The organism is Ruegeria sp. BC7, assembly GCF_056539165.1.
This window is the reverse complement of record NZ_JBQFUL010000008.1, coordinates 1-55,419: the sequence shown is the minus strand read 5'-3', so window position 1 is coordinate 55,419 and position 55,419 is coordinate 1. Positions and strand designations below refer to the sequence as shown.

Genomic DNA, 55,419 nt, shown 5'->3' with positions numbered 1-55,419 from the left:
GGCTGTTTCATGCGATTCGCAAGGCTGTTGGTCTCACCCATCGCGCGCAAGTCATGCATCAGGTGCGATAGGTCACGGTATTCTGCGGTTAAACGAGCCGTATCTGCCACGGGAAGGGCAAAGCCTGCGCGTTGCAGCAATCCGCCCAGATCGCGCAGTTCGGCCATTGGCGAGATGCGGGGGCTGAGGCCGCCGGTCACTTCAATCTCGGCCTGTCCCAGCGCCGCGCGCAACTCGTGCAGGGTTTCACCGCCCAGGCAAATGACCAGCAACAGCCCGTCGGGTTTCAGCGCGCGGCGGCATTGGATCAGTTGTCCAACCGGATCGTTTGCCCAATGCAGCGTCATTGCGTGCACAATCAGGTCATGCGCACCGGGTGTCAGCCGAAGAACATCGTCATCGGTAACAATATGCGCTTTGGGCAGCACACCCCTCCAAATATGCGCAAAGGGCGTCACGATCGCCGGGGCAGTAAAGCTTTTGTTAACCATGGTGAGCCGATCCTGCACTTCGTCCACAGCGGCGCGGTGCAGAAATAGCGCTTCGTCGCGTGCGCGGGCGCGATGCCTGGCAAGTGCAGGCTGGTCAAATAAAGAGGGTGCATTGGAGTCAGGCAGCTTCATAAGGCGCAATTATCGCATCTGGCCGCGGATTCAAACCGCCGTGCAGTTGATCTATCCGCCCCGCTGCATGGGGTGCGGAAACCTGACCGACTCGGACTTTGCCCTGTGCGGACGCTGCTGGAGCGACACGCCATTTGTCGGAGGTGTGGTCTGCGAAAGCTGTGGAGTTCCCCTGCCCGGAGAGGCAGATGGCCATCGAATCGAATGTGACGATTGCATGAGGACACCCCGACCGTGGCGCGATGGGCGCGCGGCGCTTTTATACGATGGTCGTGCGCGTTCCCTGATCCTGGGTCTGAAACATGGAGACCGGCCAGAGCTTGCGCGTCCTGCCGCGCGTTGGATGGCCAGGGCCGGGCGTGATCTGTTTCGTGAGGATATGCTGATTGCACCCGTGCCGTTGCATTGGTCGCGATTGCTAAAACGGCGATATAATCAATCCGCATTGTTGGCGCAGCATATCGGGCGGGAAACCGGGTTGGAAACTTGCCCTGACCTGCTGACCCGGCGGGTTCGCACGCCGGTCCTAGATGGGAAAACAGCGGAAGAACGCGCTCAGGTGTTGGAAAATGCGATCGCCGCGCATCCAAAACGGGCCCGCAGGATGCAAGGGCGCGATATTTTGTTGGTGGACGACGTGATGACCTCGGGCGCGACAATGGCGGCCTGTGCGCGTGTCTGCCTTGCATCCGGTGCAAATCATATTTTCGTGTTGACCCTAGCGCGCGTTGCCAAGGATGCCTAATTCGCCCAAGAATACGCGAAACCCCAAGGGACGAATTATGAAACCGGTAGAAATCTACACTTCGCCGCTATGCGGCTTTTGCCACGCGGCCAAACGTCTGCTGAAACAGAAAGGCGTCGAATTCAGTGAGGTCGACGTGCTGATGCATCCCAAGCGCAAACCCGAAATGATCGAGCGCGCTGGCGGCAAACGCACTGTACCGCAGATATTTATCGGATCGCAGCATGTAGGCGGCTGCGACGATCTTTATGAGCTGGAGCGTCAGGGCAAGCTGGACCGCCTGCTGGCAGCGTAATGAAGACTGCTCTGCTGCAGATCACCTCGTCGGACGATCCGGCCGCGAATCTGGAGATGGTGCGCGCCCTAATGACCGAGGCGGCGGAACGGGGCGCGCAGTTCATCCTCACCCCCGAGGTGACGAACTGCGTGTCAACCTCGACAACGCGGCAGCGCGAAGTTTTGCAGCATGAAGAAGATGACCTGACGCTGGCGGGGCTGCGCAATCACGCGAAGGCGTTGAATGTGTGGCTGTTGATCGGCTCGCTGGCGGTCAAAACCCACGACGCGGACGGACGTTTTGCCAATCGCTCGTTCATGATCGACCCGCAAGGACAGATCGTGGCGCAGTACGATAAGATTCATATGTTTGACGTGCAGGTCACGGAAGCCGAGTCCTTTCGGGAATCCAAGAATTACCGCCCCGGCGACCGGGCTGTGATTGCCGAGACAGAATTCGGCAAAGTTGGCCTGACCGTGTGTTACGATATCCGCTTTCCTCATCTCTATGCGGCGCTGGCTCAGGCCGGTGCGCGTATCCTGACGGTTCCGGCGGCGTTTTCCCCGGTTACCGGGGCTGCGCACTGGGAATCGCTGTTGCGTGCCCGGGCGATTGAGAACGGCGCTTGGGTGCTGGCTCCGGCGCAAACCGGAGAACACCCCAAAACCCGTGGCAGAACGCGGTACACCTACGGTCACAGTATGGTCGTGGCCCCGTGGGGAGAGGTCGTCATCGACGCAGGCACCGATCCGGGCATTCACATTTTCGATCTGGATGATAGTTCTGTGTCAGAGGCGCGCCGCCGCGTGCCCTCATTGACGCACCTGCGGGCTTTTGACGGCCCCTGATCCAGAGCCGGACCCAATGACGGACGACACCAATGCCCTTGCGGTCACGCTGTTCAGCGAGATCCTGACCGCCGACCAGCTATTGCGCAACCGGCTCAGCCGGGTGCTGCCCAAGGGCATGGAAATCTCACACTTCTCGGTTTTGAACCATCTGGTGTTCGTGGGGGATGAGCGCACGCCAGCGCAACTGGCCAGCACTTTTCATGTTACGCGGGGGGCGATGACCAACACTTTGGCCAAGCTGGAATGGGCCGGATACATCCACATCCGCCCCGACTGGGACGACGCCCGCCGCAAGATGGTCGCCATCAGCCCCGCCGGTCGCCGCGCCCGCGATCAGGCGATTTCATCGATTGCCCCGCTGATCAACCGCGTGGTCGGAGAGCTGGGTCTGGAGCGTGTCCGCAGCACGCTGCCCGTACTGCGGGATTTGCGGTTGCAGTTGGAGGGGGAGTAGCCTCACCCCGGCTTCACGCTCGCCGTCACGTAATTCACGCTCAGGTCCCGGTCTGAGATCGACCAGCTCCACAGCACCGGGTTGAACACAAACCCCTTGCGGTCCACGGGGTCCAACCCGGCCTGGCGCAGCAGGTCAAACAGCTCATCCGGCGTGATAAACTTGTTCCACTCATGCGTGCCGCGTGGCAGCCAGCGCATGACGACCTCGGCCCCGAAAATGGCCATCGCATAGGATTTCGGGTTGCGGTTGATGGTCGAGCAGATCAGCAACCCGCCCGGTTTCAGTAACTGCTGCGAGGCGGTCAGGAAACCCAACGGGTCGGCCACGTGTTCGACCACCTCCATGTTCAGCACCACGTCGAATTGTTCACCCGCGGCGACCATGTCCTCGGCGGTGGTGTGGCGATAGTCGATGTCCAGCCCCGATTGCTCGGCATGGATGCGGGCGACGGGCAGGTTGCCCTCGGCGGCGTCGGCCCCCACGACCGTTGCGCCCAAACGCGCCATGGGTTCGCTCAGCAGTCCGCCGCCGCAGCCGATATCCAGCAGGCGCAGGCCGTCGAACGGTTTTGCGGTCGTCAGATCACGGTCAAATTCGCCCGCGATCTGCTGTGTGATATAATCCAGACGACACGGATTCAGCATGTGCAGGGGTTTGAATTTCCCATGGGGATCCCACCATTCCGCAGCCATCGCCTCGAATTTTGCGATCTCTGACGGGTCCACCGTGTTCGGATGCGCTTGCATTCCTGTCTCCGTGTGCTCTTTTACGTTTAAAGACTATATAGGGCCCTAATGGATAAGTACCCGGACCAAAAGCGCGCAGTTCAATATCTGTACCCGCCGATTGACCCGTTCGATCAGCGCATGGTCGATGTGGGTGACGGGCACCGTATTTACATGGAACAATGCGGTAATCCCGACGGGTTGCCTGTTGTGGTTCTGCATGGCGGCCCGGGCGGAGGATGCAGCCCGGCCATGCGGCGTTATTTCGATCCGCGTGTATTCCGGGTGATTCTGTTTGATCAGCGCGGGTGTGGGCGGTCGCGGCCTCATGCCTCGGTGGTGGATAACACGACGTGGGATCTGGTGGACGACATCGAACGCCTGCGAACGCTGCTGGATATCGACGACTGGACGGTGTTTGGCGGTAGCTGGGGCGCGACCTTGGCGCTGGTCTATGCGCAGGCGCATCCCGATCGGGTGAACCGGCTGGTGCTGCGCGGCGTGTTTCTGGCGACGCAGGCCGAGCTGGACTGGTTCTATGGCGGCGGCGCGGGCAAGTTCTGGCCCGAGCAATGGGCAAAGTTTACGGCCCTGCTGGCTGAGGACGAGCTGTCGGACACGATCGGCGCCTATCACAAACGCCTTTTCTCGGGCGATCGGGCGACGGAAATCCTGTATGCCCGCGCTTGGTCCAGTTGGGAGAACGCTCTGGCGTCCATACACTCGCATGGATCAACGGGCGAAAGTCCCGGCGAATATGCACGAGCGTTTGCGCGGCTTGAGAATCACTATTTTTCCCACGGTGCGTTTCTTGAAAAGGACGGGCAGATTCTAGACCAGATGGAGCGGATCGCCCATATCCCCGGCCATATCGTGCAGGGGCGTTATGACATGATCTGCCCGCCACAGGCCGCGTGGTCTTTGGCCGAACGCTGGCCAAATGCCGAGTTGAAGATGGTCCGGCAGGCCGGGCACGCCTTGTCCGAGCCGGGCATAAGCGCTGAACTGGTCCGTATCATGGACCGCGTAGCGGAGGGTGTGGCATGACCCGGCTTGACCGTCGTGCTTTGTTCGCTTCGGGTGCCGCCGCCGCATTGCTGGCGGCCACGGGCGCATCATTGGCCAATACGCCAAAAACCGGTGGAACGCTGCGGTTGGCCGTGCCTCGGGACGAAAGCCTTGAACAGGTGGCGCGTGGTGCTGTGTTCGACACGCTGACCGAGATTGCGCCGGATGGCACGTTGCGCCCCGAGTTGGCGACAGGCTGGAAAACCGATGCGGACGCGCGGGTTTGGCATTTCGATCTGCGCCCCGGTGTTCTGTTCCATGATGAGGCTCCGTTGGACGTTACCGACGTTCTTGCCGTGTTGGAGCAGGTTGGGCGCGTTGAGGCCACCTCGTCCTCGTCCCTGCGGCTGGAGCTGGCGGACGCCAATCCGGGCCTGCCGTTTTTGCTGGCGGACAGTCGATTTGTCATTACGCGGAAAGGTCAGGACGTAACGCCATTGCACGCGGCCAACGGCACCGGATTTTATCGGGTCGAGCGCGCCGAAGATGGGCGTCATTTTTTGGGACGCAAAGTCGCGGGTCACTACAAAAGCGGTCAAGCGGGCTGGGTTGATGCGCTGGAGGTCATCGTGATCCCCGACGCGCGTGTCCGGGCTGAGGCTTTGCGAGACGGCTATGTGGACGTTGCCGCATTGCCCGCGCAAGACGATCTGAGGGGGCAACGCGGTCTGCGCTTTTTCCCGGGTGAGACGGATATGGCGCTGGCCGTGGCCGCTCGTGTCGGAATGCCGGGCCAGGTCGGACAGGCGCGAGCGCTGGACGATGGCCGCATCGCCGAACGGTGGTGGCTGGCTTAATTCCTGCTGGGGGTTGCAGACTCGGGAAACCCTGCGTATATGCATTTCCAACAGCGGCGCGTTGGACTTCTGGTTCAAAGCTCCACCGGAAAATTCGACGGGCCGCGCGCCCGTTTTTTTGTGCCCGGATGAAGGGTAGAGAACCTAAATGACAAACGACCTGATAGCCAAGGCAGCCATTGACCGGCGACTGGCCGAGATCATCACCCCCGTGATCGAGGATCTGGGGTATGAGTTGGTCCGCATTCGCCTGATGAGCGGCAAACAGACCACGCTGCAAATCATGGCAGACAAGCCCGATGGCGGTATCGAAGTGGATGACTGCGCCGAGATTTCCAACGCGGTCAGCGCAACGCTGGATGTCGAGGATCCGATCCTTGACGCCTATACGCTTGAGGTTTCCAGCCCCGGCATCGACCGCCCTCTGACCCGTCTCAAGGACTTTGAGACCTTTGAAGGGTATGAGGCCAAGATCGAGACCGCCGAACTGATCGACGGTCGCCGCCGCTTTAAGGGTGAGCTGGCGGGGATCGAAGGGGACGAGGTTCTGATCAACATCCCCGAAGGGTCCGAGACGATCACCATCGGTCTGCAATTCGATTGGCTGAGCGATGCCAAGCTGGTTCTGACCGACGACCTGATCAAGGAAATGCTGCGCCAGCGTAAAGACGCCGGTGCCCTGAACGAAAACGCTTTCGACGAGATTGAGACCGAAGGGTCCGAAGAGGAGACGAACTGATGGCAATCACCTCAGCCAACCAGCTGGAGCTGCTGCAGACCGCCGAGGCCGTGGCCCGCGAAAAGATGATCGACCCCGGTCTGGTTGTCGAAGCGATGGAAGAATCGCTCGCCCGTGCCGCCAAGAGCCGCTACGGGGCCGAGATGGACATTCGTGTCTCCATCGACCGCAAGACCGGCAAGGCGACCTTTACTCGCGTGCGCACCGTGGTCGAGGATGAGGAGCTTGAGAACTATCAGGCCGAGTTCACCGTCGAACAAGCCAAGCAGTATATGGAAAACCCCGAGGTCGGTGACGTCTTCGTTGAAGAAGTCCCGCCGGTTGAAATGGGTCGTATTGCTGCACAGTCGGCCAAGCAGGTGATCTTGCAGAAGGTCCGCGAGGCCGAGCGTGATCGTCAGTACGAAGAATTCAAGGATCGCGCTGGCACCATCATCAACGGTGCGGTCAAGCGCGAGGAATTCGGCAATGTCATCGTCGATCTGGGCGGTGCCGAGGCCGTTCTGCGCCGCAATGACAAGATCGGTCGCGAAAGCTATCGCCCGAATGACCGTGTGCGTGCGTACATCAAGGAAGTCCGCCGCGAAGTTCGTGGCCACCAGATTTTCCTGTCGCGCACCGCACCGGAATTCATGGCCGAACTGTTTAAGATGGAAGTGCCGGAAATCTATGACGGCATCATCGAGGTCAAGGCCGTGGCCCGCGACCCCGGTTCGCGCGCCAAGATCGCTGTGATCTCGTATGACGGCTCGATCGACCCGGTCGGTGCCTGTGTTGGTATGCGCGGTAGCCGCGTTCAGGCCGTTGTGAACGAGCTGCAGGGCGAGAAAATCGACATCATCCCGTGGAACGAAGATCAGCCGACCTTCCTGGTGAACGCGTTGCAACCTGCCGAGGTCTCCAAGGTGGTTCTGGACGAAGAAGCTGGCAAGATCGAAGTAGTTGTGCCCGAGGAGCAGTTGAGCCTCGCCATCGGTCGCCGCGGTCAGAACGTGCGTCTGGCCAGCCAGTTGACCGGTCTGGACATTGACATCATGACCGAAGCCGAAGAATCGGCGCGTCGTCAGAAAGAATTTGAAGCCCGCACCCAGCTGTTCATGGACAGCTTGGATCTGGACGAATTCTTTGCCCAGTTGCTGGTGTCCGAAGGTTTCACCAACCTCGAAGAAGTCGCCTATGTCGATATCGACGAGCTGCTGGTGATCGACGGTGTTGACGAAGGCACCGCGCAAGAGTTGCAAACCCGTGCGCGTGAATTCCTGGAAGCACAGGCCAAGGCTGCGCTGGATAGTGCCCGCGCCCTTGGTGCCGAGGACAGCCTTATTGAATTCGAGGGTTTGACACCCCAGATGGTAGAGGCGCTGGCCAAGGATGACGTGAAGACTCTGGAAGACTTCGCCACCTGCGCCGACTGGGAACTGGCCGGTGGCTGGACCACGGTCGACGGCGAGCGCATCAAGGATGACGGTGTGCTTGAGCCTTTCGGCGTGTCTCTGGAAGAGGCGCAGGATTTGGTCATGACCGCCCGCATCATGTTGGGCTGGGTTGATCCGGCAGAACTTGAGCAGGCCGAAGAAGAGATCGAAGGCGAAACTGATGAGGAGGCCGAGGCCTGATCTCAGGGCCTCGGGAGACTTGAATGGGTCGCGGTGGCGTCCATAAGGATCGGTCGGACGGACCCGAACGCAAGTGCATCGCCACGGGCGAGGTTCAGCCCAAATACGGGCTGATCCGCTTTGTGATGGGGCCGGACGGTCAGGTCTTTCCCGATGTCGCGGCGAAATTGCCGGGGCGCGGGGTCTATGTGGCGGCGGATCGGGCCGCGCTGGATAAGGCCGTTGGCAAAAAGCTGTTCTCGCGCGGGTTCAAGGCGCAGGTAACGGCGCAGGCGGACCTGGCCGATGAGGTCGAAAAGCAAGTCGCGCGGCGGGTGATCGAGCTGATCAGTCTGGCGCGCAAATCCGGCGACGCAGTCGCGGGATATGAAAAGGTCAAGACGTGGCTGGACCGGGAAGAGGCTCAGGTGCTGATTCAGGCCTCTGATGGATCGGGGCGCGGCAAGTCGAAACTCAGCACGCCGCACTTCGGAAAATACATCGGTTGGCTGACTGCAGATGAGTTGGGGGCGGCATTTGGGCGCCAAACCGTGATTCATGCGGCGCTGGCCTCTGGCGGACTCGCCAAACGTGTTGTAGAGGAAGCGCAGCGCCTGCGTGGCTTGCGCGAAACGGATGACGGCGGCAAGGGCCGCTCGGAAGGGTAAGAAGCTTTATGAGCGATAGTGACGGCAAAAAGACATTGGGTCTTCGTGGCGGGGCACGCCCCGGAAATGTGAAACAAAGTTTCAGCCACGGACGCACCAAGAATGTCGTGGTGGAAACCAAACGCAAACGCGTGGTGGTCCCCAAGCCGGGTGCCGGAAAGCCGGGTGGCGGTGCAACGCCTTCGGGTGATCCATCGCGTCGCCCTGCCGGGATTTCCGACGCGGAAATGGCACGCCGGATGAAGGCGCTGCAGGCAGCCAAGGCACGTGAGGCCGAAGAAGCCGCTGCCCGTGAAGCACAGGAAAAGGCGCGCGAAGAAGAACGCGCCCGCCGCCGTGCCGAGCAGGAAGCCAAAGAACGCGAACAGCGTGAGGCCGAAGAACGCGCCCGCGCCAAGGCCGAGGCCGAAGAACGCAAGCGCAAAGAGGCTGAAGAAGCTGCCAAACGCGCTGCTGCTGCCCCCGCGCCCGAAGAACCCAAAGCCGCGCGCAGCCCGGCCAGCAAGCCCGCGCCTGCTGCCGCTCCGCGCAAGCAGGACCGCGAACGCGAACAGCGTGGTCGCGGCAAGGGTCGTGACGACAACCGTCGCTCTGGCAAGCTGACACTGGGTCAGGCCACAGGCGGTGAAGGCAACCGTCAACGCTCGATGGCGTCGATGAAGCGCAAGCAGGAGCGGGCGCGCCAGAAAGCCATGGGTGCACCGGTCGAGCGGGAAAAGGTGATCCGCGACGTACAGTTGCCCGAGGCGATCATGGTCTCGGAACTGGCCAACCGTATGGCCGAGCGTGTGGCAGATGTTGTTAAATCGCTGATGCAGATGGGCATGATGGTCACGCAGAACCAGACCATCGACGCGGACACTGCCGAGCTGATCATCGAAGAATTTGGCCACAAGGTCACCCGTGTCTCTGATTCGGATGTTGAAGACGTCATCAAAGAGGTCGAAGACAGCGATGACGATCTGCAGCCGCGTCCGCCGGTCATCACCATCATGGGTCACGTTGACCACGGCAAAACCTCGCTGCTGGACGCGATTCGTGACGCACGTGTTGTCGCGGGTGAGGCCGGGGGCATCACGCAGCATATCGGTGCCTATCAGGTGAAAACCGATGGCGGCACCACGCTGACCTTCCTGGATACACCGGGCCACGCGGCCTTTACCTCGATGCGTTCGCGCGGGGCTCAGGTCACGGATATCGTGGTTCTAGTTGTGGCCGCTGACGACGCGGTGATGCCGCAGACGATCGAAGCCATCAACCACGCCAAGGCCGCCGAAGTGCCGATGATCGTGGCGATCAACAAGATCGACAAGCCCGAAGCCAACCCCGACAAGGTGCGCACCGACCTGCTGCAGCATGAAGTGATCGTCGAGAAGATGTCGGGTGAGGTTCAGGACGTTGAGGTCTCGGCCGTCACTGGTCAGGGTCTGGACGAACTGCTGGAAGCCATCGCGCTGCAGGCCGAGATTCTGGAACTGAAAGCTAACCCCGACCGCGCCGCCCAAGGTGCCGTGATCGAGGCGCAGCTGGACGTGGGCCGCGGTCCCGTGGCCACCGTTCTGGTTCAGAACGGCACGCTGCGCCAAGGTGATATCTTCGTTGTGGGTGAGCAATACGGTAAGGTCCGTGCGCTGATCAACGACAAGGGCGACCGCGTCAAAGAGGCTGGACCCTCGGTTCCGGTCGAGGTTCTTGGTCTAAATGGCACGCCCGAAGCGGGTGACGTTCTGAACGTGACCGAGACCGAAGCGCAAGCCCGTGAGATCGCCGCCTATCGTGAGCAAGCCGCCAAGGATAAACGCGCCGCCGCCGGTGCCGCAACCACCCTTGAGCAGTTGATGCAGAAGGCCAAGGAAGACGAGAACGTGGCCGAGCTGCCGATCCTCGTCAAAGCCGACGTGCAGGGATCTGCCGAAGCTATCGTTCAGGCGATGGAAAAGATTGGCAACGACGAAGTACGCGTGCGTGTTCTGCACTCGGGCGTGGGCGCGATCACCGAGACGGATATCGGCCTTGCCGAAGCCTCGGGCGCGCCGGTCATGGGCTTTAACGTCCGTGCCAACGCATCGGCGCGGAACACCGCGAACCAGAAGGGTGTCGAGATCCGCTATTACTCGGTGATCTATGACCTCGTGGATGACGTGAAAGCCGCCGCCTCCGGCCTGCTGAGCGCCGAGATCCGCGAGAAGTTCATCGGTTACGCCGAGATCCGCGAAGTCTTTAAGGTCACAGGCGTCGGCAAGGTTGCGGGCTGTCTGGTCACCGAAGGCGTGGCGCGTCGTTCCGCTGGCGTCCGCCTGCTGCGCGACAACGTGGTGATCCACGAAGGCACGCTGAAGACGCTGAAGCGCTTCAAAGACGAAGTGGCCGAGGTTCAGTCGGGTCAGGAATGCGGTATGGCGTTCGAGAACTACGACGATATCCGCGCGGGCGACGTGATCGAAATCTTCGAGCGCGAGGAAGTCACCCGCACGCTGGATTGATCCGGTATTGCATTGAATCAGAAAACGGCGGCCCTTTGGGTCGCCGTTTTTCATTGAGGGCTAGTGCCCGGCGGGTAAGAACGTACTGGGGTGCATGACGATGTCGAAGTGATGCACCCCCTTCTGCAGATCGAAACTGACGGAGTGTCCGCCCTTGCGCAACAACTCCGCGTAGTCCCGGCTCTGGCGGATGAACTCGGGCGTGTCGCGCTCACCCACGGTCACGCGATAGCGCGGGCCGGGCGCGGGCAGATGCAGGATCGGCGACAGGTCGTGCACTTCGACCGGGGTCAGTTGCAGCGGATCGTTCACAGGCGTCAGGCTGATCGGTTCCATATCAAATATCCCGCTGATCAGGATGACGTCTCGAACACGCAGCCCCGCTCGGGCCAACGCATCCGCCGAAGTCGCCATGACCATACTGGCCAGATGCCCCCCCGCGCTGTGCCCGGACAGCGTTATGCGCGACGGATCAAAACCAAGCTCGGACGCCTGAGACGCGAGCCAGAGCAAGGCGTTTCGGCACTCGGCGATCATGTCGCCAATCCGCGCGTCCGGCGCCAGCGTGTAGTTCAGGGTCGCGAAAGAGTGTTCGGCCTCGATCATCGCCGGGGCCATCATCGCAGATTCGCGCTGACTGATGGCCTGCCAATAACCGCCGTGAATGAACACATGCAGCGGTGCGCCAGCCCCTTTCGCCGGAAAGAAATCAAGAACCTGCGTCGGGCTGTCACCGTATGAGAGGTTCTCATGACATTCCATCCGCGCCCGGTTCTGTGCGCTGAGCGCGGCCCAGCTTTGGACATAAGGCGTAAGATCGCCGCCGATCATCGACCGGGGAGAGTATTCCTGATCCAGTTCTTCCTGAGTGAAACCTCGGTACAGCATTATCTACTCCTGCTCGGAATACATCAGTTCGGTTCGCAGATCGTAAAGATCATGAAAAAACCGTAAATCCAAGGCTTTGCGCAGGAACGACACGCCACTGGAGCCTCCGGTGCCGGGTTGGTCGCCGATCACCCGTTCCACCGCCGTGACGTGATCGAACCGCCAACGCTGGAACAGCGATTCCACGTCCATCAGCTTTTCCGCCAGTGCATAGAGATCCCAATACCTGTCTGTGTCGCGATAAACCTGCGCCCAGATTTTCACCACGCGCGCGTCGCCGGAATAGGGCTGCGCAAAGTTCCGCTCTAGCAGGTCCTGCGGTACGTCGAACCCCTGACGCGCCAGCATGAACAGCACCTCGTCATAGAGCGAAGGCTTTGTCAGCGCGGCGTTCAGCATCTCCATGACCTTTGGGTCATGTTCATGAACTTTCAGGGTCGAGGCATCCTTGTTGCCCAGAATGAATTCGACTTGGCGGTAGCCATAGCTTTGAAACCCCGACGAGCTGCCCAGAGCCTGCCGGAAGGTCATGTAGTCGGCGGGTGTCATGGTCAGCAATGTTTCCCACGCAGCTATCAGTTGCCGCTGGATCGCTTTCACCCGGTCGAGGTTCTTCATTGCCGGGCCGAAGTCGTCCTGTTGCAGAAACCGCCGCACCTCGACCAGTTGGTGGTGCATCAGCTTCAGCCACAACTCACTGACCTGATGGATGATAATGAACAACAACTCATCGGGTTGGGCGGGGTCCTGAAAGGTTTTCTGCAGGTTCAGAAGGGTATTGAGCTGTAGGAAATCGCCGTAGCTCTTGCGATGCGTTTCGGCAAAATCGGTAACCAGCGAATCTTCGATACCACGCTCTAGAAACCTGCCGTCCTTGTCACCCATTTGCCCCTCCAAACGCCTGAGTCTGCCCCTGTTTAGGGGCTAAACCCGCTCAGTTCCAGAGCGTTAGGTCCAATCCAGAACAACCTTTCCTGACAGGCCGGATTTCATCGCGGTAAATCCTTTGGCGAATTCGTCAACGCCAAACCGATGCGTAATGACCCTGGAAACATCCAACCCGTTTTGCAGCATTGCGATCATCTTGTACCACGTCTCGAACATTTCGCGGCCATAGACCCCCTTGATGGTGATGGCTTTGAACACGATGCGGGACCAGTCAACCGGAGATTTCCCCGGGGGAATTCCCAGCAAGGCAATCTTGCCACCCATTACCAGAGCTTCAACCATCTGGTCCAGCGCGGCCTGCGAGCCGGACATCTCCAACCCGACGTCGAACCCTTCTTTCATACCGAGTTCCGCTGTCACGTCCTGCAAGTCTTCCTTGCTGACATCGACAGGCCGTACCGTCGGCACGACATGTGCGGCCAGTTTCAGGCGGTCAGGGTTAATGTCGGTGACAACGACGTGTCGTGCCCCCGCATGGCGAGCGACCGCCGCAGCCATAATGCCGATGGGGCCAGCGCCGGTGATCAATACGTCCTCACCCAGCAGGTCAAAGCTGAGTGCGGTGTGCACGGCGTTGCCCAGCGGATCGAGGATGGCCCCGATCTCGTCCGGGACATCATCGGGCAGGGGGACAACGTTGAAGGCGGGCAATTTCAGATATTCGGCAAACGCGCCCTGTTCATTCACCCCGATCCCGCGCGTGCCGGGGTCCAGATGGAACTTACCGGCGCGGCTCTGACGGCTGTCGGTGGTGATTAGGTGACCTTCGCCCGAGCAGCGCTGACCGACTTTCAACCCGGTCACATTGCGCCCCAGCTCGACAATTTCTCCGGCAAATTCATGGCCGGTGATCATGGGCACCGGAACAGTATGCGAGGCCCATTCATCCCAATTCCAGATGTGAATGTCGGTCCCGCAGATGCCGGTCTTGTGAATGCGGATCAAAACCTCGTCCGGGCCGATTTCCGGCACCGGAGCCCGTACCATCCAAAGCCCTTCCTCGGGTCTGGATTTTTCAAGCGCCTTCATTGTATTGGGTCGCATCAGATCACTCCCAGCTCTTTGCCAACCTTGCCAAATGCTGTCAGAGCGCGATCCAGTTCTTCCCGTGTTAGGGCCGCATTCATCTGCGTTCTGATCCGTGCTTGTCCACGCGGGACGACCGGGAAGAAAAAGCCCGAGACGTAGACGCCCTCATCAAACAGCCGCGCTGCCATTTCCTGCGCCAGCGTCGCCTCGCCCAGCATCACCGGGATGATCGGGTGTTCGCCGGGAAGAAGGTCGAAGCCCAACTTCTCTAACCCTGCACGCCAGTATTTTGCGTTTCCGAACAGTTGGGCGCGCAGCATGTCCCCTTCTTCGACCAGTCGGATCGCTTCGAGACCGGCAGCAACGATGGAAGGCGGCAGCGAGTTCGAGAACAGATAGGGCCGCGCCCGCTGCCGCAGCAGGTCGATCACTGGCTGCGGCCCAGCGATATAACCGCCGATTGCCCCCCCAAGTGCCTTGCCCAAAGTTCCCGTCAGAATGTCTACGTCTACGCCGAAGTGATCTGGCGTACCTGCCCCGTTCGGTCCCATGAAGCCGGTGGCGTGGCAGTCATCGACCATGACAATGGCGTCGTATTTGTCAGCCAGTTCGCGGATTTTCGGCAGGTTCGCCAGATATCCATCCATCGAGAACACGCCATCGGTTGCGATCATGATATGCCGCGCCCCGTCCTCGCGTGCCTGTTTCAGCCAGGCTTCAAGGTCGGTCATGTCGTTGTTCAGATACCGGTATCGTTTGGCCTTGCACAGCCGCACCCCGTCGATGATCGAAGCGTGGTTCAAACTGTCCGAGATAATGGCGTCCTCTGGCCCTAATAAGGGTTCGAACAACCCTCCGTTGGCATCAAAGCAGGCCGCAAACAGGATTGCGTCGTCCTTGTTCAGAAACTGCGCCAGCCTGTGTTCCAACTCGCGGTGTATGTCCTGAGTGCCACAGATGAAACGCACAGAGGCCATGCCAAAGCCCTTGGGTTCCATCGCGTCCTTGGCCGCTTTGATCAGCGCCGGGTGATCGGCCAGACCCAGATAGTTGTTGGCGCACAGGTTTATGACCTGTTTGCCGCCTACCGTGATCTCTCCGCCCTGAGGCGAGGTGATCATTCGCTCGCGCTTGTACAGACCTTCCGCTTCGATCTGCGCGAGGGTGTCCGTGATGTGGGACAGGAACGTATCAGCCATGGCGATCTCCTTGCTCTGAGTCGCGTTTCTAACATAGCGGAATAAATTCCCAAATAGGGGATTTTCAAAATGACGGAAAAAATTCCGTGAAGGCGGATTTTTGCCAGTTCAAGCGTTTTTGACGATCAGAAAAACCCTTGCTGCGCCTTCGGCCGTGATCGAATGGGCAACGTCAGCGGCGTATCGCGCCGTATCACCCTGTTTCAAATCGCGGATGGCGGAACCGGATGTCACGCGAACAGAGCCTTCGAGCACTGTCAGTTGTTCACGCGCCCCCCGCGCGTGGGGTGGGCTGGTCAATCCGCCGTTTTGCTCAAAGTGGATGTCATAGACCTCGTGACCGCCTGCTTCCTCGGGCGGGGAAAGAATCCGAATTCGGCAGTTCTGGCCCATATTGTCGATGCTGGGCACTTCTGCGCTGCGTAGAACCTCGATCTGATCGGCGCTGTCGGCTTCCTCTAGAAGACCTGCAAAATCCACTTGAAGGGCACGGGTCAGGTTCCACAGGGTCGAGATGGTGGGGCTGCTTTCGCCCCGCTCAATCTGGCTGACCATGGACCGGGACACACCGCTGAGATTGGCCACGGCTTCGAGGGACAGCCCCTTGGCGCGGCGCGCTTCTTTCAGGCGCGCGGGCAGGCGTGTCAGGATATCGTCTGATCTTTCCGTCATGACGGAATCTCATGCGCCTTTCGGGATGTGATGTCAATTCCGCTTGTGACGGTACGTCCCATGGGACAGCCTAACCTGACGAATGCATAGTGCCGCCAAATCCAAGAGGAGAAGAGACATGAAAGATATCGTCATTCTTGATGGCGCCCGCACCGCGGTTGGAACCTTTGGCGGGGCATTGGCCTCGACCGCGCCGATTGATCTGGCGACTGTTGTGGCCGAGGCCGCGATGGAGAAATCCGGTGTTGAGGCCGCGCAGATCGGCAACGTGGTTTTCGGGCACGTGATCAACACCGAACCGCGCGATATGTACCTGTCTCGTGTCGCCGCAAAACAAGCGGGTATTCCGGTTGAAACACCTGCGATGAACGTGAACCGTCTGTGCGGGTCCGGTGCCCAGGCGATTGTGTCGGCAGTGCAGTCGCTGATGCTGGGGGATGCAGAATTTGCCGTCGCCGGTGGTGCCGAGAGCATGTCGCGCAGCCCTTACATCGTTCCGCAGGCGCGTTGGGGCGCGAAAATGGGCGACGTCACATCGCTGGACATGATGCTGGGCGCGCTGAACTGTCCCTTTGGAACCGGGCACATGGGTGTAACGGCCGAAAACGTCGCCGACGAACATCAGGTGACGCGCGAACAGATGGATGAATTCGCCCTGACCAGCCAGACCCGCGCCGCTGCTGCGATTGAGGCCGGGTATTTCCAAAGCCAGATCACGCCGGTTCAGGTCAAGGTCAAGCGCGACATGGTGGATTTTATGGTCGATGAGCATCCGAAACAGACCTCGGCAGAGGCGCTGTCAGGGTTGCGTCCGGCGTTCAAGAAAGATGGCCGTGTGACGGCGGGGAATGCCTCGGGCATTAATGACGGTGCGGCCGCGATGGTTCTGGCGACGGCGGACGCGGCTGAGAAAGCGGGTCTGAAGCCGAAAGCGCGGATTCTGGGCTATGGCCACGCGGGTGTGCGGCCCGAAGTGATGGGCATCGGTCCGGTGCCTGCGGTACAGAACCTGCTGGCGCGCACTGGTTTGACGGTTGAGGATTTCGACGTGATCGAAAGCAACGAAGCCTTCGCGTCGCAGGCAATCGCCGTCAATAACGAACTGGGGCTGGACACCGCCAAGGTCAATCCGAATGGCGGTGCGATTGCATTGGGTCACCCTGTGGGGGCGACCGGTGCGATCATCACGCTGAAAGCACTGTATGAGCTGGAGCGGATCGGTGGGTCCAAAGGTCTGGTGACGATGTGCATCGGCGGCGGTCAGGGGATCGCCATTGCCTTTGAGCTGCTCTGACTTGAAATGTTGCTGGGGGGCTGTCTGCCCCCGATCGCGCCGTGGCGCGATTCCCCCCGAGGATATTTTTGGCCAGATGAAGGGACGGATCGGTTTTAGCTGAGCGCCGTCACGATCAGTACAAGAGCTGCGCCTGCGGCTGCGCCGATGGTTGCGGGGAGCGCTGTTGACCAGAAGCGGGTGGTTTTAGGCTCGTCCTTCTGGGTCTGTGCGATCAGCGCGTTTTCCACCAGAGCGGGCAGGCGAGGGCCGAAGCGGGCCAGAACCATGGCCGTTTTTCCGAAATCGCGCACAGCCGCGCGCGGGCCGATGGATTGCTTGATGTAATCTTCGACCACAGGGCGGGCGACTTCCCAGATGTTGATATGTGGGTCCAGTGAGCGTGCAACGCCTTCAACCACAACCATTGTGCGTTGCAGCAAGATCAGCTCGGTGCGGGTTTCCATGCCGAAGCGTTCGGTGACTTCAAACAGGTAATTCAGCAGGCGGCCCATCGAGATGTGGGTGGCGTCCATCCCGAAGATCGGTTCACCCACAGCGCGCAGGGCGCGGGCGAATTCGTCAACGTCCTGATTGGCGGGGACGTAGCCGGCCTCGAAATGGACCTCGGCCACGCGTTTGTAGTCGCGGCGGATGAAGCCAAAGAGGATTTCTGCATAGACCCGACGGGTGTATTCGTCGATATGGCCCATGATGCCGTAGTCATAGGCGATGATATCGCCATTGGCGGCGACCTTGAGGTTGCCCTGGTGCATATCGGCGTGGAAATAGCCGTCGCGCAGGGCGTGCATGAGGAACAGCCGCAGGACACGTTCGCCCAGATCGCGGCGATTGTGATTGGCGGCATCCAGCGCGTCATTGTCGCCCAGCGGGATGCCGTCTGCCCAACTGAGGGTCATGACGCGGCGAGCCGATAGGGACCAAACCACTGGGGGCAGCCAGAAGCCGGTGTCGTTCTTGGTGTTGGCGGCATATTCCGAGGCGGCGGCACTTTCGAGACGCAGATCCAGCTCACCGCGCACGACGCCGTCGAAATGTTCGATTACTTCCATCGGGCGCAGTCGCCGCGCACCGGGGGCAAATAGCTGCACGATACGCGCGGCGAAATAGAAGGCGTCGACATCCTTGCGGAAGGCGCGCTCGATTCCGGGGCGCAGGACTTTGACGGCGACGTCTTCGCCTGTGCTGGACAGTTTCGCCTTGTGGACTTGGGCGATCGACGCCGCGGCGATCGGTTCACTGAACTCGTCGAATATGTCGGCCACGGGTTGGCCTAGTTCTTTTTCGACCTCGGCCATAGCCTCGGCTTTGGAGAAGGGGGGCAGCTTGTCCTGCAGGACGCGCAGTTGTTCTGCCAGTTCGTTGCCCACGACATCGGGCCGCGTCGAGAGAACCTGACCAAACTTGATATACGCCGGACCCAGTGCCGTGAGTGCTCGGGTGGCGGGGGGCATCGACGGGTCGCCCTTATACCCTAGCCACTGGAACGGTTTCCCCAAGGTATGAGCGAGGACGCGCAGCGCTTTTGGTGCCTCGAATGCGTCAAGCACCACGTTCATGGCGCCTGTGCGCTCGAATGTGGCGCCTGTGCGGATCAGGCGGATGATATTGTGTGGACCGCGCATCAGATTTTCCAGCCGGAATGCAAGGCGGCAATGCCCATACTCAGATTGCGGTACTTGGCGTTGTCAAACCCGGCGGCGCGGACCATACCGAGGAAGGTTTCCTGATCGGGAAACTTGCGGATCGATTCCACCAGATACTGATAGCTGTCATAGTCATTGGCGATCAGCTTGCCCATGCGCGGGATGACGTTGAAACTGTAGAGATCATAGAGCTTTTGCAGCCCGTCATTGGGCAACTGGCTGAATTCCAGCACCATCAGGCGGCCGCCGGGCTTCAGCACGCGGTAAGCTTCGTTCAGCGCCTCTTGCGGGCGCGTCACGTTCCGGATGCCGAACGAGATCGTGTAGACGTCGAACGTGTTGTCCTCGAACGGCAGGGACATGGCGTCGCCCACCACCCAGTTCAGGCTGTCCGACATCTGATCGGCTTCGGCGCGTTGGCGGCCTTCGACCAGCATCGGCTCGGTCAGGTCCAGAACGGTGGCGTGACCATGGCCCGCGCGTTTGAGGAAGCGGAAGGAGATGTCTCCGGTCCCGCCTGCTACGTCCAGCAGTCGCTGACCGGGGCGCGGGGCCAGCCAGTCCATCATCGCGTCTTTCCAGACCCGGTGGATGCCCATCGACATGACATCGTTCATCACGTCATATTTCGAGGCGACCGAGTTGAACACACCCTGCACGCGCCCGGCCTTTTCGGCCTCGCGCACGGTTTCAAACCCGAAATGAGTGGTCTTGTCGTTGCTGTCGGACATTTGCCTTGCCGTTTGTCGAATTTCGTCTCTGTTATAGGGCCATTGGAACCGGGCACAATGCGGCCCTTTGGAATAGGAGCCATGTAATGCCCGAATTGCCTGAGGTCGAGACAGTAAGACGCGGCTTGTCCCCGGCGATGGAGGGGGTGGTGATCGAACGCGCCGATGTGAATCGGCCTGATCTGCGCTGGCCATTCCCCGAGCGGATGGCGGAAAGGCTGACCGGGCAAAGGGTGGATCGGTTGCGACGACGCTCGAAATACATACTGGCTGACCTCAGCAGCGGAGAGACTTTGCTGATTTATCTGGGTATGTCGGGGCGGATGACAGTGTCGGGCGACCCGTTGGGGCAGTTCGTGCATGACCACCCGATGCCGGAAAAACATGATCATGTTGTGTTCCATATGGCCAATGGCGCGCGTGTCACATTCAACGATCCGCGCCGGTTCGGAGCGATGGATTTGCTGCCGACAGAGACGGCAGAGAAGCACAAGCTGCTATCGGTCCTTGGACCCGAACCCCTGGGCAATGATTTTCATGAACAACACCTGATCGAAGCTTTCCGGGGAAAGAACACTCCGGTCAAGTCCGCACTGTTGGATCAGGGAATCGTTGCCGGATTGGGAAATATCTACGTCTGTGAAGCGCTTTATCGCGCCAGAGTGTCGCCACGTCGCAAAGCAGGACAGATTTCTGCGCAGCGTGTCGCGGCCATGGTTCCGATCATCCGGCAGGTGTTGCGGGACGCTATCGAAGCCGGGGGTTCTTCGCTGCGGGATTTCCGCCAAGCCGATGGAGAACTTGGATATTTTCAGCATCGCTTTGATGTCTACGGGCGCGAGGGAGAACCCTGTCGAACGGACGGTTGTGGAAGTGCCATAAAAAGAGTCACGCAGTCCGGTCGTTCATCCTTCTATTGCGGGAAATGCCAAAGATAACTTGATCCAGCTTTTTCGCGTGATAAGGAATCGTATCTGAACGGAACAACCGGAAGCTTACACCTCATGGCTTTTGAGACGATCATCGTCGAAATCGAAGACCACGTCGCTCTTATCAAACTTGATAGACCAGACGCGCTGAATGCACTGAACTCGCAACTGACGCAGGAGTTGTGTACCGCGCTGGAAGAAGCGGATCAAAACGACAAGGTGCGCTGCATCATCATCACAGGCTCGGACAAGGCTTTTGCCGCCGGCGCGGATATCAAAGAGATGTCCGAGATGAACTTTGTCGATGTTTATACAAAGAACCTGTTTGCCGATGTGAATGATCGGATCAGCGCAATTCGCAAACCTGTAATTGCGGCTGTTGCCGGCTATGCGCTGGGCGGTGGATGCGAACTGGCGATGTTGTGCGATTTCATTATTGCGGCGGACACGGCCAAGTTCGGGCAGCCAGAAATTAACCTCGGCGTTATTGCAGGTCTGGGCGGCAGCCAGCGCCTGACGCGGTTTGTCGGCAAGTCCAAATCCATGGACATGAACCTGACCGGTCGCTTCATGGATGCCGAAGAAGCGGAACGCGCAGGGCTGGTCAGCCGAGTTGTTCCCGCCAAGAAACTTCTGGAAGAAGCGACGAGCGCGGCGCAGAAGATTGCTGAAAAGTCCCAATTGAGCACGATGGCCGCGAAAGAAGCCGTCAATCGCAGCTATGAGCTGCCGCTGAGCGAGGGGATGCTGTTCGAGCGTCGGGTATTCCATTCGATGTTCGCGACCGAAGATCAAAAGGAAGGCATGGCCGCCTTTCTGGAAAAGCGCGCTGCGCAGTTCCGCGACAAATAACCGGCGCCTCTGCTGGATCGGAGCAGGCGGGCGATGTCCCGCCTTTTTCATGTCCGAATATGGCCGCGCAGAATCTGCTTGGCAAACCCCTGTAACTTGGATAGTAAGCGCCGCTATACATGCGCGTGCGGCCCGCTTTGGCCAGAATCACACTCGTGATCCCTGATCCGGTGCGGAGATTTCCGTGACGCGCGACCCCAGATAACCGCACCGAACAAAGGTCAGAGATACACATGGCTAATTCGCCCCAGGCAAAAAAGCGCGCTCGTCAGAACGAGAAGCGTTTCGCAATCAACAAAGCACGTCGTTCGCGCATCCGCACCTACCTGCGTAAAGTAGAAGAAGCGATCGCATCCGGCGACAAAGACGCTGCAACCGCAGCTCTGCGCGCAGCTCAGCCCGAGCTGATGCGCGGCGTCACCAAAGGCGTTTATCACAAAAACACAGCTTCGCGGAAAATGTCGCGTCTGTCGGCTCGCGTCAAAGCGCTGGGCTGAGTCTTTCGCTGACTTTAGGTCACGTAAGAAAGGCTGAACTAATTTGAAGGGCGTCGCGCAGTGCGGCGCCCTTTTTGCTGTTGCCAGAATACCGCGCTTGGCGAAGCCAAGAGATTCTTTCGCGCTCAGACACGAGTCAATATCAGAGTTTCGTTGCCGGGAACCTCACCCTCTTGTTACCACTGATTCAGCGATTCACTCGCTTGGGGGGACAGGCTGTTCCAGCGATCAAACTGACGGGCATCAGGATGATCAGGAACGAATGTTGGCAACCGGTAAAGTCGGTTTGCTGATCTGCTGTGGGACTTGGTACATCCAGGCGTCCCAGCCCTGTCTAAAAAAGAGATTGCGACGCGCAACCCGGATGTTGGGGTGTGCCCTTTAGGGACGCCAGAACGCCGGTAAGTGCCGACTTTCTACGGAGTAATCGCCAGATCATTACGATTTGGCGGATGGGTACTCTGTTGCGTGTGAACACGTTAACCGGGCAACCGGAACATAGTAATAAGGCCGACAGGCCAATAAAGAATGGGATGCGTGAGGCGCTTAATGACACAAGAAAAATGGGGACTACTGCGTAACAAACTGCTCAAGGCGATCGGAAAGAACAACTACACAACCTGGATTGAACCTCTTGAATTCCAAGAGCTGCAGGATGGCGTGGCTGTATTTTCGGTGCCGACCAATTTTATGGGCAATTATGTTAGCCAGAACTTTGCAGATCTCATCTTGTATGAGTTGAATACGGCGGGCGAGCCTGTTCAGCGTCTGGCGTTCCGGGTCGCGGCAAATTCTCCGGCCCGACCGTCCGTCGAAGCGGAAACCGCGCCGGTCGCATTGCACGAGGCACCCGCGCCGCAGGTGGCCGAAGTTGCCAATGATGCGCTCGAATCGCTGCAGGCGGCGCCTTTGGATGCGCGCTTTACCTTTGACACTTTTGTTGTCGGCAAGCCAAACGAACTGGCCCACGCCGCTGCGCGTCGCGTCTCTGAAGGTGGTCCCGTGACCTTCAATCCGCTTGTTCTGTATGGTGGCGTCGGCCTGGGTAAGACCCACCTGATGCACGCCATCGCGTGGGAGCTGAAAACAAAACGCCCTGATCTGAACGTGCTTTACCTGTCGGCGGAACAGTTCATGTACCGCTTTGTGCAGGCTCTGCGCGAACGCCGCATGATGGACTTCAAGCACCTGTTCCGTTCGGTCGATGTTCTGATGGTGGACGATGTGCAGTTCATCGCCGGCAAGGATTCGACGCAGGAGGAGTTCTTTCACACCTTCAATGCGCTGGTGGACCAGAACAAACAGATCATCATCTCAGCCGACCGCGCGCCCGGCGAGATCAAGGATCTGGAAGACCGCGTGAAGTCGCGTTTGCAATGTGGCTTGGTGGTCGATCTTCACCCGACCGACTATGAACTGCGGCTGGGAATCCTGCAAAACAAGGTGCAGCAATACAGCAGCACCTACCCCGACCTGACCATAACGGATGGTGTTCTGGAGTTTCTGGCCCATCGTATTTCGACCAACGTGCGTGTTCTCGAAGGTGCGTTGACCCGACTGTTCGCTTTTGCGTCGCTGGTGGGTCGTGAAATCGACATGGAGCTGACGCAGGACTGCCTGGCCGACGTGCTGCGCGCGTCCGAGCGCAAGATCACCGTCGAGGAAATCCAGCGCAAAGTCTCGGAATACTACAACATCCGCCTGTCCGACATCATCGGCCCCAAACGTTTGCGGTCTTATGCGCGCCCACGTCAGGTGGCGATGTATCTGTGCAAGCAACTCACCAGCCGGTCCCTGCCCGAGATTGGCCGTCGTTTCGGCGGGCGTGACCACACCACGGTCATGCACGGTGTCAAACGGATTGAAGAGCTGAAGACGACCGACGGCCAGATCGCCGAAGACGTAGAGATGCTGCGCCGCTCTCTGGAAGCCTGAATTCGGTCATTCGGAAAACGCCCCGGCCCCTCACGCGCGGGGCGTTTTCTTGTGCGCTATAATCCACGGTCGCGCAGGAACTGTGCCCGCTTGGTCACGCGCCTCTTGACCCTTTGGGCAATCCGACTCAGTAATCCATAAAAAATCCTTGTGCCTCAGGGTGGAAACGGTAACGTGCCAGTCCCGCCCATTTCGGCACGCAAGTCAAAGGAATTGAGGGTATGAAGATCAGCATCGAACGCGGCACCCTTCTCAAGGCCGTTTCACAGGCCCAATCTGTTGTCGAACGGCGCAACACCATTCCCATACTTGCGAACGTGCTGATCGAGGCCGAAGGCGATCAGGCCATGTTCCGCGCCACCGATCTGGATATCGAGGTTGTCGACAAGGCGTCTGCGCAGGTGGAAAAGGCCGGAGCGACAACTGTAGCGGCCACGACCCTGCATGAGATCGTGCGAAAACTGCCGGATGGGGCGTTGGTGACGCTCACGGCCGACAGCGCGGCCGGGCGTCTGACGGTTGAGGCTGGACGGTCCAACTTCTCGCTGGCGACCCTGCCGAAAGAAGACTTCCCGGTCATGGCATCGTCGGAGTACCAATCGAATTTCACGGCGTCGGCGGCGTTGCTGCGGCGGTTATTCGATAAATCGAAATTCGCCATCTCTACGGAAGAAACACGCTACTACCTGAATGGTGTGTACATGCACGTGGCCGATGGCTCAGAAGGCGGCAAGGTTCTGCGCTGTGTCGCCACCGACGGTCACCGCCTTGCGCGTATTGATGCAGACCTGCCGGATGGTGCTGCGAACATGCCGGGCGTCATCGTGCCCCGTAAGACCGTGGGTGAGTTGCGCAAGCTGCTGGACGATGATGAAATGGATATCGCGGTCTCGGTCAGCGAAACCAAGGTTCGATTTGCCACACCCGACATCACCCTGACATCCAAGGTGATCGACGGGACTTTCCCCGATTACACGCGCGTCATCCCGCAGGGCAACACGCGCCAACTGGAAGTCGATGCAGCCGAATTCGCGCAGGCCGTGGATCGCGTTGCGACCGTTTCATCCGAGCGGTCACGCGCTGTGAAGTTGCAACTGGACGCAGACAAGCTGGTTCTGTCGGTCAATGCGCCTGACAGCGGCGCCGCCGAGGAAGAACTGGCCGTGGCCTATGGTGACGAACGGCTTGAGATCGGGTTCAACGCGAAATACCTGCTCGAGATTGCTTCTCAGGTCGATCGTGAGAATGCGGTGTTCCTGTTCAACTCGGCCGGTGACCCGACCCTGATGCGCGAAGGCAATGACCAGAGCGCGGTCTATGTGGTCATGCCGATGCGTGTCTGATCGCGCTGGCGCGCGATGCCTCCGGCGGAAGTATTTTTGAACAGAAGAAGGGTGGGGTCATGGGATTGGCCCTGACCGAGCTTACGGTCTCGCATTTTAGGTCGCACAAGCTGGCGCGGTTGTCGCTGGACGGGCGACCGGTTGCGATCCATGGTCCCAACGGGGCCGGTAAAACCAACATCCTTGAAGCGGTATCGTTGTTTTCACCCGGGCGCGGGATGCGTCGGGCGAGTGCGGCTGAGATGACCCGGCGGCCCGAGGCGCTGGGGTGGAAGCTGTCCGGGCTGTTGGAGGCACAGGGGCAGAGCTACGAGATCGAGACTTGGTCCGAAGGTGGCGCTGCGCGACAGGTTCGGATTGATGGCAAGGCGGCCAGTCAGGTTGATCTGGGCAAGCTGGCGCGGGTTGTCTGGCTGATCCCGTCAATGGACCGGCTGTGGATCGAAGGAGCCGAGGGGCGGCGGCGGTTTCTGGACCGTATCGCGCTGAGTTTTGATCCCTCTCACGCCGAGGCCTCGTTGACCTATGAAAAGGCGATGCGAGAGAGGAACCGCTTGCTGAAAGAGCAGGTGCGCGATGCCCATTGGTATGCTGCGTTAGAAGGGCAGATGGCCGAGACCGGGTATCGTATCCATGCCGCACGTCTGGCTGCGCTGGGTCATCTGCGCGCGGCGCAGGATCAGGCGGAAACTGCTTTTCCTTCGGCTGATTTGGAGCTGGTGCAAACTGAAGGCGCAATGCCGGAGAGGGTGGATGACCTGCGCGAAGCGTTGAACGAAAGCCGGTTCCGCGATCTGGCAGCAGGGCGGACCTTGGTGGGGCCGCACCGGTCGGATCTGTATGGTGTGTTCGCAGCCAAGGGCGTTCCGGCCAAGGACTGTTCGACCGGGGAACAAAAAGCGCTGTTGGTCTCGCTGATTCTGTCCAATGCGCGGGCATTGGCGGGGATGGTGGGCGCGCCTCCGATCGTATTGCTGGACGAGGTTGCCGCCCATCTGGATGCCGGGCGGCGGGCGGCGCTGTATGATGAGATTTGTGCACTGGGTGCTCAGGCCTGGATGACGGGCACCGGGCCGGAGCTGTTTGCTGAATTGGGTGACCGGGCCCAGACGCTGATCGTGAATGAAAGCGATGAGGGCTCGGTCGTTAGCGGTTAGGCGGGCTCGGCGACTTTGCGTTCCCACAGGAAGCCGCGCATGACCTGATCAACAGGTGTTTGGGCCATGTGGTTGACGTAGTTCGACATGGTTTTCTGTGCCAGACCCAGAACAACATCCAGAACTGCTCGGTGCGAATACCCAGCATCAAAAAACGCCTGAAGTTGTTCCTCGGACGGGTTACCACGGGTTTCCATAATTTGAAGCGTGAAGGTCCGCAGCGCCTCGAGCTTGGCGGACGGCAGCGGGGTTTCGTTGCGCAGGGCTTCGATGATCTCGTCCGAGACCTTCATCATCTTAGCGATGCCGGTATGGGCGGGCACGCAGTAGTGGCATTCATTTTCGACATTGATGGTCTGCCAGACAACGGTTTTCTCGTCATTGTCAAAATCGGTCTGCAGGAACAGGTGGTGCAGAACCTGATAGCCTTCCAGGTGCTGGGGGCTTTCGGCCATCACCTTATGCAGGCCAGGCAGGCGGCCAAACGCGGCCTGCGATTTCTCGAGCAGCGGTTTGGACCCTTCTGGGGCGGTTTCAAGGTCATGAGAGGGGAAGTTTGCCATGTCAAAGCTCCTGTTTCTGGCGCGGTGAGTCGTATTTAGGCTTTCTTGAGTGATCACTCAAGTATATATTTGAGTGAACGTTCAAGAATTGGTGAAGTCAATGCCGCGCAAACCTTCATATGACCGTGACGCGCTGATTGCGCGGGCAAGGGATATCTTTTGGCGGCAGGGGTGGGCTGGAACGTCGCTGAAGGATCTTGAGCGTGAACTGAATCTCAAGCCCGGCAGTTTCTACGCTGCGTTCGGTTCGAAGGATGCGCTCTACGCTCTGAGCCTGGAGCGCTACGCGCAGGATGGCGTGTCGCGGTTGATGGCGATGGCGGATGAAATGGGGCCATTGCAGGCGTTAAAAGCGCAGCCGCAAGTCGTGATAGACGCAAGTGAAATGCCTGCGCGTGCTTGTATGTTGGCCAAGACCTTTGCCGAGCTACAGGCCCGAGGGCATGATCTGGCAGATCAGGCCAGCAGCCACATGTCGGCGATGAAGGACTGTTTTGCGACCCTGTTTCGGCGCGCGCAAGAGGCCGGAGAAATCGGTGCGCATCATAACCCTGACCGGTTGGCTGCGCGGTATCAATCCGATCTGTTGGGCTTGCGTTTGTCGGCCGAAAGACAGGACGTGAACGCAGCAGAAATTGCCTCGGATATCGCGGCGGACCTTGATCAGCTTTGATCTGCTGAAAAAGCCACTCGGCAACACAAAATCTGGTGGGATCGCGTGACATTCCCCACCAGAAAACGTATAAGTTACCAAAATAATATAGGTACTAACGGCATGTCCGAAGACGCACAGGCACCGCAAGAATACGGCGCGGATTCCATTAAAGTTCTCAAGGGCTTGGAGGCGGTCCGCAAGCGCCCCGGTATGTATATCGGGGATACGGATGACGGTTCCGGTCTGCACCATATGGTGTATGAGGTCGTGGACAACGGAATTGACGAAGCTCTGGCGGGTCACGCCGACCATGTGACGGTGAAAATTCACGCCGATTCCAGTGTCTCGGTCAGCGACAATGGTCGCGGGATTCCGGTGGATATTCACCCCGAAGAAGGCGTGTCAGCCGCCGAGGTCATCATGACCCAGCTACACGCGGGCGGTAAGTTCGACAGCAACTCGTACAAGGTGTCGGGCGGTCTGCACGGCGTGGGTGTTTCGGTTGTGAACGCCTTGTCCGACTGGCTGGAGCTGCGCATCTGGCGCAACGGCAAAGAACACGTGGCACGGTTTGAGGGCGGCGAGACGGCGGAACACCTGAAGGTCGTTGGCGAATGTGGCGATCGGACAGGGACCGAGGTGCGGTTTCTGGCCTCGACCAATACGTTCTCGAACCTCGAATATTCATTTGAGACGCTTGAAAAGCGCCTGCGCGAGCTGGCCTTCCTGAATTCGGGCGTGCGGATTATCCTGATCGACGAACGCCCCGCTGAACGGCTTGAGACCGAGCTGTTCTATGAGGGCGGCGTTAAAGAGTTCGTCAAATATCTTGACCGGTCCAAGACACCTGCGATGCCCGAGCCGATCTATATCAAGGGCGAGCGCGACGATATCGGGGTTGAGATCGCGATGTGGTGGAATGACAGCTATCACGAAACGGTGCTGCCTTTCACCAACAACATCCCGCAGCGTGATGGCGGGACGCATGTGGCCGGTTTCCGGGGCGCTCTGACCCGGACGATCAACAACTATGCGCAGTCCAGCGGGATCGCGAAGAAGGAAAAGGTCAGCTTCACCGGTGACGACGCGCGCGAAGGTCTGACCTGCGTGTTGTCAGTGAAAGTGCCGGACCCGAAATTCTCATCCCAGACCAAGGATAAACTGGTCAGCTCCGAGGTGCGCCCGGCGGTCGAAGGTCTGATGAATGAAAAGCTGGCCGAGTGGTTCGAGGAAAACCCGAACGAGGCCAAGGGGATCGTCGGCAAGATCATCGAGGCGGCGCTGGCCCGTGAAGCTGCGCGCAAGGCGCGCGAGCTGACCCGCCGTAAAACAGCGATGGATGTGAACTATCTGGCCGGGAAGTTGAAGGACTGTTCTGAAAAAGACCCGTCCAAGACCGAAGTCTTTCTGGTCGAGGGTGACTCGGCTGGTGGTTCAGCCCAGACAGGTCGGGACCGTTTGACTCAGGCTGTGCTGCCCCTGCGTGGCAAGATCCTGAACGTGGAACGTGCGCGGTTTGACCGGATGTTGTCATCTCAGGAAATCGGCAATCTGGTCATGGCGCTGGGCACCGGCATTGGCCGCGATGAGTTCAACATCGAAAAGCTGCGCTACCACAAGATCGTCATCATGACCGATGCGGATGTGGACGGCGCGCATATTCGGACGCTGCTGCTGACCTTCTTCTACCGGCAGATGCCCGAGCTGATCGAGGGTGGATACCTCTATATCGCGCAGCCACCGCTTTATAAGGTTTCGCGTGGAAAGTCAGAGGTTTACCTGAAAGATCAGGCCGCTCTGGACGATTACCTGATCAATCAGGGCGTCGAGGGCGCGGTGCTGAAACTTGGCTCGGGCGAGGAGATTGTCGGGCAGGACTTGACCCGCGTTGTGGACGAAGCGCGCCAGTTGAAACGTGTACTGGACGCCTTTCCGACCCACTATCCGCGGCACATTCTGGAACAAGCTGCTGTCGCCGGAGCCTTTGTGCCCGGCGCGGTGGATGCTGACCTGCAGGGTGTGGCCGACAAAGTTGCGGCCCGTCTGGACCTGATCGCGCTGGAATACGAGCGTGGCTGGCAGGGCCGTATCACCCAGGATCACGGCATCTGTCTGGCCCGCATCCTGCGCGGCGTTGAGGAGGTGCGTACGCTGGACGGCCCGATGCTGCGCTCGGGCGAGGCGCGCAAGACCGGCAGCTTTACCCAGAGCCTGCAAGAGGTTTACAACACCCCGGCCACTCTGATCCGCCGTGATCGGATGCAAGCCATCCACGGCCCGCTGGACCTGTTGCGTGCCATTCTGGAAGAGGGCGAAAAGGGCCTGTCGCTGCAACGTTACAAGGGTTTGGGTGAGATGAACCCCGATCAGCTATGGGAAACCACGCTGGACCCGGATGCGCGAACGCTGTTGCAGGTGCGCGTGGATGACATGGTCGAGGCCGACGACCTGTTTACCAAGCTGATGGGCGATGTGGTGGAGCCCCGCCGTGAGTTCATCCAGAAAAACGCACTGAGCGTTGAGAACTTGGATTTCTGATCTGATGTAGGTGCGCCCATAGCTTTGCATTTCGCCCAAAGAATTGCATTTTTGGCCCAAAACTTTGGGCGCATTAACCTTCAACTTTCTTGGTTCGAGGCTCCATACCTTCGGGTCTCATTCTTTGCTTGTTTCGCGCCATCGCCGTATTGCCGGGGAAGGTTTTCGGATGGCCGCTTCCAGCCCTAAGCGGACATTCATCGTCGGCCTTTGCAAACTCCGATATGCGGGACGGAGCGGCCTGATGCTGGCGCAGCAAAATTTGCCTTGTATACTCGACGGCGTCATCGGATTGCTGGCGGCGGCGCAACACGATTTACCAAAAGCGGACGTTTAAGTTGGTCAATTGGGGCAAAACACGAACCGGAGTTTGCTTCGAAGTGAGAAGAAGTCACTTCGTATCGCGCCTCAGATCAGTTTCTGATCGGCTCTAAGGATGTAAAGCCACCCACCGCTGTGGTTCTGCCCGCAGACGCATCACTGATCGCTGAGGCTGCCTGATCGGCTTGCATAAGGTACTGATGGACTGAAATTCGGTTTGCAAGCGTAAGTTCTGGGTTGGTCCGGATCGCGGCCCAGAGCGCGACTTTATGAGTCCAGTCTTCATACTGCCCGAATTGGTGTGCGATGATCGGCGCCAGCGTTGGGTCCGCTTTCAGTGCAGCCGCAACTTCTTGTCGGATCGTCTCACTCAAAGCAGCATCCGCTACAGAGCCCTGGAGTGCCAACGCTTGAGCGGCGAGTGTTCGGGCATTGGTAGAAAGCGAGGATTTAGAAACGAAGTTTCGTGCGACATGGCGGGCGGCTTCCGCTCCGACCACCTCGATGTAAGCAGTGGCATAGGCACCAAATGCTGCGCCTGCTTCATCAGATTGCTCGTCGAGACCACTTTTTAGAAGCGCGCCCCAATCGGAACCACCTGTCAGACCCAGCATCAGAATTTGAATGGGTTGCAGATAAGGGTCGGAAAGTACCACCATTCTCGACATAATAGCTTCGACGGAAATATTGAGCTCAAGTTGGCGCAGTTGGGCGTAATCGATCCGGTCTAGTTCACGGAGCGCAAGACGGTGAACCCGGATGTCCGGATGACCAAGTTTTGTTGCAAAATAGGCCATCCTGTCCACATCGTCGCCCGCTCGCCATCGGTCGAGGCGGGAGAGAATGTCATCGAAAACCTCTACCATGTCGCCATCGACATTGGCCATGCGAGTCCATTTCCCATAGCTCTCGCGTGCAAAAAGAACGTAGCCGTCAGGGTTTTGGGAAAACTTCTCTATAGTCGCGGCGTCAACGCGCTGAGGGATTTCGACGTCCTCTAAATCCGACCCAATCGATGCAAGGGGGTCGTATCGCAACGCGTCGTCGAAAGCCGGATAGGCAAGTGCGATTTCCTTACTGGCTAGAAGTTGATCTACGACAGTGATCTGCGGTTCAAAATTGTGGAACGCGCAAGCGAGTGCGGTCGACGCACTCAGCGATGCTGCGAACAACGTCAGCAGTGCACTCGAGAGCTTGCAAAACTTCATTGCGTTTTCCTTTACTTGGACCTAGCGTTAAACGGTCGACCTGACGGGCTAGCAAAGCAGGCCCGTCAGCTTGGTTCGAACATAAGGATTTAGGAAACGTCCTGCCTTTCGCCCTCAAGCCAAGTCTCGCTGACGACGATGTTCTCGATTTGCATCGGGTCAACTGCCGTAGGATCGTCTTCCAGTATTGTCAGATCGGCATATTTTCCCGTTTCTAGGCTTCCCGCGATATCGTCCATGTGAAGTTGCCACGCCGCGTGAGTGGTCACACCTTTCAACGCCTCTTCGACTGGGATGCGCTGATCGGGAGCGAAGACCTCCCCGCCATCTGCCATCACGCGTGTCACCATGTCCTGAACGCAGCGCAATGGCCCCAAAGGCGAAACGGAATAGTCGCTGTGCATCGAGAACGGTATTCCCATTTCCACCGCTGTTCCGGCAGCATCGTAATATTCGACACGTTCGGGACCCAAGAGGTCGTCGCGGAAGGCCTTGCCCCACCACCGGATGTGCCCGGAAAGGTATGTCGGCGATACGCCAAGCTCCTTCATTTTGACATACTGGTCCGGGTGGCCGACGCTGCAATGCTCAATCCGGTGTCGGTGATCTTGGCGCGGGTTTTCTTTTAACACACGCTCATACACTTTCAGAACCAAATCGATAGCCGCATCGCCATTGCCATGAACGGCAAGCGAGAAGCCGTCACCGTGAGCGCGTTTGACCACTTCGTAAAGTTGATCCTCAGTGTAGTTGAGCGCCCCCTGACTATCGGTTCCAAGATAAGGTTCCCGCAAATAAGAACTGTATGCTTGGGTCGCACCGTCCGACCAAGCCTTCATTTTGGCGACACGGAATTTATCGTCTCCGTATCCCATTCCAATGCCATTTTCGGCCCACAGATCCATTTCAGTAGATACGAGAAAAGCCCGATGACGGGTTGGAGCGCGGTCCCTGATACGTTCAAGCAGCCTGACATCTTCTAACCCCTTGTTTTGCCCTACACTCGGATCGCCGATGCAAGTGATACCCACCCGCGCCGCGGTGTTTAGCATTCGCAAGGTCCGCAATTCCATTTCTTCATCGGTGATTGTCTGCGCCAGATTGACCACCGGCGCGAATGCGCCTGCTTCTTCGAGACGTCCGGTTAACTCTCCGTTTTCATCCTTCACAAAACGCGACGCCACCGGATCTGGCGTATTCTTGTCAATACCAGCCAGCTGCAAGGCAATTGAGTTGACGTATGCAACGTGTCCGCTGCCTTCCAAGATTAGGAAGGGATTATTGGGCGCGATGCCGTCAAGGTCCTGAAGTGTAAATTGCCGGCCACCCGGAGTGACTACGCCGTCATAGTCGGCGGCAAGCAACCATTCGCCGTCCTGCAACTGAGCGGCTCCCTCGTTCAGCTTTTGCAGCACTTCATCAAAGGAACTCACTTCAGTTGGACTAATGACAATGTAGTCGTCTTTAACCACTGACCACGTATGTGCATGACTGTCGATCATGCCCGGCATGAGCGTACGACCATCCAGATCAATAACACGCGTGCTGTTCGAGATTAGAGCATCAACTTCTTCCTGAGCCCCAACCGCGACTATCTTTCCGCCGCGCACTGCGAGAGCGTCGGCGTTTGGCTTGGTCGCGTCCATAGTCAGGATTTTGCCCCCTGTGAAAATGGTGTCGGCGGCGTCTGACTGAGCCAAAGCCATTCGGTATGGCAACATCAAGCCACCCGCGGCAAGCGATCCGGCCCTTATGACATCTCGTCTGCTTGGGCGCTTTGCGGAAAAACCTGTGCCGTATGTGTATTTCATTTTCCAAATCCTCAATTCGAAATGACAATGCGCACATGGTGCTTTTGGGGCTACCACGCTTGCCATTCAGGTTAATTGAGTCGTCCAAAATCTCGCGATAAAACAGTATTCGAATTATCCGGTTCTGAGGTATTAAACTGTAGATCTACTTTGGTTTTGCTACTTTGCACGGCATATCGTTTGGAGGAACCTGATGCAGTTGAAACCGCTGAAGAGTTTCGCACAACACTTTGCAAGAGCGCCTGCCCGGGAGTTCGAACTTGTGCAGCTCGGGAGTGGTGATCTTTCTCTGAAGGATTGCTGGCTGTACGGCAACGACAGTTTTGTCAATCTCGCGTCGAGTAAGGCGCGATCTTCTTGGACTGTGCTCGGTGATCAAGACATGATGGCTCTTATGGTGCCTCTGTCTTGGACCGGTGACTACTGCGTAAATGGTTGGAGCTCAAATCCAGGCGATGTCTATTTGCTCAACGGAAAACATGATTACTGCAATATCGGCCAAGACCGAAGGGTGCTTTTTATCGCGTTTAATCGCGAAAGACTGACGGATGAAATTTGGTCTCTGAGCGGCGCAAGCATCGCTGAACTGCCCAACGCACACAAAAAACTCAACGTTGGAACAAATCTCGCAAACGAACTCACATTTATGGTCAGTCGAGCTTTCGAGGCGGCAATGCCCTGGGACCAAGCTCATCGGCAATTTGCAATGACGCCATATGGTGAGTGCGCATTGTTTGCCGAGTTGGCGACGTGGCTTATATCATTGGAGCTGTTTTCGACCGGAAAGACAATTCAGGACAATGCAGCATTTCATTGTGTCAGATCTGCGAGAGAGGCATTCAGTGCGACCCCTATAGAGAAACTAACAATTTCGGAAATGTGTAAAGCGGCAGGTGTGGGGCGGAGCCAGCTTCATGAGAATTTCGTTGAGATATTCAAGGAGTCGCCGTGGCAATTCATTCTGAAGCGGCGCTTGACTTCGGTCCGTGAACACTTGCTCAGCGTCGAGGAACCCGCTGCATCTGTGAAGGATTCAGCACTTGCACACGGTTTTATTTCCGGAGGACATTTCGCCAAAGAATACCGGAAATTGTTTGGCGAACTACCTTCTCAGACTTTGAAACGAGCTCAGACGCAAGTTCCTTAGGGTCTTCAATATTGTGCCCCAAAGCGTTAAGCATGCGATTGCATTTGATAACGTCGATAAAGAGCGCTGCAAACAATTAGATCGCGTTGATATTTGACGTACAGTGAAATCCAATACAACCGACAGGTTTGCCCCCAACTCATACGTCAGTTCTCCAAATCTCGCTGCGCATTGCATGAGCGGCCGCCTATTTTTCTGCGGCGCAGCTGATGGCCAAGCTCGGAAAGGTTGCTGCCTATGCGTGCTATTTTACTCAACTACTTCGGCTTTCGGCTCGAATTCGACCTTCCTTGCGAGCAATGCGGGCCATAAGGGCATTGCAAGCTGAACGTTTTTGCTGAGCCCCGATCTCATGATCGACTGCCTATTAGTTCTATTTTCTTGCTTCTCTTGCTCGTCGTCCACGACCTTTTCGACCACGCGGTCCCGCAAAGCATAGCATTTCAAAAAGTGACGCAAAGGGTATCGTCCAGTAGGGCATAGTCTTTCTCCTTAACAAAGGTCGACAATGCTCACGCTGCCTGAGCCCGTGGCCGAAACCCACGGACCACAACCGTAAAAACCTGTAAGAAACCCGTAAGAAGCTTGGGCAAGGCGAAGACTTTTGGCATGCTGGTGCTATTGAACCCAGCAGTTCCCAATACCAAAATGAAAAATTGGACGTCTCTTTTTGCTCAGAAACTACGTTCCCATCGAATTGGCAGCGGTCGCCATGGCCGTATGACGCAAGAGGAACTGGCGATGATACTCAACGTAAGTGTTGACGCCATTAGCAAATATGAGCGCTCGCTGTCGTATATTCGTGGTGACCTTGAGTACCAACTGCAAGAAAAGCTCGGTTGGAGCTTAGAGGATGTGGTTGCTTGCCGAGCGGATTGGGAGGCCGGGCGACCACAGCATTCAGGGTCTGCCTATCGTTTGTTAAACAATCAGGAAGTGCTTAACGAATTCGGTGGCTCCTCATCGGCGGTAACAGAAGCCGTGGCATGCATGGAGGTGGACCATGGAGATGGCTTACCCAGTGGGTTTTCAGCCGCTGATACGGTATGGCGTGACATACAAAAATCGGGCCTTTTGTCTGGACCCTATGTAATGGTTGGGTCGAAAATCGTTGGGCACGTTGGCTTGATATTTCCAAAGTCCGATCCCGAAAAACGTTTCTTTGAACTACTGTTCGATGAAGCAGAGCTTACACCGGATCATCTGAAACGTCCTTTGTTGCCAGGGGACTACTTTGCATATTGCCCGGCGATTTATGTTGCGCGTGGACATGAGAATGCGACTCGCTTGCTCCTCTCAGGTTTTGTTTCAGAGTTGGAAGAGCTTCTCGACAGAGAGATCTTTATTCGTGAGATTGGAGCAATCTCAGTGAACAGTCTTGGCACGCAATTGTGTGAGGATCTTGGCCTCAAGTTTCTTGGAGCTCACCAAAGATACACTGGTTTCGGGGTCTGGACTTTGCATTGCTCGGATATAGCCAATTCAATTGTTGGGCGTCGAAGTGCTAAACTTCGAGATGCTTACCTAAATATACTCCCGTCAAGTTGACGCTGAAAGTTTCCAGTTCCGCTTCGGGCTGAGGTGCTCAACCAAACGAACTAGCGGTATTGCGAAGTATCCGGGCGACTTGGCCCGGAAGACCGCTCTCGTCATCTTGGGCAAAGACCGCATATGCTGCGAAGGCAAACCGAGGAGCTTCCTTTATCAAGCTTAGTTGACCACTCCTAAGTTCCGCTTCTACGACCCGTTTTGGAAAGTAGCCGGAAGATGGAATGGACTTCAAATACTGAAGGCCCAGGGTCCCGATACCCAATTGAAGACGAGGTGCATCAAGCTCTGGAAAATTCAATAAATGCTCAGCCTTAAATTCAGGGCCCCAATCTATGAGAACGTACGCATCTCCCAGCTTGTTCGGCAGACCGATGGGACCGCTGCTTACAAGAACAAATTCATCTTGGAATAGTTGGAGGGCAGACAATCCCGACGCCCGTCGGGGCTGGTACATTATGGCCAAGTCGAGGTCGCCCTCTTCGATCTCCCGCGACAGAGCATCGGAAGAAGCTGCGGAGGCCCGTATGGCAACGTCTGGCAGCGTTTCCATCAATTCGGGTAAAGCACCCATAAGATATCCGTCCCAAAGGCTGGGTGCGGCGCCAATCTCTAGCGCTGCTCTTATTGGAACAGGGAGACCAACGTCCAACTTCGCTTGTGCCCAGGTTCTCACAAGCAACTGTGCGTGTTTGAGAAAGTGATGTCCCGCATTCGTCAGCGCTGCGCCAGATTTGCTGCGGTCAAAAAGCACTTGCCCAAGTTGCTGCTCTAAAGTCCGAATTCTCATGCTCACCGTAGATTGGGTGACATGGACCTTTTTCGCAGCATCAAAGAAGGTGCCCGTTTCAACAACGGCCAGAAAGGTTCGAGCTTGTTCGATATCCAAGGATTATCTATTCCATTTTTCGATATCATCCGAGAATAAAATTCGTTTTTCAACACAAATATTTCGTGCGATATACCAAGTGCAGCGCGAAAGTGCCCCCACCAGATCAGAACGCTAATCAACAATTCTCATTTTGTAGTGGAGATCCCGAGCTGAGGAACCGTTGCAATCTGACCCCTGTAGATTTGCCACCAACACCGGAGCGCTGCACCAACCCCACAATGGGCAAGAAGCCCATTTTCTCATGGAGAAAACAAAATGAGTCGAGTTTCTATTGTTGCTCTTCTCTCTTCGCTGTTTGCTGTTCCGGCATTCGCCATGCCCGCTGATCTTGACATGGACGGTGATGGCCTGGCGTCGCTGGCAGAGCTTCAGACCAAGTATCCTGAAGTCTCGGATGATCTCTTCCTGGAGATCGACGCGAATGCTGATGGTTTCATCAATGACGACGAATTGGTTGCCGCCGTTGACGCAGAACTTCTCCCTGGTCCCAAAGGGGATCAGTAAGCAAAGGTTGTCACGGTTATGAGGAAGCCAATCCCTCCCCACAAATGGCTGCTTGCCGCGATGGGTATTTGGTTGGTTTTGTCTCCCTTTGTCCTGTTTCGTGAGGAAACGCTGTTGCAGGGCATGGCTGAACTTGAAGCAATCGCCTTCATGGCAACTGGCATTGTTGTTCTGGTCATGTCCGGCGCTGACGGCCGGAGCCACCTTCTCGCACGGGTGGCTCCGGTATCGGCAATGGGGTTCCTGTTGCTCGTGGCGCCGGCAGCGTTGAACTTCACCGGCCATATTGTGGCGACGGCCAATGCATGGATAGCGGGATCGACGCTGATCGGACTTGCCGCTTGGGAGGTAATGGCGAGCCGCGGATTGCGTGCAATCTCGTAAACTGGCGCGGGGCGGGCAACTGCCCCGCGTTTTTACATTCGGACTATCTAAATGATCTCGTCTTCATCAAACATTGGATCGCCGTCGAGCTGATTGGCGATCATGTCGATCCGCATTTCAACATCCGCGCTCGTCGTTTTGGCGATATGAAACAAGGCGTCGCCCTCGTGCACAAATGGCAAATTAGTGCGGCCCACAATGATGCCGTCCGCTTCTCCAAGAACGTCCATTCTGATTTCCCCAAACGGGTCCGAGATCCGGCCAAGCAAGTCGCCGACCTCTACATATTCGCCCGCTGCCTTGAATGTTCTTAGCAATCCACCAGCCGGAGCGCGTACCCAGGAACTCATTCTTGCATGAACGGGCGCCTCACGCACAGACGCGATCCCGCGCTTGGCAACCATGCCCATCGCGTTCATTACCCGAAGAATACCGGCGAGCCCCGCCCGCGCCGAAAGCTCGTCAAATCGAAGCCCTTCGCCACCTTCGAACAGCAGCACGTCGACGCCGCGTTCTTGGGCCGCCTTTCGCAGGGACCCGTCGCGCAACTTGGAAATCATGACGACCGGCGCACCGAACGCATCGGCGTATCTGATCGTCGCATCCGAGGCCGGAGACACTCGAATCTGAGGCAAGTTGGTGCGGTGAATAGCGGCAGAATGAAGATCGATACCGAGATCGGAACGCTCAACAATTTCGGTCATGAATATATGTGCGAGGCGGCCCGCCAATGATCCGCCTTCGCTACCAGGAAAAGACCGGTTCAGGTCACGCCTGTCTGGAAGGTATCTCGATTGGGTCATGAAGCCGAACGCGTTCACGATTGGCACAACCAGCAACGTGCCCGCGATCTTGTCAAGATGAGGTGCCCGTAGCAATCGCCGCGCGATTTCGACGCCAATCACCTCATCGCCATGAATTGCCGCGCTGACAAACAGGACTGGCCCTGGGCGGCGGCCGTGAACCACATGCACGGACATGCTGACCGGCGTATGATCGGACATCACGCTCACCGGCAGGTCCAGCGTAGCCCGCGTGCCTGCTGGGACGGTGAAACCGCCGATTTCAAATGGCTCTCGCATGGCTGCTATCCGCGCCCTCTGGTCTTGCTGTTTCCCTTGGCGGCGTTCTTTTCCAGAAACTCGATGATCTTGCCTGCAACATCAATGCCAGTTGCCTTTTCCACCCCTTCAAGTCCGGGTGAGGAGTTCACCTCCATGACAACTGCCCCATGATTGGCGCGCAGCATATCTACGCCGCAGACATTTAGCCCCATCGTCTTGGCAGCTCGCACAGCGGTAGAGCGTTCCTCGGGTGAGATCTTGATAGGCTGGGCACTTCCACCCCGGTGCAGGTTGGATCGAAACTCGCCCTCGGCACCTTTGCGCTGCATGGCTGCAATCACGCGCCCACCAACCACGAGCGCACGGATATCCGCACCGCCCGCTTCCTTGATGAATTCCTGAACCATGATGTTAACTTTCGCGCCGCGAAAGGCCTCAACTACGGATTTTGCCGAGCGGTTTGAATCGGCAAGAACCACCCCGATGCCCTGTGTTCCCTCCAGCAACTTGACCACCAGCGGAGCGTCGCCGGCGAGTTTGAGAACTTCGCCGGTTTGCTTCGGATCATGAGCGAAGGTGGTGACAGGCAGGCCAATGCCGTCCCGCGCCATGAGTTGCATGGAACGCAGCTTGTCTCGCGATCTGCCAATCGCCACTGACTCGTTGAGCGGAAAGACCCCCATGATCTCGAACTGTCGCAGCACGGCCAACCCATAGAATGTGACCGACGCTCCGATCCGGGGGATCACCGCGTCATAACGCCCAAGCTTCTTCCCGTCATAGTAGACCTCGGGTCGGCGTGAAGCGATGTTCATATAGCAGCGCAGCGTGTTCACTATATCAAGCTCATGTCCGCGCTGCTCAGCGGCTTCTTTCAGACGACGGTGGGAGTAAAGCTCTGGATTTCGAGCCAGCATGACAAATTTCATTGGCGTTGTCCCTCCGAGTCCGTGCTTCTTGCTTTCTGTTTGATCCTTGTTGGAGCTTTTCCGGAACCCAGCAGATAGGAGTGACCCGGATCGACTAGAATCCCCCGCCTGCGAATGGCGGTGCGGCCAAGGATCAGATCAAATTCCATCTTCGCACGGTTGGCCAGAGAGACGTCGATCTGCCAACGATGCCGTCCAAGCAAAAGCTGCGTTCTCACGATCAGTCGACGTTCGGGGACGCCACCTGTGTTCTTGATCTCGCGTTCGTCGACAACCCTGGTTCGAACCCGGTTTGGTGAACGGCGGTTTTGGACTGGTATCATGAACTCGACCCATCGCACGCCGTCAAATTCATACACCGTCTGGTCCACAGCATGGAGTGCTGCGGTTCTTGCACCGGTGTCTATCTTGGCCGGGATATTCTCTATTCCGAAGTCAGGCAGGCTGATGCGTTCACGCCAACCTATGATTTCTGGGTGTGAGACACGCTTCACCATAGCATCTACTCTATGCAGTCATCGTTGGCACGTCTGTAGTTCACAAACGAATTGGCGCTCATCACGACGTAAAACGTGTCCATGTCGATTAACACGTACCCAAGTTCAAAAAGTGCAACCGACAGTGCACGGATGTCTGTTTCGTATAAACGTCTACGCACTGCGATCCGACGGACGAGCTTGTCCGGGATTCGATAGCGTCCATTTGGCTTACCGCCAAAGTCCTGATCGTAAAGTTCGGCCAGGCGTGCGGCGGTCATAGATATCCAGTCATTTTCTAGCATGATTTTTACCTATATTGACAAAAATAATTTGTCTATAGGCAAAAATAATCTGCTATAGAGCTTGCACTGGCCAGAATCTCTACCAATGAAAGAAAGATGAGAGACACCGATACTATCCCGAGGGAACTGGAAACGAAGTTGCAGCAAGCCCTGGCAGAGCGTGACGGGGCTGAACTCGCACAACTGCTTGATCCGCTTCCCTTGAGCGATGCCCTGCGTGAACTGCTCAATCTGCCAGTAGAGCAGCGGAGTGCCGCACTATCTTTGCTGCCACCGGAACTAGCTGCCGAACTTGTCGAAGAGGCGCCGAACGCGATGGCGGTCGATCTTGTCGAGCGCATGGAGTCGGAGCAGGCCGCAGAGGTCATCGAAGAGCTGGATTCTGATGTTCAGGCCGATGTCATCGGAGAGCTTGAAGACGCAGATGCGGAAGCGATCCTTACCCGGATGGATCCTGAGGACGCCGCAGATGTTCGTCGGCTGGTGGAATATGAGGACGATGTTGCGGGAGGCCTCATGGTTGCCGAAGCCTTCACGTTTTCCGAGACCGACACAGTGGGAAGAGTGCTCAGGCGCTTCGCGAATGAAGAGTATGACCTTGAACGCTATCGGGGTCAGCATCCCTATGTGCTGGATTCAAATGGCACTCCAATTGGCGTGGTCTCACTACGCAGCCTCGTGTCCACACGCCGAAGCGCGCGCTTGACCGATATCATGGTGCCCCCAATTACCGCCCCAGCCAACATGCCGCTGGAGAAGCTGGAAGACTTGTTCGATGAACACCCGTTTCTTGGATTACCGGTCGTTGAAGCGGATGGGCATCTGGTGGGCGTCGTCTCGCGGTCTGCCGTCGATGAAGCCCTGCTGGAACGTGCGGAATCGGCCAGCCTGAAACGCCAGGGTGTTTTCGGTGATGAACTTCGGTCGATGCCACTGCCGCTTCGGGCGAGGCGACGGCTTCAATGGCTCTCGGCCAACATTGTTCTCAATGTGATCGCCGCCAGTGTGATCGCCGCCTATGAACAAACCCTCGCGGCCGTTATCGCGCTGGCTGTGTTCCTGCCGATGGTGTCCGACATGAGCGGATGCTCGGGCAATCAGGCCGTCGCCGTCAGCATGCGCGAGTTGTCCCTCGGCCTTGTCCGGCCCATCGACGCCATGCGTGTCTGGATAAAAGAAGTGTCGGTCGGGGTGATCAATGGGTTCGTTCTGGGGCTTCTAATTGGCGTCGTTGCCTGGATGTGGAAAGGCAATCCGTTTCTGGGGCTGGTGATTGGTGGAGCACTTGGGCTCAACACCGTCGTCGCCGTGTCCATTGGCGGTGTTTTACCATTGCTGTTGAAACGTATCGGTCAGGACCCCGCTGTCGCCAGCGGCCCTTTATTGACGACTATAACCGACATGGCGGGGTTCTTCCTCGTCTTGAGCCTTGCAACCGCAATGATGCCACTTCTGGTTTGACGTTTTCCCGCACCCGAACCATCAGTTTGGTCGGGCGCATTCTTACGAGGAAAAAAGAATGACGATCTCAAGCATTGTCGAAGCACAGAATCTAAAAAGACGCCCATTCTGCGACGCTGACACAACCGTATTCGAAGCTGCGGTCGCGATTGCACTTTTGGAAGTGAATGCCCTCGCCGTACTTAAGAATGACAAGTTAGTCGGGATCATCACGGATCATGATGTGCTGCTATGCCTCGCGGATTCAGGGTCCTCCTTTTACGAGCAAACCGTGGATGACTGGATGACAGAGAAACCAATCACATGTGCGACTGGTTCGAAACTTTCAACTGCTCTCAGCCTGATGGCGAAACACGACATTCGAAACTTGGTCGTCACTCAACGCGGCGAGCCGTATTCCGTCGTGAGCAGCAAAGAGATACTGTCACGGATTCATGAGGAAGACGAATTGGAACTGAAAGTGTTGCGCGACAAGGCACACAATACACCTGATCGATCTGTTGTTTGAGGGGTAAAGGTATTTGCGAATATGAGCAAAATCAGAAAGGCCGCCCGAACGACAGGTAAGCTGTATGCGCAGGTTGCAGCGCTGCCTTTGAGATTGTCAAACGCTTCCAAGGTAGAGGTGTTGCTGGTGACGTCCAGAGATACAGGACGTTGGGTCCCGCCAAAGGGATGGACGAACAAGAAAAAAAGTCCGTGGTCATCCGCGAAGATCGAAGCCTGGGAGGAAGCAGGCGCTTTGGGCGCTATTTCCAAATCACCGCTTGGGACATACGACTATTTCAAACTCCTCGATGACGGCACCGCAATAACTTGCCGCGTGACACTCTACCCGATGGTCGTGGAGAAACTCAGCAAGAAGTGGAAGGAAAAATACGAGCGAAAAAGGTGCTGGTTCTCGCCAAAGCACGCGGCCCGGAAAGTGAGGGAACGGGAGTTGGGTGCAATGATTTCAAGTATCGAGGTTCCGCCCGACTGGTTGCTGACAATGTTGAAGAAATACCCCAGTGTCCAGTGAGCACATATCTACCCGCCCCGGAGTGTGACATAGTTTTGGATTAATCTGGAAAAGACTGACAGTGGTATCAGCGAAATGCCGGGCCATGGGCCCAGACGGTCAATGAGCGTCGATGACCATGCTCCACTGGCGTCACCTGATGGAGCAGGAAGCTCGGGAAAATAGTCGCGCAGCCCTGATAACGGCTGGCGGTGACCGCATAAGCACCGGGCATGATTTCCAGATCGCCACCGTCGTACATTCCCGGTTTGCTAAGTTGCACAACCAGCGTCAGCTTGCGTTTCCGAGCGGTCGGCCCATCCCCGATATCAGAATGCCATGCAAAATGGCCGCCAACTGATGCCTTGTAGCAGGCAATTTGCGGACTTTCAGCAAACTCGTTCAGGTCGAAGCCGAACTTGTCAGCATTGGAGCGACGCACTACGTCAATCAGCCGCGCCATCACCCACCCTGTGCCTTGAACATCATCCAACCACGTCACATCTGCCCTGCGCAGGTTGTGGTCCTTGTTCTGGCCGACGAGCAGAGCCTCGTTCGTCGGGGCTGTTTTTGACGCAGCGACAATCTGCTCACATTCCCGCGCGGTAAACGCGCCGGGAATCGAATGAACTTCCAACATTCTGAACACCATTTTTGATTGGTGCTGAATTTTGCCAATCCACGCTTATGCCGCTGCGCTGTTTTCGACCTAAGAGATCGAATGCGACGTAAAACTTCACGTAGGCCCAGAATACTGAGAACATAGACGTCTGTTGCGGCCTGCACCCAATACTTTGCAAAGTCTGCTTTCTGCGCATTGCAGACCTTCGCGCACGGCATAACACCCAACATTAGAGAGTGCATCATCCCAGAACTTTTAGATCTTTTGGTGCGAGCCGACTTTTCTCCGGCAATGTCCCAAATTTAATTCCTTCGATTTCGAGTTTGTCTCGTATCGCTACAAGTTCAACCAGTTTGTACTCAGATTGCTCAGGAACAACGTATAGTACTTGAGGAACCTTTCTCAAAAGAAGTGCTGCTCTTGCCAGTTGGTCAATCAAGTAGCCAGGATCAATTCTATTCCTCGGGCCTTTGATCTCAATCGCCGCAAAAGGCTCCGAGCCTTTGTATACGATTAAGTCTGTGGCAAGAGGCTCGAACGTTCTGCCTTCTCGAACAGTCAAATTTTCCACATTGAAGATGTCACTAGTGTTCTGTTTGAAAAGCATTTTTGCGTTTACTTCGAAGTCTCGGGCTCTTCGCTGGCCGCCAAAACCACCTCTAGCAATCACGACCGCAGGCTTCTCCGCCAATCGAACTTCATCAAGAATAGATTTTGTATCCGCTTGAGACAACTCCCCTGAAAGGACGGCATCAGCTATCTCTTTGGATTTCTTGGGGTCATACCGATCTATCCTTGAAAGCAAAATAACTTGCATCATGGCCAGCCAGTCGGGCTTTGATTCAAAAAGATCGGGTCGGTTTTGTTCTAACCATTTCGCAGCGGACATCGGATTGCGAAGGCTTGCAGGCTTTGTGCCTCTGATCGCGGCAACGCTTTGGAGTGCATCGTCCGGAAACGCGAACCCAAAGGCTTGGCTGTCTTGGACAACGCGATTCAGCCACGCTCCGAGGGCAATCCAGTTTTCGGTTTTGGCCAAATCTTGAAATTCGTCTTCAGTCATCATCTGTCGCAATCATTTTATTCGCATCGAGCCCATTGCCAATGCGAATGGATGCATGTATAGAGCCCGTATGAGGATAGATCGACACGCACCCCCGACGGCCCGACGCGTTCACAAGCGCGGAATGAAAAAACGCGCTGGCAAAATGTCTGGCGTCAAGTTCCCAGGCGTCATTCAGCTCGAAAGCCAAATGGAAGCAGCACTGGTTCGTTGCATGCAGGTCGACCCTCGTGTGGTCTCGCTTAAGCCACAGCCTTGCACAATCGACATGGGAACCGGAAGAGCATTTGCAAACAAAGAAGCGGCGCTAGAGGCTTATGAAGGGCGTCGGTACAGGCCTAAGCTTTATACACCAGACCTAGAAGTCAAACTTGTCGACGGCCGTTTGTTCTACTTGGACGCCAAGCACAGTGCTCACATAGATAAGAAAACCTGCTCAGCTTCCTCGATGAAACCGGCCGAGGCGGTGTGGTCTATTTGGCTTCATTCGCGGCACAAAAATGAAAGCGACGGCAGTCTGATACGGACGCTCAGAGCTATTTGGATTGCTGATTTTGCCCCCGATCCACAGACTGATTGGGATTTAACATAAGTCGCAATTATGGAGCGGTTGCAGCCCTTGCGCCTTTGTCAGCCAACCGCCGGCTAATCCGAACTTCGGACACTCGTGAACATCCCTTCAGCGGTAATCGTGAGCACAAAGTTCAAAGAGCTTCCTCGAACTCAAAGGTCAGCGATGCGCAGAATGCTGACTTTGCAAATTTACGAGAACGGCTCAAATGAAATTGCCTTTAACCAAGCAGCAACAAGTTGGGGGTGTCGTCTGGCAAACTTACCGTTCGCAGTATCCCAACAGAATCTCTGAGCGGAACCCGAAATTGCTTTAAGGTTGCGTAAACAACGTTGGTTCCTCACTTTGAGAAAACGTAATCCATAGCAAGATTGAAAGAGAATTAAATGAAACGCCTGTTTCCATCTCTGCCGGAGAACGCGACACTTGGAAGTGTCTATCAAGCCTTTCCAGATAAACTTTCTCCGCTTTGTGCGTACGAAAGCCTTGTGATGAGGGGCGAGAGCGACCTCTCGGTTGCTGAACGTGAACTCATTGCGGCCTATGTCTCGGGATTGAATGCTTGTGCGTATTGCCATGGGGCGCACATCGTTTTCGCCAAAGCCTACGGTATTGAAGTCGAGACAATCGAGGCACTGATGGAAGACCGCGATACGGCGCCCGTCGAGGATCACCTCAAACCGTTGCTGGCATACATTGAAAAGCTCACTGTCTCACCATCCCGAATGACAGAAGCCGACGCTAGAGCAGTCTACGCGGCAGGCTGGTCGGAGAGTGCGCTGTTCGATGCTATCCAAGTTTGCGGTGTCTTTAATCTCGTGAACCGCTTCATAGAAGGAACAGGTGTCCAAAGCCCTGGCACCGACCCAAGAGAAGCGGACGAAGCCACTTTAAACCGATGCCGCAGTGACAGCTTCTATACCGATTTCGGACGAGAGAACGGCCTCGACATCCCTTGAATTGATGTTGTTCTAACGTTCGAAACGCCACGAAAAGCTGGTCCGATAGAGCGGCAGATGCGTCCTTCGCTCTCGGGGTTAAATCATTCGTCGGATCAAGTCGGCGCATTCATTTATTGTTGGTGGATCCATGTTCAAGCCTCAACGATCCGTCCTGCTTTTCGTAGATAGCTCAATTTCTGATAAGGTTTTGGGGGCATGTGGGCTTTGTAGGGGTGGAGAGTTGCTTAAATTTGACGCTGAAACAACGAAATTACTTGAAATCGCCTATCAAGGCGCAGAACTGACGCGGCGAAGACAGGCTTCATTTGATGCGCTGTGCCCGGCTCCTGGTGAAACTATTTTGGACATCGGTTGTGGCAACGGGATGTTAACAGTTGAGTTGGCCCGGGCAGTTGGCTCGGATGGCTATGTCATCGGGATCGACCCAAGCGCTGACATGACGGCAGCTGCTAGAGAACGGTGCAGCGACTACGCAAACGTGGAGTTTCGTGCTGGTGCCGCAAATAGCTTGCCCATTGAGGATGAGAGTGCTGACAAGGCCGTCTCGGTACAGGTCTTTGAGTACATCGAAGACGTAGACGGTGCGTTGGCTGACACGCTGCGGTGCGTCAAACCCGGCGGGCGCCTCGTCGTCAGCGATCTACACTTTGGCAGCTTGATCTGGTTCAGCGATGAGCCCGACAGAATGCAAAAGATGCTGACATCCTGGAACCAGCACTTTGTGAGTGGTTCCGTCCCGGAAAGACTGCCCGCGCTGATAAAGGCTCGCGGCGACCGTGTGGAAGATGTCTTGTCGTTCACAATGACGGATCACCAGTTGAAGCCTGATGGCCTCGCAATCATGATGATGCACCTCATGAAGCAATACACTGTCGCAAATGACCATGTTGATCCCGCAGTTGCGCAATCGTGGTTTGATGAGCAGCTCAGCCTTGCAAGGACTGGACGCTTCTTCTTTTCGATGACCCAATTTGTTGTCGTGGTGCGCAAAAAGGGGTGATTGAGCTAAGTAAATCGGCCTGGGTTCTTTCGCGGGCTTCATGAAAGTCTCGTATTGGTACTTACTCAATGGCTACAACACAGGTGCGTGGCTGCCACTTCCAGCTTGCAGCTGCATTTGGCGTGATCTAATCGCCTTATTCGGCCGATTGTCACCAAGTGTCGTCAGAACCTTCCTGGATACAGACTCACCATGTTCTGCACGTCAAGCTCACTCGAAAACGCATCGGGATTACTCCAGATCACGTCATTAATATAGTCGCGTTCAGCGTGAAAATCGTCAGCTGTAGGCCGCGGCTTCCAGGCTTCGGGGAAGCCTCTCTTGGTCCTACCGAACAGTCCACCAAATACGGTCCAGATGCTGGGTGACATTGTATGGGAAGCCATCTCATGGTCCTTTCCGAGTTGCTTGCGCTGTCGCAACAACAGTAACTGTTCACCTGTTTTTCTGGTATCCGGCACAAAATTGTGCTGTTCTAAAAAAATGAAGAACGGGTTCCGAAATTGGTCGGATATTCGTGTGTTCCTCTCTGTCTTGAGAGAAGGATCGACGCTTGCGGCCTCCAGAAAGCTAAAGGTCTCCCAACCAACGGTCGCCCGACGCATTGATGTTCTCGAAAGAGAAACAGGCTTGACGCTGTTTGAGCGTGGTACGCACGGGTTCAAACCGACCCCAGAAGCCCTTCGCCTCGTTCCCCTCGCCGAAGCAATCGAGGCTTCAGTCCTCGAATTTACCGATTGCGCGAAGGAATTGACGTCGACACAACCCATCCGTATCACCGCTTATTCGGCAAACTTCTCCGCACGCATGATTGAAATCGTAAACGAGTTTTCCGCCGACAATCAGGATGTCGCATTCGAGTTTTTGTCCAGCGTTCGGGCGCTGGACCTGATGGCGGGCGAGGCCGACATTGCTTTGCGCCTTGCAAGAACCGATCCCGATCCTGACCTGATCTGTCGTAAGATCAGCACGGCCCGCTGGTCTTTGTTCGGCAGCAAAAATTACGCGGACAAATTTGGCTTACCGGGGTCAACGAATGATCTGGCCGGGCATCAGTTTGTTACCTTTCAGCGGGACGATGTACCGAATGTATTCCACGAATGGTTGACCAATCACGTGGCACCGGAACAGATCGTTATGTCTTTCACTGAACTCGAGCTTATGCATGCGGCAATCAGATCAGGGCAAGGCCTTGGTATCAGCAATGTCAAGCTGGTGGAAACAGACATGTCTTTCATCCGATGTTTCGACGAAATCCCTGAACTTGCGGTGCCGCACCTAATGCTCATTTCGCCGGAAGCCTATCGTCGGCCAGAGGTTAAAGCCTTCGTTAAGTTCTTCGCACCTCGCTATGCGGCAATCTACAAGTAGTTATTTAGGCAAAAAGGATTGAGAACACGCGAACAAACTAGTTTGCATGTACGCCACGACCACAGCAATAGAAGCCTTATGTGGCGAGCCCAAGGATACTCTTGAAGATGACAATGGGAGATCAAATTGATCGCCGCGCCCCAGTCGCTGCAAACCGCCTTAACTCCGACATGCCATCACGTGGTGCATGACCAGGTTAAGAACTTCAACATCGTTCTGGTTAAATGTCTGGTATCGGAATTTGACCGTTCCCCGGTCTGGCTTCGAACGTGACGGTGTAATTGCCTCAACCGTAACGCGCACGCTGATCGTGTCACCGGAATACACCGGAGCCAGCCACCGTACCTCGTCCATACCATGTCCACCCAGATTGGTTCCGGTAAGTACACCAGTGTCGCGGAACAACCTGAAAGTAAGCGCTATTGTCTGAAATCCACTGGCTATGAGACCGCCGAAAATCGACTCTGCGGCAGCCACTTTGTTAACGTGGAAGGGCTGCGGGTCATGAACCAGTGCGAAGTCAATAATCGCTCCCTCGGTCAGCGTAATGCCTCCGGTTTCGAAGGTTTCGCCAACCGACAAATCGTCGATGTATTTTCCGCTAGGCATGGCAAAAGTATAGTTTGATGCAGACTCAACCGTCAACGCGGAGCCAGGCTCGGCCGCCACTAATGCCGCATTGTCTTTCGACCATGGCAAAGATCGTAATGGAGAACTAAGTCAGTGGTCGTTGACCTATGCCGCGGCGACAAATAGGTGCGCTTCTTGCGGTACGTGCAATACGCCTTCTTTGTCATATCTAGACAAAGCGTCTGCAACCTCTTCCACGACCTTGTTGGTGACGTCAGCACCTGCATCCCTAAGATCGGTTTCGATTGGCAGCGCCATGATTTGCGCGCGAAGATCAATAAATCTTCGCTCAAGTACCAATGGCTCGTGACGAGCTATCTTGAAGCCTGCATCGACCAACAAGTTCGAAATGAGGTCCCCATCTCGAAACGAAAAAGGCGCTCTGGCTTTTACTGCGGCATCTGTTCCAACATGCCGTTCGAGAGCTTTTTCAAGCGCTCCATTGAAGGGCGACACTGCGCGCCAACATGTCAAAAATAGCTGACCGTCATTGCGCAAGATCCTATGAACCTCTTGCAAAGCGGCGGATTTGTCGGGGAAGAACTGAAGCCCCTGTTGTATGAAGGCATAGTCAAACGTAGCATTTCCGAAAGGTAACTCGGTTACATCTGCTGCATACCACTCGAGCACATGACGACAATCCGGCTGATTGGACTGCGCGACCTCAATCATGGTTTCGTTCAGATCTACGCCAACAACCCGGCCTTCGCCCGTCAGTTTCCTTGCAATCTCTCGCGTCAAAGCCCCGGTGCCGCATGCGATGTCGATAACACAAGTGCCGCTTCGAAGCTGAACCTTCTGCATTGTTGCTTCAGCCAATGGGCCGAACATCGCAGGCACACTATGGTTGTTGTACTTCTGCGCAGCCTCTTTGGTCAGCCGGAAATTGTCCGTCATCAAAAATATCCTCCTAGCAACGCGTCAATAATTGGACCGCCCAAAGTGACCCAAAATCGTAGTCTCACGAGGTTTCAACCGGAAGGCTCTCATCGGCGCTCCACTCAGCCCATGAACCATCGTACAGGCGGGACTTTTCGAACCCCATTTGGCGCAACGCAAGGAGCCCACAAGAAGCAGCTATGCCACGGCCGCAATAGGCGATGACCTCATCGTCAGTTTGAATTCCCTTGTCCTGATAGTGCTTGAGGAGCTTGGAATGATCCGCCAACTTGAATGAACCACGTTCCTTTAGTTTAGCTGCACGTTCGGCAATGGGTATGTGTGCCAAATCCGGATCGATGTTCGATATCGCCGGTATGTTGACGGCACTGGGAATATGTCCCGAGCGACCTCCCCATGTGTGAACTCCGTCGCCTCGGAAGAGGTTGTTTGGTAGAAAGTCCACAATTCTGACTCCGGGCTTACCCATCGCATCCAAGACATCAGCTTTGCGGGCAATCCAATTGCTCTGCACTGTTGGTTCAAAGTCACCATGCTCAACGGTTAGATCGCCAGTTTCAGTGGGTCGACCTTCGAGTTTCCATTGCTGCAAGCCGCCGTCCAAGACCTGCACGTTTTTATGGCCATAGTGCGAAAGTGCCCACCAAAGACGCGCAGACGCCAATGGAAGCCCGGAGTCATCGTAGACCACGACATGACTGTCGTTGGAAACACCCAACTCGCGCATCCTTTCCCCGAAGTCCTCTCGGCCGAGCATCATGTCGGGAGTGTTCTGAGTGCTGTCTGCAAGCTCCGTCGACATGCCAACATACACGGCGCCAGGAATGTGCTCGGCCTGGAACTCGCTCCTATCGTCATAGGCTACGCCCTTGCCGTTTTCCTCCCTAAACTTCCAGCGAACATCAATGATGCGTAGTTTCGGGTTAGTCAGGTTATCTGCCAACCAAGCCGTATCAATGAGCGGGCGAGTTTGGGTTGTCATACCTACTTTCTCCTCTAACCGGACGCGGGTCGAGCCGTATGGAATAATCCCCAAAATTGCTTTCGGAGTCCAATTTTGGAAAATCGGGATTTGATAAAGCAAATATGATTTAAACGGCATGTTGATGATTTCATGAGACTTCTGAAAGAAACGGATGCTGAAATCATGGCGCCTCGTAACGTCGATTTCCTTTGACTCGTTTATGGGTAGGCATGCTCATATAGCTCACTGACGGACAGGTTTGGTACAGAAAGTGGAAGGTTTGGATGCTTGAAGATCGGTACGGAAGCCCGCTAACGACCACATCACAAACTGCGCGAGACGCCTACGTTGAAGGCATCGACCGATTTCTGGGTGCTTTTGATGATGTTGAAGAAGCTTACCGTTCTGCAATGCAGGCAGATGATAGCTTTGCCATGCCCCATGTCGGGCTTGCTCGCTACCTTGTTACCGTCGGGCGTGGACAAGATGCAAAGCGTCAAATAGCCGTCGCAAAGGAACTGTCGCATGGTGTCAGCCCGCGCGAAGCCGCCCAGATCGACATTATCAGCGATCTCATTGAGGGGCGTGCACCGCAGGCCTACAGGCGCATCCGGGATCACGTCACAGACCATCCGCGAGATATTTTGCTTGCTCAGACATGTACCAGCGTATTTGGCTTAATAGGGTTTTCAGGTCAGGCTGGACGCGAGGCGGAGCAGCTTGCGTACACAACCATGTTGAAGCCGCACTATGGTGACGACTGGTGGTTTCTCTGCCAGCATGCATTTGCCCAGATGGAGGCCGGACAGATCGGCCCGGCCGCGGAAAACATCGAGCGCGCGCTTGAGTTGAAGCCAGACAGCGCACACAGTGCACATGTCAGGGCCCATCTCTACTATGAGAACGGGGAGACGGACGCTGGCTACGCTTATCTGCGCGAATTCTGGCAAGACTATCCCTTCACAGCGTATCTGCACTGCCATCTCAGCTGGCACGTCGCTCTGTGGGCGCTTGAGAGCGGCGATGTGGCAGGTATGTGGAAGCTGTTCGATGATTATGTTTCCCCCGACCGACCTCCTGCGCCACCACTGAACGTTTTGACTGATAGTGTGGCAATTGTTCACCGCGCCTTTTTGGCTGGCGAGCAAATTCCTCAGGAGCGTTGGCAACAACTCAGCGACTATGCTGTTCAGTTCTTTCCTTCACCAGGCTTGGCTTTTGCGGATGTTCACGCTGCTCTTGCGCATGCGATGGCTGGAAACAGAGAGCGTCTGGAAGCAACCATTGACGGCGCAAAGGGACCCGCAGGCCCCACCGTTGCTTCGGTAGCAGGCGCATTCCGTGCTTTGGCGGATGGAAACGCGGACGAAGCGATTGAGAAATTCGTAAGTGTCATGTCTGAGCACGAACGCCTTGGTGGTAGCCGGGCGCAACGCGATATTATTGAGTTTTCATTGGCGCATGCGCTGGCAATATCGGGAAAATCGAATGAAGCTCGACGTATCCTCAACATGCATCGACCGCATACCTCTCACGACCATGCAGTTGCCACGCTAGAAGAATAGGGTGCCCGTATTTTTGACGCCCGCAATGAGCGCAAATTACACGTTTTCAACGCCAGTTAGAACAGAAGCTGTCGCACGACGTTACCAGGCCCCAAAAGTGTTAGTTGGCGGAAAAGACCAACCTGACTGCCGACATCAGCTTTGTCAAAAGCCCGTCTTAGGTGTGCGAGCGGTGTTTGTGGTCTTGTCGGTGGGCTACTGTGGATGGATTGGACGACGCGTCACTCACGTAGCCGATAAGTTGGTCAGTCGCCAAGAAGAGTGCTTCGATCAAATGGGGCTCATATAAGTCGGGTCTATGCCTTGGGTCGGCTTTGATGTCGCCAGTATCGAGAAACAGCCCATTGTGGTAACCTCCTACCTTTAATTAGGGGGTTATTGTGATGGAATACTATGATCTCGGTAGCTACAGCCGAAAGATCACAACCTCGTCGGACGAAGCCCAGCTTTGGTTTGATCGTGGTTTGGCTTGGACTTACGCGTACAACCACGAAGAAGCGATTGTATGCTTTCAGAATGCCGTGGCTGCGGATCCAAATTGCGCAATGGCGCACTGGGGCATCGCGTATTGCATTGGGCCGAACTACAACAAGCCCTGGGAAACATTCGAAGAAGACGAGAAGCCTGACTGTATCGCCTTGGCAAAAGCGTCAATCGAGGCTGCTGCATCGTTAAAGGACAAACTGACGCCTGTTGAACGCGCGCTCATCGAAGCCATTCCAGCGCGTTATCCATCCTCATCGGATATCGAGGATTTCAGCCCATGGAATGATGCATTCGCTGATGCGATGCGAAAGGTTCACTCCGAATTCGATCAGGACCTGGACGTGTCCGCGATTCTGGCCGAGTCGCTCATGAACCGGACACCTTGGCAGCTTTGGGATTTGCCGTCCGGAAAGCCCGCCGAAGGGGCCGATACGCTCGAGGCAGTATCTGTGCTCGAAAATGCGTTCGATACACTTTCCGGAGCATGGGAGCACGCAGGACTATTGCACATGTATATTCACCTGATGGAAATGTCGCCCCACCCCGAACGGGCACTGCGTCACGGGGATGTGCTCGGCACGCTGGTGCCCGAGGCCGGGCATTTGTTGCACATGCCGACCCATATCGACGTGTTGTGCGGAGACTACATGAACGTGGTACTGCGAAATCACAAAGCCATATTGGCAGATCGCAAGTTTCTTAAGCGAGAAGGCCCTGACAATTTCTATTCCGTCTATCGGTGCCACAACTATCACTTTAAAATATACGGTGCGATGTTCTTGGGGCAACCATCGGCAGCAATCGAAGCCGCCGATGAGCTTGTCGAAACTTTACCTTCAGAGACACTTCGGCCAATGGCTGATTGGTTCGAGGCGTTCATTCCTATGAAACAACATGTATTGATCAGGTTTGGACGCTGGCAGGCTATCCTTGATCAGGAGTTACCTGAAGATGCGGAGCTCTACAGCGTCACTATCGCCATGATGCGGTATGCAAGGACGGTTGCCTTGGCCAACCTACACAGGGTCGCCGAAGCCGAGAGTGAAAAAGCCAAGTTCTATGATGCTCTGGCCAGAGTTCCTGAGACCCGAATGCTGTTCAACAACACATGCCGGGACATTCTGAAGGTCGCTGAGCAAATGATGCTGGGTGAGTTGGCCTATCACGCAGGAGAGCACGAAACGGCCTTTGACCACCTGCGAAAGTCAGTCGAGATCGACGACAACTTGCCGTACGACGAGCCCTGGGGCTGGATGCAACCCACCCGTCATGCGCTGGGTGCTCTTCTTCTTGAGCAGGGCCAGATGGAGGAAGCCGAAGCTGTTTACCGTGCAGACCTTGGCCTGGATGCAACGCTTAGCCGGGCCTGTCAGCATCCGGGCAACGTCTGGAGCCTGCATGGCTTGCACGAATGTCTCGTCCGGCGCGGTGAAACGGTCGAAGCCACCCACATTAAGCTACAACTGGACAAGGCCACTGCTCGCGCCGAGGTGCCGATCAAGGCATCGTGTTATTGCAGGCAGAACGCTTTGGCCGCAGAGTAGTCACTGATCAACAGCAATGGCTGGGGCATTTGCGAGGCCCGCTTCTGCCGTTGACCGGGACTTGTTTAACTTCGTTGATGGCAACCGTCTGGGCGACCACAAGACCGGCAATCATCGCTTGGATGCCGTTTTACGGTAAATCAGCCGCATGGTAGCATAGCGTAAGATTTGCAGTCGGGGGGCAACATGGTCTTAACATTCGCACAAATGGAAGCTCAAGAAATATCCAAAGCAAATCCAATTTCAGCAACTGACGCGCTGGCAGTACTGATCGAAGACCCCAACGCACTTGTGGTGGACGTAAGGGATAGCGCTGAAATGGCGGCCACAGGTATCAGCCCGAGAGAAATTCCGGCTCCTGGTCGCGCCGTCGCTTGGATGGCAGACCTTGAAAGTGAATACAGATCTCAAGAGTTACAGGATCGTGCAAGGCGAATTTTCACCACTTGTGGCGGAGCTCCGAGCTATCGAGGCGCGGCAGCGGCAAATGTATTGACTGCGATGGGTTTTCAAAACGTGCAGTTCATCGATGGAGGGATGGCGGCTCTGATCGCAGCGGGCTCCTCTACAAAGCAGCCTTAAAAAAGGCGAAACCAACGGTGATGAGCAAACACGCAGGGGTCAATAGAAGCTTCTCAGCTTGCAGAGTTGTGTCTCGATACGACTTGCGACTGAGATTTTAGCCAATTGACGAAAACCTTAGCCTCGGGGCGCTGAAATTCTGCCTGCGTCTGGATGTAATAGACGCCGAAGAGAGGCTCAGAGAACAATTCAATCATCCGACCAG

General features: G+C 56.4%; 55 protein-coding genes (1 of these 55 only partly in view). 33 read left to right on the top strand and 22 right to left on the bottom strand.

Annotated elements, in window-relative coordinates:
- Positions 1–623, bottom strand: the 5' portion of a protein-coding gene (locus ACR0KS_RS16975; RefSeq protein WP_170567544.1) for a methyltransferase domain-containing protein. 208 nt of this gene lie to the left of the window's left edge; only the first 623 of its 831 coding nucleotides appear in the window; the start codon lies at positions 621–623; the stop codon falls past the left edge of the window.
- Between the two features lie 40 nt (positions 624–663).
- On the opposite strand from ACR0KS_RS16975, the gene ACR0KS_RS16970 reads away from it, so the two are divergent.
- From ACR0KS_RS16970 to ACR0KS_RS16955, 4 genes are read left to right on the top strand one after another with little or no spacing between them, the layout of a single operon-like run.
- Positions 664–1,368, top strand: coding sequence for a double zinc ribbon domain-containing protein (locus ACR0KS_RS16970; protein ID WP_480693275.1), 705 nt, complete (start codon positions 664–666; stop codon positions 1,366–1,368).
- A gap of 37 nt (positions 1,369–1,405) precedes the next feature.
- On the top strand, positions 1,406–1,663 hold the full coding sequence (grxC, locus tag ACR0KS_RS16965) for a glutaredoxin 3 (protein WP_170388712.1): 258 nt from the start codon (positions 1,406–1,408) through the stop codon (positions 1,661–1,663).
- Complete coding sequence (locus ACR0KS_RS16960) at positions 1,663–2,493, top strand: carbon-nitrogen hydrolase family protein (RefSeq protein ID WP_170567546.1); 831 nt, start codon at positions 1,663–1,665, stop codon at positions 2,491–2,493. Before grxC ends, ACR0KS_RS16960 begins: the two co-directional genes overlap by 1 nt.
- Before the next feature lie 16 nt (positions 2,494–2,509).
- On the top strand, positions 2,510–2,950 hold the full coding sequence (locus tag ACR0KS_RS16955) for a MarR family winged helix-turn-helix transcriptional regulator (RefSeq protein ID WP_170353764.1): 441 nt from the start codon (positions 2,510–2,512) through the stop codon (positions 2,948–2,950).
- A 2-nt stretch (positions 2,951–2,952) separates the two neighbouring features.
- Here ACR0KS_RS16955 and ubiG read toward each other — a convergent pair whose 3' ends face one another.
- The gene (ubiG, locus tag ACR0KS_RS16950; RefSeq protein ID WP_170567548.1) at positions 2,953–3,699 is read right to left on the bottom strand and encodes a bifunctional 2-polyprenyl-6-hydroxyphenol methylase/3-demethylubiquinol 3-O-methyltransferase UbiG; all 747 of its coding nucleotides are present in this window, start codon (positions 3,697–3,699) and stop codon (positions 2,953–2,955) included.
- Positions 3,700–3,747: 48 nt separating this feature from the next.
- Here ubiG and pip point away from each other — a divergent pair, with 48 nt between their 5' ends.
- From pip to infB, 6 genes are all read left to right on the top strand, one after another.
- Positions 3,748–4,725 (top strand): prolyl aminopeptidase, encoded by a 978-nt coding sequence (pip, locus tag ACR0KS_RS16945; protein ID WP_170567550.1) that lies wholly within the window; start codon positions 3,748–3,750, stop codon positions 4,723–4,725.
- A complete protein-coding gene (locus ACR0KS_RS16940; protein WP_170567552.1) occupies positions 4,722–5,543 on the top strand; it encodes an ABC transporter substrate-binding protein in 822 nt (273 codons plus the stop codon). Before pip ends, ACR0KS_RS16940 begins: the two co-directional genes overlap by 4 nt.
- Before the next feature lie 148 nt (positions 5,544–5,691).
- Positions 5,692–6,282, top strand: coding sequence for a ribosome maturation factor RimP (gene rimP / locus ACR0KS_RS16935; RefSeq protein ID WP_170386826.1), 591 nt, complete (start codon positions 5,692–5,694; stop codon positions 6,280–6,282).
- On the top strand, positions 6,282–7,898 hold the full coding sequence (gene nusA, locus ACR0KS_RS16930; protein WP_170567554.1) for a transcription termination factor NusA: 1,617 nt from the start codon (positions 6,282–6,284) through the stop codon (positions 7,896–7,898). Before rimP ends, nusA begins: the two co-directional genes overlap by 1 nt.
- 23 nt (positions 7,899–7,921) lie before the next feature.
- On the top strand, positions 7,922–8,545 hold the full coding sequence (locus ACR0KS_RS16925; protein WP_170388718.1) for an RNA-binding protein: 624 nt from the start codon (positions 7,922–7,924) through the stop codon (positions 8,543–8,545).
- Between the two features lie 8 nt (positions 8,546–8,553).
- Positions 8,554–11,028, top strand: coding sequence for a translation initiation factor IF-2 (gene infB / locus ACR0KS_RS16920; protein WP_170416240.1), 2,475 nt, complete (start codon positions 8,554–8,556; stop codon positions 11,026–11,028).
- Between the two features lie 60 nt (positions 11,029–11,088).
- Here infB and ACR0KS_RS16915 read toward each other — a convergent pair whose 3' ends face one another.
- From ACR0KS_RS16915 to ACR0KS_RS16895, 5 genes are all read right to left on the bottom strand, one after another.
- Complete coding sequence (locus ACR0KS_RS16915; protein ID WP_170567555.1) at positions 11,089–11,916, bottom strand: alpha/beta hydrolase; 828 nt, start codon at positions 11,914–11,916, stop codon at positions 11,089–11,091.
- A 3-nt stretch (positions 11,917–11,919) separates the two neighbouring features.
- Positions 11,920–12,801 carry a tryptophan 2,3-dioxygenase gene (locus ACR0KS_RS16910; RefSeq protein WP_170567557.1) on the bottom strand — a complete coding sequence of 294 codons (882 nt, stop codon included), beginning with the start codon at positions 12,799–12,801 and terminating at the stop codon, positions 11,920–11,922.
- Positions 12,802–12,864: 63 nt separating this feature from the next.
- Positions 12,865–13,893, bottom strand: a complete 1,029-nt coding sequence (tdh, locus tag ACR0KS_RS16905) for an L-threonine 3-dehydrogenase (RefSeq protein ID WP_170567636.1) — start codon at positions 13,891–13,893, stop codon at positions 12,865–12,867.
- A 14-nt stretch (positions 13,894–13,907) separates the two neighbouring features.
- Positions 13,908–15,092, bottom strand: coding sequence for a glycine C-acetyltransferase (locus ACR0KS_RS16900; protein WP_170567560.1), 1,185 nt, complete (start codon positions 15,090–15,092; stop codon positions 13,908–13,910).
- A gap of 108 nt (positions 15,093–15,200) precedes the next feature.
- On the bottom strand, positions 15,201–15,764 hold the full coding sequence (locus tag ACR0KS_RS16895) for an XRE family transcriptional regulator (RefSeq protein ID WP_170486104.1): 564 nt from the start codon (positions 15,762–15,764) through the stop codon (positions 15,201–15,203).
- 118 nt (positions 15,765–15,882) lie between these two features.
- Between ACR0KS_RS16895 and ACR0KS_RS16890 the strand changes: the two genes are divergently transcribed.
- On the top strand, positions 15,883–17,058 hold the full coding sequence (locus ACR0KS_RS16890; RefSeq protein WP_170567562.1) for an acetyl-CoA C-acyltransferase family protein: 1,176 nt from the start codon (positions 15,883–15,885) through the stop codon (positions 17,056–17,058).
- Positions 17,059–17,153: 95 nt separating this feature from the next.
- Here the strand turns inward: ACR0KS_RS16890 and ubiB are convergent, their stop codons facing one another.
- On the bottom strand, positions 17,154–18,683 hold the full coding sequence (gene ubiB, locus ACR0KS_RS16885) for a 2-polyprenylphenol 6-hydroxylase (protein ID WP_170567564.1): 1,530 nt from the start codon (positions 18,681–18,683) through the stop codon (positions 17,154–17,156).
- Positions 18,683–19,435: a bifunctional demethylmenaquinone methyltransferase/2-methoxy-6-polyprenyl-1,4-benzoquinol methylase UbiE gene (ubiE, locus tag ACR0KS_RS16880; protein WP_170416227.1), complete on the bottom strand. Its 753-nt coding sequence runs from the start codon at positions 19,433–19,435 to the stop codon at positions 18,683–18,685. Before ubiE ends, ubiB begins: the two co-directional genes overlap by 1 nt.
- An 86-nt stretch (positions 19,436–19,521) precedes the next feature.
- On the opposite strand from ubiE, the gene mutM reads away from it, so the two are divergent.
- The 6 genes from mutM (at position 19,522) to recF (ending at position 26,148) form a co-directional block, all read left to right on the top strand.
- Positions 19,522–20,373, top strand: a complete 852-nt coding sequence (gene mutM, locus ACR0KS_RS16875; protein ID WP_170567566.1) for a bifunctional DNA-formamidopyrimidine glycosylase/DNA-(apurinic or apyrimidinic site) lyase — start codon at positions 19,522–19,524, stop codon at positions 20,371–20,373.
- Between the two features lie 66 nt (positions 20,374–20,439).
- Positions 20,440–21,216: an enoyl-CoA hydratase gene (locus ACR0KS_RS16870; protein ID WP_170388728.1), complete on the top strand. Its 777-nt coding sequence runs from the start codon at positions 20,440–20,442 to the stop codon at positions 21,214–21,216.
- 233 nt (positions 21,217–21,449) lie between these two features.
- On the top strand, positions 21,450–21,713 hold the full coding sequence (gene rpsT, locus ACR0KS_RS16865) for a 30S ribosomal protein S20 (RefSeq protein WP_170388729.1): 264 nt from the start codon (positions 21,450–21,452) through the stop codon (positions 21,711–21,713).
- Between the two features lie 549 nt (positions 21,714–22,262).
- Complete coding sequence (dnaA, locus tag ACR0KS_RS16860; RefSeq protein ID WP_170416223.1) at positions 22,263–23,648, top strand: chromosomal replication initiator protein DnaA; 1,386 nt, start codon at positions 22,263–22,265, stop codon at positions 23,646–23,648.
- Positions 23,649–23,869: 221 nt separating this feature from the next.
- On the top strand, positions 23,870–24,991 hold the full coding sequence (dnaN, locus tag ACR0KS_RS16855; protein ID WP_170388731.1) for a DNA polymerase III subunit beta: 1,122 nt from the start codon (positions 23,870–23,872) through the stop codon (positions 24,989–24,991).
- Between the two features lie 59 nt (positions 24,992–25,050).
- Complete coding sequence (gene recF, locus ACR0KS_RS16850; protein WP_170567568.1) at positions 25,051–26,148, top strand: DNA replication/repair protein RecF; 1,098 nt, start codon at positions 25,051–25,053, stop codon at positions 26,146–26,148.
- Here recF and ACR0KS_RS16845 read toward each other — a convergent pair.
- Positions 26,145–26,711 carry a carboxymuconolactone decarboxylase family protein gene (locus tag ACR0KS_RS16845; protein ID WP_170567570.1) on the bottom strand — a complete coding sequence of 189 codons (567 nt, stop codon included), beginning with the start codon at positions 26,709–26,711 and terminating at the stop codon, positions 26,145–26,147. The two genes, recF and ACR0KS_RS16845, sit on opposite strands and share 4 nt — an antisense overlap.
- 100 nt (positions 26,712–26,811) lie before the next feature.
- Between ACR0KS_RS16845 and ACR0KS_RS16840 the strand changes: the two genes are divergently transcribed.
- On the top strand, positions 26,812–27,384 hold the full coding sequence (locus ACR0KS_RS16840) for a TetR/AcrR family transcriptional regulator (RefSeq protein WP_170567572.1): 573 nt from the start codon (positions 26,812–26,814) through the stop codon (positions 27,382–27,384).
- A 102-nt stretch (positions 27,385–27,486) separates the two neighbouring features.
- Entirely contained in the window at positions 27,487–29,904 is a 2,418-nt protein-coding gene (gene gyrB / locus ACR0KS_RS16835) for a DNA topoisomerase (ATP-hydrolyzing) subunit B (RefSeq protein ID WP_170567574.1), read from the top strand.
- A 413-nt stretch (positions 29,905–30,317) separates the two neighbouring features.
- Here the strand turns inward: gyrB and ACR0KS_RS16830 are convergent, their stop codons facing one another.
- A complete protein-coding gene (locus tag ACR0KS_RS16830) occupies positions 30,318–31,433 on the bottom strand; it encodes a hypothetical protein (RefSeq protein WP_170416187.1) in 1,116 nt (371 codons plus the stop codon).
- Positions 31,434–31,522: 89 nt separating this feature from the next.
- Complete coding sequence (locus tag ACR0KS_RS16825) at positions 31,523–33,244, bottom strand: amidohydrolase (protein ID WP_170700156.1); 1,722 nt, start codon at positions 33,242–33,244, stop codon at positions 31,523–31,525.
- A gap of 193 nt (positions 33,245–33,437) precedes the next feature.
- On the opposite strand from ACR0KS_RS16825, the gene ACR0KS_RS16820 reads away from it, so the two are divergent.
- Positions 33,438–34,391 carry a helix-turn-helix domain-containing protein gene (locus ACR0KS_RS16820; protein WP_170416191.1) on the top strand — a complete coding sequence of 318 codons (954 nt, stop codon included), beginning with the start codon at positions 33,438–33,440 and terminating at the stop codon, positions 34,389–34,391.
- A 609-nt stretch (positions 34,392–35,000) separates the two neighbouring features.
- Positions 35,001–35,939, top strand: coding sequence for a helix-turn-helix domain-containing protein (locus ACR0KS_RS16815; protein ID WP_170567578.1), 939 nt, complete (start codon positions 35,001–35,003; stop codon positions 35,937–35,939).
- Positions 35,940–35,976: 37 nt separating this feature from the next.
- On the opposite strand, the gene ACR0KS_RS16810 is transcribed toward ACR0KS_RS16815, so the two are convergent.
- On the bottom strand, positions 35,977–36,828 hold the full coding sequence (locus tag ACR0KS_RS16810; RefSeq protein WP_170416195.1) for a LysR family transcriptional regulator: 852 nt from the start codon (positions 36,826–36,828) through the stop codon (positions 35,977–35,979).
- A gap of 258 nt (positions 36,829–37,086) precedes the next feature.
- On the opposite strand from ACR0KS_RS16810, the gene ACR0KS_RS16805 reads away from it, so the two are divergent.
- Together ACR0KS_RS16805 and ACR0KS_RS16800 are read left to right on the top strand one after the other, a co-directional pair.
- Positions 37,087–37,335, top strand: a complete 249-nt coding sequence (locus ACR0KS_RS16805; RefSeq protein ID WP_170416197.1) for a hypothetical protein — start codon at positions 37,087–37,089, stop codon at positions 37,333–37,335.
- 18 nt (positions 37,336–37,353) lie between these two features.
- Positions 37,354–37,719: a hypothetical protein gene (locus ACR0KS_RS16800; protein WP_170416199.1), complete on the top strand. Its 366-nt coding sequence runs from the start codon at positions 37,354–37,356 to the stop codon at positions 37,717–37,719.
- 47 nt (positions 37,720–37,766) lie between these two features.
- Here ACR0KS_RS16800 and ACR0KS_RS16795 read toward each other — a convergent pair whose 3' ends face one another.
- Genes ACR0KS_RS16795 through ACR0KS_RS16780 form a run of 4 tightly spaced genes read right to left on the bottom strand, consistent with a single transcriptional unit; the run spans position 37,767 to position 40,469 of the window.
- On the bottom strand, positions 37,767–38,801 hold the full coding sequence (locus ACR0KS_RS16795) for a M14 family metallopeptidase (RefSeq protein WP_170567580.1): 1,035 nt from the start codon (positions 38,799–38,801) through the stop codon (positions 37,767–37,769).
- 5 nt (positions 38,802–38,806) lie between these two features.
- Positions 38,807–39,712, bottom strand: a complete 906-nt coding sequence (gene rimK / locus ACR0KS_RS16790) for a 30S ribosomal protein S6--L-glutamate ligase (RefSeq protein WP_170803231.1) — start codon at positions 39,710–39,712, stop codon at positions 38,807–38,809.
- Positions 39,709–40,209: a putative ATP-dependent zinc protease gene (locus ACR0KS_RS16785; RefSeq protein ID WP_170416205.1), complete on the bottom strand. Its 501-nt coding sequence runs from the start codon at positions 40,207–40,209 to the stop codon at positions 39,709–39,711. The genes rimK and ACR0KS_RS16785 overlap by 4 nt, the downstream gene beginning before the upstream one ends.
- Before the next feature lie 5 nt (positions 40,210–40,214).
- Positions 40,215–40,469 carry a hypothetical protein gene (locus ACR0KS_RS16780; protein WP_480693274.1) on the bottom strand — a complete coding sequence of 85 codons (255 nt, stop codon included), beginning with the start codon at positions 40,467–40,469 and terminating at the stop codon, positions 40,215–40,217.
- A gap of 120 nt (positions 40,470–40,589) precedes the next feature.
- On the opposite strand from ACR0KS_RS16780, the gene mgtE reads away from it, so the two are divergent.
- Genes mgtE through ACR0KS_RS16765 form a run of 3 tightly spaced genes read left to right on the top strand, consistent with a single transcriptional unit; the run spans position 40,590 to position 42,975 of the window.
- Complete coding sequence (gene mgtE, locus ACR0KS_RS16775; protein ID WP_170416209.1) at positions 40,590–41,954, top strand: magnesium transporter; 1,365 nt, start codon at positions 40,590–40,592, stop codon at positions 41,952–41,954.
- 58 nt (positions 41,955–42,012) lie between these two features.
- On the top strand, positions 42,013–42,462 hold the full coding sequence (locus tag ACR0KS_RS16770; RefSeq protein ID WP_170567588.1) for a CBS domain-containing protein: 450 nt from the start codon (positions 42,013–42,015) through the stop codon (positions 42,460–42,462).
- 21 nt (positions 42,463–42,483) lie between these two features.
- On the top strand, positions 42,484–42,975 hold the full coding sequence (locus ACR0KS_RS16765; protein ID WP_170567590.1) for an NUDIX hydrolase: 492 nt from the start codon (positions 42,484–42,486) through the stop codon (positions 42,973–42,975).
- Positions 42,976–43,042: 67 nt separating this feature from the next.
- Here the strand turns inward: ACR0KS_RS16765 and ACR0KS_RS16760 are convergent, their stop codons facing one another.
- Together ACR0KS_RS16760 and ACR0KS_RS16755 are read right to left on the bottom strand one after the other, a co-directional pair.
- Positions 43,043–43,594 (bottom strand): 2OG-Fe(II) oxygenase, encoded by a 552-nt coding sequence (locus ACR0KS_RS16760; protein WP_170416215.1) that lies wholly within the window; start codon positions 43,592–43,594, stop codon positions 43,043–43,045.
- 223 nt (positions 43,595–43,817) lie between these two features.
- The gene (locus tag ACR0KS_RS16755; RefSeq protein ID WP_170567592.1) at positions 43,818–44,642 is read right to left on the bottom strand and encodes a hypothetical protein; all 825 of its coding nucleotides are present in this window, start codon (positions 44,640–44,642) and stop codon (positions 43,818–43,820) included.
- 121 nt (positions 44,643–44,763) lie between these two features.
- Here ACR0KS_RS16755 and ACR0KS_RS16750 point away from each other — a divergent pair, with 121 nt between their 5' ends.
- The 4 genes from ACR0KS_RS16750 to ACR0KS_RS16735 all read left to right on the top strand — a co-directional run bounded on the left by ACR0KS_RS16750 (position 44,764) and on the right by ACR0KS_RS16735 (position 48,543).
- A complete protein-coding gene (locus ACR0KS_RS16750) occupies positions 44,764–45,231 on the top strand; it encodes a hypothetical protein (RefSeq protein ID WP_170567594.1) in 468 nt (155 codons plus the stop codon).
- A gap of 365 nt (positions 45,232–45,596) precedes the next feature.
- Positions 45,597–46,169, top strand: a complete 573-nt coding sequence (locus ACR0KS_RS16745) for a carboxymuconolactone decarboxylase family protein (protein ID WP_093964968.1) — start codon at positions 45,597–45,599, stop codon at positions 46,167–46,169.
- A gap of 130 nt (positions 46,170–46,299) precedes the next feature.
- Entirely contained in the window at positions 46,300–47,172 is an 873-nt protein-coding gene (locus tag ACR0KS_RS16740) for a methyltransferase domain-containing protein (RefSeq protein WP_480693273.1), read from the top strand.
- A gap of 483 nt (positions 47,173–47,655) precedes the next feature.
- A complete protein-coding gene (locus ACR0KS_RS16735) occupies positions 47,656–48,543 on the top strand; it encodes a LysR family transcriptional regulator (RefSeq protein ID WP_170408191.1) in 888 nt (295 codons plus the stop codon).
- 159 nt (positions 48,544–48,702) lie between these two features.
- Here ACR0KS_RS16735 and ACR0KS_RS16730 read toward each other — a convergent pair whose 3' ends face one another.
- The 3 genes from ACR0KS_RS16730 to ACR0KS_RS16720 all read right to left on the bottom strand — a co-directional run bounded on the left by ACR0KS_RS16730 (position 48,703) and on the right by ACR0KS_RS16720 (position 51,175).
- Positions 48,703–49,152 carry a MaoC family dehydratase gene (locus ACR0KS_RS16730; RefSeq protein WP_170415301.1) on the bottom strand — a complete coding sequence of 150 codons (450 nt, stop codon included), beginning with the start codon at positions 49,150–49,152 and terminating at the stop codon, positions 48,703–48,705.
- A gap of 126 nt (positions 49,153–49,278) precedes the next feature.
- Positions 49,279–50,070 (bottom strand): methyltransferase domain-containing protein, encoded by a 792-nt coding sequence (locus tag ACR0KS_RS16725; protein ID WP_170567596.1) that lies wholly within the window; start codon positions 50,068–50,070, stop codon positions 49,279–49,281.
- Positions 50,071–50,134: 64 nt separating this feature from the next.
- On the bottom strand, positions 50,135–51,175 hold the full coding sequence (locus ACR0KS_RS16720) for a sulfurtransferase (protein WP_170415297.1): 1,041 nt from the start codon (positions 51,173–51,175) through the stop codon (positions 50,135–50,137).
- A gap of 146 nt (positions 51,176–51,321) precedes the next feature.
- Here ACR0KS_RS16720 and ACR0KS_RS16715 point away from each other — a divergent pair, with 146 nt between their 5' ends.
- From ACR0KS_RS16715 to ACR0KS_RS16705, 3 genes are all read left to right on the top strand, one after another.
- Positions 51,322–52,602 (top strand): tetratricopeptide repeat protein, encoded by a 1,281-nt coding sequence (locus ACR0KS_RS16715; protein ID WP_170415296.1) that lies wholly within the window; start codon positions 51,322–51,324, stop codon positions 52,600–52,602.
- 383 nt (positions 52,603–52,985) lie between these two features.
- Positions 52,986–54,632, top strand: a complete 1,647-nt coding sequence (locus ACR0KS_RS16710; RefSeq protein ID WP_170415561.1) for a tetratricopeptide repeat protein — start codon at positions 52,986–52,988, stop codon at positions 54,630–54,632.
- A gap of 186 nt (positions 54,633–54,818) precedes the next feature.
- Positions 54,819–55,214: a rhodanese-like domain-containing protein gene (locus tag ACR0KS_RS16705; RefSeq protein ID WP_170567598.1), complete on the top strand. Its 396-nt coding sequence runs from the start codon at positions 54,819–54,821 to the stop codon at positions 55,212–55,214.
- The last annotated feature ends 205 nt before the right edge of the window (positions 55,215–55,419 follow it).

What these genes read in the sequence shown, in the direction of transcription:
- grxC (WP_170388712.1), top strand. Translation starts at nt 1,406, where the DNA reads ATGAAACCGGTAGAAATCTACACTTCGCCGCTATGCGGCTTTTGCCAC.
- ACR0KS_RS16960 (WP_170567546.1), top strand. Translation starts at nt 1,663, where the DNA reads ATGAAGACTGCTCTGCTGCAGATCACCTCGTCGGACGATCCGGCCGCG.
- ACR0KS_RS16955 (WP_170353764.1), top strand. Translation starts at nt 2,510, where the DNA reads ATGACGGACGACACCAATGCCCTTGCGGTCACGCTGTTCAGCGAGATC.
- ubiG (WP_170567548.1), bottom strand. Translation starts at nt 3,699, where the DNA reads ATGCAAGCGCATCCGAACACGGTGGACCCGTCAGAGATCGCAAAATTC.
- pip (WP_170567550.1), top strand. Translation starts at nt 3,748, where the DNA reads ATGGATAAGTACCCGGACCAAAAGCGCGCAGTTCAATATCTGTACCCG.
- ACR0KS_RS16940 (WP_170567552.1), top strand. Translation starts at nt 4,722, where the DNA reads ATGACCCGGCTTGACCGTCGTGCTTTGTTCGCTTCGGGTGCCGCCGCC.
- rimP (WP_170386826.1), top strand. Translation starts at nt 5,692, where the DNA reads ATGACAAACGACCTGATAGCCAAGGCAGCCATTGACCGGCGACTGGCC.
- nusA (WP_170567554.1), top strand. Translation starts at nt 6,282, where the DNA reads ATGGCAATCACCTCAGCCAACCAGCTGGAGCTGCTGCAGACCGCCGAG.
- ACR0KS_RS16925 (WP_170388718.1), top strand. Translation starts at nt 7,922, where the DNA reads ATGGGTCGCGGTGGCGTCCATAAGGATCGGTCGGACGGACCCGAACGC.
- infB (WP_170416240.1), top strand. Translation starts at nt 8,554, where the DNA reads ATGAGCGATAGTGACGGCAAAAAGACATTGGGTCTTCGTGGCGGGGCA.
- ACR0KS_RS16915 (WP_170567555.1), bottom strand. Translation starts at nt 11,916, where the DNA reads ATGCTGTACCGAGGTTTCACTCAGGAAGAACTGGATCAGGAATACTCT.
- ACR0KS_RS16910 (WP_170567557.1), bottom strand. Translation starts at nt 12,801, where the DNA reads ATGGGTGACAAGGACGGCAGGTTTCTAGAGCGTGGTATCGAAGATTCG.
- tdh (WP_170567636.1), bottom strand. Translation starts at nt 13,893, where the DNA reads ATGAAGGCGCTTGAAAAATCCAGACCCGAGGAAGGGCTTTGGATGGTA.
- ACR0KS_RS16900 (WP_170567560.1), bottom strand. Translation starts at nt 15,092, where the DNA reads ATGGCTGATACGTTCCTGTCCCACATCACGGACACCCTCGCGCAGATC.
- ACR0KS_RS16895 (WP_170486104.1), bottom strand. Translation starts at nt 15,764, where the DNA reads ATGACGGAAAGATCAGACGATATCCTGACACGCCTGCCCGCGCGCCTG.
- ACR0KS_RS16890 (WP_170567562.1), top strand. Translation starts at nt 15,883, where the DNA reads ATGAAAGATATCGTCATTCTTGATGGCGCCCGCACCGCGGTTGGAACC.
- ubiB (WP_170567564.1), bottom strand. Translation starts at nt 18,683, where the DNA reads ATGCGCGGTCCACACAATATCATCCGCCTGATCCGCACAGGCGCCACA.
- ubiE (WP_170416227.1), bottom strand. Translation starts at nt 19,435, where the DNA reads ATGTCCGACAGCAACGACAAGACCACTCATTTCGGGTTTGAAACCGTG.
- mutM (WP_170567566.1), top strand. Translation starts at nt 19,522, where the DNA reads ATGCCCGAATTGCCTGAGGTCGAGACAGTAAGACGCGGCTTGTCCCCG.
- ACR0KS_RS16870 (WP_170388728.1), top strand. Translation starts at nt 20,440, where the DNA reads ATGGCTTTTGAGACGATCATCGTCGAAATCGAAGACCACGTCGCTCTT.
- rpsT (WP_170388729.1), top strand. Translation starts at nt 21,450, where the DNA reads ATGGCTAATTCGCCCCAGGCAAAAAAGCGCGCTCGTCAGAACGAGAAG.
- dnaA (WP_170416223.1), top strand. Translation starts at nt 22,263, where the DNA reads ATGACACAAGAAAAATGGGGACTACTGCGTAACAAACTGCTCAAGGCG.
- dnaN (WP_170388731.1), top strand. Translation starts at nt 23,870, where the DNA reads ATGAAGATCAGCATCGAACGCGGCACCCTTCTCAAGGCCGTTTCACAG.
- recF (WP_170567568.1), top strand. Translation starts at nt 25,051, where the DNA reads ATGGGATTGGCCCTGACCGAGCTTACGGTCTCGCATTTTAGGTCGCAC.
- ACR0KS_RS16845 (WP_170567570.1), bottom strand. Translation starts at nt 26,711, where the DNA reads ATGGCAAACTTCCCCTCTCATGACCTTGAAACCGCCCCAGAAGGGTCC.
- ACR0KS_RS16840 (WP_170567572.1), top strand. Translation starts at nt 26,812, where the DNA reads ATGCCGCGCAAACCTTCATATGACCGTGACGCGCTGATTGCGCGGGCA.
- gyrB (WP_170567574.1), top strand. Translation starts at nt 27,487, where the DNA reads ATGTCCGAAGACGCACAGGCACCGCAAGAATACGGCGCGGATTCCATT.
- ACR0KS_RS16830 (WP_170416187.1), bottom strand. Translation starts at nt 31,433, where the DNA reads ATGAAGTTTTGCAAGCTCTCGAGTGCACTGCTGACGTTGTTCGCAGCA.
- ACR0KS_RS16825 (WP_170700156.1), bottom strand. Translation starts at nt 33,244, where the DNA reads ATGAAATACACATACGGCACAGGTTTTTCCGCAAAGCGCCCAAGCAGA.
- ACR0KS_RS16820 (WP_170416191.1), top strand. Translation starts at nt 33,438, where the DNA reads ATGCAGTTGAAACCGCTGAAGAGTTTCGCACAACACTTTGCAAGAGCG.
- ACR0KS_RS16815 (WP_170567578.1), top strand. Translation starts at nt 35,001, where the DNA reads ATGCTGGTGCTATTGAACCCAGCAGTTCCCAATACCAAAATGAAAAAT.
- ACR0KS_RS16805 (WP_170416197.1), top strand. Translation starts at nt 37,087, where the DNA reads ATGAGTCGAGTTTCTATTGTTGCTCTTCTCTCTTCGCTGTTTGCTGTT.
- ACR0KS_RS16800 (WP_170416199.1), top strand. Translation starts at nt 37,354, where the DNA reads ATGAGGAAGCCAATCCCTCCCCACAAATGGCTGCTTGCCGCGATGGGT.
- ACR0KS_RS16795 (WP_170567580.1), bottom strand. Translation starts at nt 38,801, where the DNA reads ATGCGAGAGCCATTTGAAATCGGCGGTTTCACCGTCCCAGCAGGCACG.
- rimK (WP_170803231.1), bottom strand. Translation starts at nt 39,712, where the DNA reads ATGAAATTTGTCATGCTGGCTCGAAATCCAGAGCTTTACTCCCACCGT.
- ACR0KS_RS16785 (WP_170416205.1), bottom strand. Translation starts at nt 40,209, where the DNA reads ATGGTGAAGCGTGTCTCACACCCAGAAATCATAGGTTGGCGTGAACGC.
- ACR0KS_RS16780 (WP_480693274.1), bottom strand. Translation starts at nt 40,469, where the DNA reads ATGACCGCCGCACGCCTGGCCGAACTTTACGATCAGGACTTTGGCGGT.
- mgtE (WP_170416209.1), top strand. Translation starts at nt 40,590, where the DNA reads ATGAGAGACACCGATACTATCCCGAGGGAACTGGAAACGAAGTTGCAG.
- ACR0KS_RS16770 (WP_170567588.1), top strand. Translation starts at nt 42,013, where the DNA reads ATGACGATCTCAAGCATTGTCGAAGCACAGAATCTAAAAAGACGCCCA.
- ACR0KS_RS16765 (WP_170567590.1), top strand. Translation starts at nt 42,484, where the DNA reads ATGAGCAAAATCAGAAAGGCCGCCCGAACGACAGGTAAGCTGTATGCG.
- ACR0KS_RS16760 (WP_170416215.1), bottom strand. Translation starts at nt 43,594, where the DNA reads ATGTTGGAAGTTCATTCGATTCCCGGCGCGTTTACCGCGCGGGAATGT.
- ACR0KS_RS16755 (WP_170567592.1), bottom strand. Translation starts at nt 44,642, where the DNA reads ATGATGACTGAAGACGAATTTCAAGATTTGGCCAAAACCGAAAACTGG.
- ACR0KS_RS16750 (WP_170567594.1), top strand. Translation starts at nt 44,764, where the DNA reads ATGAAAAAACGCGCTGGCAAAATGTCTGGCGTCAAGTTCCCAGGCGTC.
- ACR0KS_RS16745 (WP_093964968.1), top strand. Translation starts at nt 45,597, where the DNA reads ATGAAACGCCTGTTTCCATCTCTGCCGGAGAACGCGACACTTGGAAGT.
- ACR0KS_RS16740 (WP_480693273.1), top strand. Translation starts at nt 46,300, where the DNA reads ATGTTCAAGCCTCAACGATCCGTCCTGCTTTTCGTAGATAGCTCAATT.
- ACR0KS_RS16735 (WP_170408191.1), top strand. Translation starts at nt 47,656, where the DNA reads ATGAAGAACGGGTTCCGAAATTGGTCGGATATTCGTGTGTTCCTCTCT.
- ACR0KS_RS16730 (WP_170415301.1), bottom strand. Translation starts at nt 49,152, where the DNA reads ATGCCTAGCGGAAAATACATCGACGATTTGTCGGTTGGCGAAACCTTC.
- ACR0KS_RS16725 (WP_170567596.1), bottom strand. Translation starts at nt 50,070, where the DNA reads ATGACGGACAATTTCCGGCTGACCAAAGAGGCTGCGCAGAAGTACAAC.
- ACR0KS_RS16720 (WP_170415297.1), bottom strand. Translation starts at nt 51,175, where the DNA reads ATGCCGTTTAAATCATATTTGCTTTATCAAATCCCGATTTTCCAAAAT.
- ACR0KS_RS16715 (WP_170415296.1), top strand. Translation starts at nt 51,322, where the DNA reads ATGCTTGAAGATCGGTACGGAAGCCCGCTAACGACCACATCACAAACT.
- ACR0KS_RS16710 (WP_170415561.1), top strand. Translation starts at nt 52,986, where the DNA reads ATGGAATACTATGATCTCGGTAGCTACAGCCGAAAGATCACAACCTCG.
- ACR0KS_RS16705 (WP_170567598.1), top strand. Translation starts at nt 54,819, where the DNA reads ATGGTCTTAACATTCGCACAAATGGAAGCTCAAGAAATATCCAAAGCA.